We start from the raw sequence: 55,243 nt of genomic DNA, 5'->3' as shown, positions 1-55,243 counted from the left end.
ACTGGATCACGCCGCTCTTGATGCCTTTGACGATCTCGCCACCCAGGTCGAACGTGCCGAAATAGATGTCACCCGCCATGCCATTTTCTTCCAGCGCCAGAATGGTCGGGTCAGCCGACGTCGGGCCCAGCGTCAATACGGCTTCGGTGTCGGGATTGGCCGACAGGTATGCAAGAACGCGGTTCTTGATCTCGGCCGGGTCCTGACCCGCGTCGATCATCTGCTCGCCAAGCTCGATACCCAGACCGTCAGCGAAACCCTGGCACCGTTCCTGACTGGAAGGCTGCACGATGTAGTGGTTCACACACAGGAACGAACCGATGCCATCATCCTTGGCACGCTGGCCTGCGGCAAATCCGGCGTCATACTCAGGCTGGCCCACATACATAAGAGCACCCACTTCGCGCGCTTTCTCGGGCGTGCCGGTGTTCATAATGATCACGTCGATACCGGAATCCACGGCCGCCTTGATCGGACCTTCCAGAATATCCGGATCGGCCAGAGTCGTGATGATCCCGTTCGGTCCCGATGCCGCCGCCTGATCGATGATCCGCGCCATGTCAGCAAGGTCTCCGGTCGGCGGGTTGCGGTATTCGACCTCGACGCCCATCTGCTCACCTGCCAGGGCGATCCCGTTTTTGATGGTGTTCCACCAGCTGTCGCTGTCAGGGGCGTGACTGACCAGAATGTATTTTTCGCCTTCTGCCGCGGCACCGGTAGCACCGGCAAACGCGACGGCGCTGGCCAACAAGACGCCTTTTACGAACATTTTCATTTCCATTCCTCCCAATAGAACAGTCAATCTTCGTGCCGGGTCCGTCCCGGCCATTCGGCTAAACCGAATCTCCTCTGCCCCGATCAGCGTCAGAGCTTCCCTCAGTTTCCGGATATAGAATTATTTTGCAACCGGTTTCAAAACTTCCTCCATTGTGACAGGCCGCCCGGACTGAGCTGATCGAGTTGCGGCTTCGGCCATCGCAAGGGCGGCAACGCCATCCTCAAGCGTCACAGGCATCGCCGCACCGGTCTGCACCGCAGTGGCGAACGCATCCCATTCGGCGCGATACGCAGACATGTAGCGCTCGAGAAAAAAGTAGCTGGGTCTTGCCCCAACCACGCCCTTATCAGTTGACTTCACGACCGAGTTTTCAAGGATGTTGTGGGCCTGCAGCAACCCGCCCGAGCCAAGTATTTCAACCCGCTGGTCATACCCATATACCGCCCGCCGCGAGTTTTTGATCACTGCAATTCGACCATCTGAATAGGTCATCGTGACGACTGCAGTGTCTACATCCCCGGCCAATCCGATCTCTGGATCTACAACCGAAGATCCAACAGCAGAAATTGCCACAGGCGCATCGCCCATGAGGTAATTCGCCATGTCGAAATCGTGGATCATCATATCCCGAAACAGGCCACCCGACACTTTGACGTAGCTGACCGGAGGCGGTGCGGGGTCAAAAGATGTGATCGACAGCAACTCGGCCTTGCCGACTTCTCCAGCATCAAGCGCGGCCTTCAACGTGGAAAAATTCGGGTCAAAACGGCGATTGAAGCCAATCATGACCGGCCGTCCATTGGCCGAAGTCGAACGCTGGCAAGCCAGTGCGCGCTCAAGATCAAGATCAACCGGCTTCTCGCACAACACGGCCTTTCCCGCCAATGTTGCTGCTTCGATCAGGTCGGAATGAGTATCGGTAGGCGTGGCGATCAGAACGGCATCTATTGCAGGCGTTTGGATAATCTCATCAGACCCTAGGACTTCGGCCCCGTATTCTGCGGCAAGGTTTTCCGCGGCGTCCAAAGACGCGTCCGCAACTGCGACCAGCTTGCTCTGAGAGTGCCCGGCGATGGTATTCGCATGCACGCGACCGATGCGTCCGGCCCCCAGCAATCCGATCTTGAGCATGCGGTTCTCCCGAATCCAATTTCGCGTGCCACAATGTTTCGCTTTGCAACCGGTTGCAAGAATTATTTCTCAATACCCGAAAAATTGTGACCCGCCACGAATGAAATGGGGCAAGAACGGTGTCGCGCCCAAGGAAAAAAAATTTGCGTAAGGGGCAACCCAACCCGAACAAAGCCGAGGCTGATCCGCGCGCTGCACCGGCGTTATTTTCAGGTGAAAAACTACCCCGAGATTTTCTGCACGTTTTGTGCAATAATGTCTGGAAGTGTTTTTTTAAAAGGTGTTGTAACGATGATTGAGTATGGAGTCGCTACAGGTAGCGTTACTAAAGCTTTCTTCGGCGTGCCCGCCTACGGTGCGTCCAAAGTTCCTGAGTGGGTAAATTTTTTCGACGACAATCCCGAACTGCTTATTGTTAGTATCATCGGCATTCTCCTTGTCGCACGGTATTTGCTGGCCAGATGAAAACTCCAATTGGAAGGCATTCTGGTTCGGGGGGCTAAACCGCGAATACCATCGGTACGACTGCCAAGTACTTTGTGCTGGTCGGTTTCCAAATAGATCAAATAGATAGTGGCGATCCCGGAAGGACTCGAACCCTCAACCTGCTGATTAGAAGTCAGCGCTTCTGACTCCCCAAATTGCTGTTTTGCATGGCTTTTCCTACAGGTGTCCTGAAAACTTTCCACGGATATTCCACGGAAGGGGGATTTATGCCATAACGGAATAGCGGGATGGCCGTTTCTGATAGCGGCATAGCTAACTGCCCTCAACGGCATCCCCTGCCCTGCAAAAGCGGCACCTGTCGGAAATAGCGGCATCGGGAGTGCATATGCCGAAACACGATCCAAAATCCAAACGTAACGCGACCACCTTCACGAAGGGTGATCCACGGGCATCGGCTGCAGCCCAGAAGCAAAAACGCGGCCCATCCATGTCTGCGGAGGCGAAGGCCGAACTGCTCCAGAAGGAGCGGGAGATTCGCGAACTTCGACAACGGGCAGCGAAAAACAACTTCGACAAAGCGACCACGCTGGACCGGATAAGGGAACTGGAACCGATCTGGCTGGATGCCCTCAAATCCCTGCTGGAAGATGGCGATCCTTCGATTGTCCGCTGGGTTGGCTCACGCATCGCACCGGAAGTCACTGTTGGCGATGAGGAGTTGCAACGGGTGCTGGAAGGTCATCAGGCAGCCATGGAAGCGATGACCGAGGAAAACGCCAGACTGCAGGAACGGCTGGAACTATACGAAGGCACCCCGGCGATGGCTCAGGCGTTCGACAATGCCCAGAAGCACCCAGAAGCGTAAGGACGTGCTGGAAAGCCTCAGGCGGCAAACTGCCCAGATGCAGGCTATTGTCAGCACCGCAAAGCAACTCAATCCCGTTGAGTGGGCAGAACGTGCCTTAGGGTTTCCGCTGGTTGAGTTTCAACGGACAGTCATGTTGTCCACGTCCAGCAGGCTTTGCGTTCTGGCTGCCCGTCAATCAGGCAAATCGCAGGTGTCAGCGGCGCTTTGCGCTCAACAGGCAGCGGTTCGGGCAAACTATCGGGTTAACGTCATCGCTCCGACGTTCCGGCAGGGTTTGCTGCTGGCCGAGAAAATCGAACACTGCCTTCTGAATAACAACGTGCTGTATAAGCGGACACGGGAACGGATAGACCTAGAAAACGGCAGCCGGATAAACGTTTTGCCCGGTGACAGGCCCGAGTCAGTCCGTGGCGGAACCTGCGACCTGCTGGCAATAGACGAAGCCGGATTTATCAAAGATAGCCTTATCGCCGCCGTTGTTCCTCAGATCGCAGCGACACGGGGCCGGATGGTTCTGATCAGTACGCCAAACGGACCACGGGGCTTTTTGTATGAAAGCTACAACGCACCGGAATTCGAGACGGTTAAGGTTAGCGCTTATGAGATTGAACACTTCGATCAGGATTTGATTGCGGAACTGAAAGCCCGTCTCGGCCCTGCCCTGTCCCGGCAGGAGATCGAAAGCGAATTCGTCAGCAGTAATGCCAGCGTGTTTGATTCATCGGTCATGGATCAGTTGTTTCGCCCTGCCGATCCCGTTGATGCCTTCGATGACGATCCCGAACCGGCGGCATCTTCTGGCCTGCTGGACAGGTTCAAAACAAACGGCTCATCCCTGCAAAGCCTGATTAAGGATTAAGGAGTTTATTGATGCGATCCCTGCGCAGATCGAACGATGACAATCCCCGCTATACGACGCAGAAAAACGCCGCGACCGGGAAAATATATGCGGTATCAGGTGGCCGGGCTAATCAGGCACTGGTTGCCCTGTCCGCTCAGGCCCGTTGGTATACTGAAGATGGCGGCACATGGGTCATGGCCCCGCAATGCCTGTATCCTGCCCGAACATGGTTTGCGGCGGATGGCTTCGATGCCCTGATTGATTGGATATCCAGCGATATCAACGCCACCATGATCGGCAGAAAGTCGAAGCTGATGGCTCCGACGGTCATCATCGTTGATGTTTCGCAAAGCCCCGATGCGGTTGATCTCCTGCGGGAACTGGAAAGCGATTTTATTCGGGTCGTGCCGGTTCGTCTCGGTGCCGGCGATGATAGCCCGTTGAAGGGCTATGACAGGACAAAGGCAGGGTCTTTGCGGGTTGGTGCGAATTGGCTGGTTTCGTGGTTCAACAACACGATCAGCCGCGATGAGCCTGAGGAACAACTGCACGGTCATCCGTTGGAGCGGCGTAAGATCGTGATGGGGTTTCAGAACTATGTGGACGAAGTTGCGCCGGGGATGACGATGGCGGAACTGCGGGAGGCGATGGCTTCTGCAGAATCGCTGATTAAAAAAGCAACCACGGCATCGGGTGAGGAAGTGCTGGACCTGTCAGCCCCTGAAACCGTGGCCTGTGCCGTTATGCTGGCAGCACTGGCCCTGCAGATAAATCCCCCCTCCGTCTCGTTTGATATCCGCAGCCCATGGGGTTGGGGACCGAGACAGAAGGGGAACTTTTTCCCTGCCTCATGGTGCTAAGTGCGTTTGGCCGGTCTGGATATTGGCGGCTATGCGGACAACACCGCCCTGACGGTATTGAGGAGGGAGGAAGGCATAGATTCCGACGTTTGGGCGATTGAGGCGGTCCACAGGCTGCCGTTGATCAGGTCAGCGAAGGAACAGGCCGCAGTGCTTCAACCCCTGCTGGATGGGCTTTACGGGCTGGCCTATGACGCAGGCGGAGTCGGTCAGAACTTTATCGAACACCTCAACACGTCAGCGCTTTCCTATGTGGTGCCGGTTGTCATCACCGGGGGCAGTTCTGCACCCCATGTTCACAAAAATCGGGTTGTCGTTTCAAAGCGGCGGCTGATCGGATCGCTGCAATCCATGCTGGCAATGCGTGAACTGAGTGTTGATGCCGATGCCGTTGGGAAGGACGAACTGCGGCGGGAGATGCAGGACTTTGTTCGGGTGCCTTCGGGACGTTTCACGAAGATGGAAGCAAAGCAGGGCAGCCACGATGACTGCCTGTTGAGTTTGGCGATTGCAACGCTGTTATGCAGGAGGGTTTGATATGCCGGGGAAGGAAAAGCGAACGCAGATTCCGTCGCACATGTTGTCGGAACAGGCCATGTTTATCGCCTGTCTGCACCTGACTGTCAGGGATGCACTGGGCGATCCGATAGCGTCTGCACCCCGCGAACGTGCCGATCTGGTTGCGAAGGCCCGTGCATATCTGTGCTTTAGTCCTGAACTGGATGTTCTGGCAGCGCTGGCCGGGATTATTGACGGGGATCGCATCAGGGAGTGGGCACACGAGCAGCGGCGCAACGGGTGGCATGGCGCTGCTGCTCATCCTGAATCCTTCCTGTCCTGACATGGGAGGTTGGGAAGATTCGTGAAGCTGATAGCGCGTCGGAATTGTTTTTTCCTCCTGCCAGTGGGAGGATGGGAGGAATTCACCCCTCCTTATGGCTTTAGCTACTCAACCGGAAAAGCGAAACTTCAAACGGGATTTCAACCGCTAGATCGTCTCCAGTATATAAAAAGTCAGAAAATACTTCCCAACCTCCCATCGCGTTGATATTGATAGGGAAATTTCCGGTATACCCCGAAAAACCTCCTAATAACTTCCCATAAACCTCCCGCAAACGTCCCATAACTGCGATTATGTTAAGTTTTAGCGGTATCTGAGCACCGTTTCTGCGCTTTTCCGCGCCTGCTGGCCGCTGATCATCGCACAACACAACATGTTGTGCCTGCCCTGCCCGTTTGCTATCCCTTCACCCTGCGCGCTAACGCCACTTTCTGCCGTTGGAAACTGGGAACTTTACAACGGCAAGGGTTGAAGCTTTCTACCTGAACAACGACATACACGCGAAGCGGAACCGCGACATCGAATACGTTAGATCCGTAATGTGATGACCGCTCGTCAGATTGGCTTAATATCGCAAGAAAATGGCACGGCGGAACAAGCGAAAAATTCATGCGATCACCACATAAGCCATTGTAAAAATGATGACTTTTGGAGGTCACTCATATGAAGCAACGTGCCAAATACTTCTTCGCTGGCTTAGCCATGGCTGGGCTGGCAACTTCTGCTGCCGCTGAACGGATCACGGGCGAGGAAGCCTCAAAACTAATTAGTATTGGCAACCCCATTCATGTTGACGCGTACGACCAAAAGGATGGTCAACATGAATACCATTTGTTGATCGCTGTACCTTCCACGGGAACTTACATGTGTTGGGTAGAAGGTAGCCCGTTTTCGGATGAATTGAGCGCATATTGTGTGGGTAACTCCGCTCAAACGCCCCGTCCGTAGCTGAACATCCGCCGCCGCCATAACCAGCGCTTCTGCAGCGATACCTGTCGCAACCGAGCCCACTACGCCGCCAAAGCGAAATAACCACCTCCGTCGCCGTATAAGTTGCGGCGGGTGCCCTACCTAGGTTGGTCGTCTATACCTGATGGTTTTTTTGTTCGCTGATGACAATTGACAGGTGATAGAACAAAATTAGAACATACAGCTATGAAAAAGTGGCCACGCACAATCCCCTTCGATCTACGATGCAAACTGGAAGGCCTGCGCGAATATCGCAGCGCACCGAGTTTGCAGGATGATTGGGGGGCAATCTTCGAGTGGCTTAACGAGCACGGCGTCGAGCCGCCAGATCATGCCCTGCCAATGGAGCCGGAACTTAATAGCCCTGTCGGGCATTCATAAAACCCGCGTTAGATATCAGGGACCGAGGCTACCCAACCACGAACAAACACGTCCCCGTCAGCGTCTAATTCGCATACCGCGTCAAGGCGACCGCCGGGTCCAAGGTCAAGCTGGCTATGAAGAGCCTCGCGCTCATCATCAATGGGCGGACGACAAGTTGACCATGACTGGAGATACCAATCAGGAACATCTTTGGCGTTGTAGGAAAAGTACTTGCGCTCAGACCTTTCATCTTCGATGCCAGTCATCACCGCCCTTAGACCATCATCGCCAAAAACCATGAGAAACTCGCCTTCGGCGATTTCCGGTGCGTCCAGATACCTGCTTTGCGAGGCTTCGTAAGCAAAGTATCCCAAACCGCCCACGACAACAGCGCCTATCACCCATTTCTTCATTGTTTTTCCCTCACGTCACACGCCTAACTCACCGGTCAGATAAGATCAAGCGCAAGAAATCCCTTGCGAAAATCTGACATTTTCAAATCAAAAGATTGAATTCATGGCGCTAATAAGCAAAACCCGCGCTGCCTGTTTCGCTGGAGGGGATCTCGACAGCGTGGGGCGTTCGTGAGTGGTAACTCGCGATAGGTAGCGCGCGCGGATTACTCATCACCGTGCCACAACGCCGCAAGAAAAAACCCCGCGCTGAGGCGGGGTGAAGTCACTCACGTAGGGTTTCAGGGGGAAGCTGAAACCGTAGGTAATACGCGCCATGTCGAAAGCTGGATTACGAAAAGACACTGCACCCCGCACGGAGGCGAGGTGCAGTCACTCATGAGACGATCCCGGCTGGCTGTTCGGGATCATACTGAATACGGCGGAGGTGGGGGATTGGATCAAGTCGGTCAAATCGTCCAATGCGGATAAAGTCAAAGTAAAGCCGCAGTAGCTATAACAATTTGAGTTTTCTGCCGATTTGATTTTTTCGCGCCACGGGTTGGCAAAAAATCACAAGCAAAAACAGACAACAGACCCAATATCCAAGGCATAACAGCCAACGGAAAAGATTTAGTGATGATGAAACTAGCAGTAGTACCGCTGATTGCCCTAGGAGGCTTAACAGCCTGCACTGAGGCACAGGTAAATGACTATCTGACAGAAGTTGTTGACCACGCTTTGATGGCACCATCCGCAACACGGAACAGTTGTGTTCGTGTTTCACTGAATGGATGTATTACGCCAAACGCATACGGTATGGGCACAGGTATGGACCAATACGGACGCATGGTTCACCACGACCCGCTATGGAATGGGGAACGCGGCATCCACGCACCAGGCGGACCCAACAATATTTGGATGAACTAACGCAAAGTCAGGAGGCGAGCCTGTGAAACGTATAGTCACCATCTTCTGCCGTGGGTAGGTTGTTGAGGTCGCGCGCGATCCGCTGCTGCGCTGCCCGTTTGCGGTCCAGTATGCGCTGGATATGAGGCGGGAGTCGTCTCATGGGTTCACCTGCTTTCCGAAAAATAGGGATGAAGGTCGTTCGGCTGGCCGGTCGAGCAACAGCCAGGTCGGGCGCTGGTCAGATAGCGCAACAATAAGTTCATGCAGGAGCGGGACAACGGCGGCCTGAGGCGTGGCGTAAAAGTCCCGTTCGATGCGGGGGAAATCTGATCGGCGGCCCATCAGTGGCGGGCTTTTTGTTCAGGGATGATGGCAAACATGATAATCGGTACTCACTCCAAAGTGTGTTGCGGCGTGGTCGGGTTGTTTGGTTCCCTTCCGCGCCGCGCATCGTTTCAGGGGTTGGGGATGGATTCAGGCATCCGATACAGACTGACTGTCAGCCGCCGCCGGGCGTTGTTCCTTCGTGGCGTTGTTGGTTTGGGCTTTGGCTCCGGTTTGCCCTGCGGATGATCAGGCCGGTCGAGCCGAACAGATACCCGTTCGGGATTCCCAGCTTCTGCCAGTGCGACTTTGATGCGCTTTAACTCAGGCTCGGACTCCGCTCGGATAGTCACGGCCCCGCCGATCATGATGGCGCATGTGACTTTGCTTCGGGCCTCCGCCTCCTGCGCTGCTTTCCGAGACGCTTCGCGCACTGCTGATGCGGTTAATTCCTGCATCTTGATCCTCCCATCCGGTGATTAGTGGAACATCCGTGGACTCCCCTCCCTCATGCGGGTTGGCAGAACCGTTGTTTTGTTGGCGTTTGTCGCTGCTGGCGTTCTGATTGCATGGCAGCGCTCCCGATTTCCTGCGGGATAAATATCGGCGGCGACTGTAGATCAGGCGGCGTTCCTCCGGCGTCCACGCTGGCCGATAGCCGAAGGCAGGAGCATGTAAAAAGCTGGATAGTTCGTCGGCGTCGTTGATGCTGCGCAGCTTTGCAATCAGAGTGTCAAAGCCTGCCAGAGACGGGGGGGTTGTAACCTCGTCTACGGCAGGGACATCGGCAACATCGGCATCATGTTGATCGGGTACGTTTGAGCATGGATCACCCTGTTCAGATGCAGGCTCCAGCGGCGCGATCAGGTGTTTGAGCAGGGTCATGCGTCACCTCAGCTTTGCGTTAAGGAAGCAGGCACCGGCGCTGTTTGGCCCTGAGATCAAACCGGGTTCCGCCGTTTTCAGCCTGCGGGAAAAGCTGTTTTTGGCTGGCATCGTTCCTGTCAGCCCCTGCTCATGCCACCAGTTGCGGAAGTCGATATACAGTTCGGCAACGGTCGCGCGCCTATTCGGTGCCAGTTCCAGCCGTTCTGCCGCCCAGCCGCGCACTCGGTCCGAGTCCACCATCCATGCGGCTTTGGCGATTTCGCTGGTCTGCGGGTTGGTAAACGATCCGCGCTGCAGAAGGCCGCAGGCTGCATCAACAACCAAATCCAGCAGAAAGTGGAGTTCGTTTGCGACGATGCGCGGAACGAGTCCTTCATCCGCCATCTGGCTTTTACCGTCCTGCCCGAGTTCTGCGGCGGTTTCGGCAAACACGTTGTCAAACGGCACGATCAGGATGCGCCGGGCAATTCCGGTATCAACGCCGCCTGCGAAGGTTGGCAGGTCGTTACAGGTGAATATGTGCTGCGCGACGGGGAAAAAGTCGAACGGGTCCTTATGCTTCGCCTCAGCCTGACAAACATCGCCGGTGATGACGCGTTTAAAAGCCTCGCCAGCCATGGCACGGCCTCCGGTTTCCTCCGCGATGTTCAGAACAGCGCCACGCATACGGGCCAGCCCGAACCGTTCACCCATCGCGTTCGGTGCAATAGAAGTGACTGCGCGTTTGTCCACTATTGATGAAAGCAGTAGGCCGGTTTTGGATTTGCCAGCGCTGCCACTGCCCAGAAATATCGCGGCCTTCGGATAGCGGAGTCGGGTGCCATATCCGAGCGCTGCCGCCGCTGCCAGTTCCAGCAACAGGATTGTCCGGTCCTGCTGGTCCTGCAGCGCATCCTGCATGCTGAAACCCATGTCAGGCTGTTCGACCTGCATGCGCTCATAGGTTTTTTCTGCCGAAAACAGGCCATCCAGCAGGGTTTTCAGGTCGCTATTCTGAAACCCCCGCTCAAAGTCAGGGCCGCGCTTTTCCTGCCAGTTGCAATCGACCATATGGCGCGCCCGTTGCTTTCGGGCATGGGGCAGAAGCACGGCTTTGAAAGTCCCGTCATCCTGTTCCCTAAAGCTGATAAAGCCGTTGCGGGTCGCGATGCCGGTCGCAGCGTTGGCGAAAAAGTCCGGCGATTCCCGCGTTGAAAACAACAGGGCGCGCACACTGGTTACTTTCTGCTGGCTCACGTTGTAGCGCGACACGCTGCCGGACGGGTTTGTAAAAGTTGCCCCGTCATACGCCTGAATATGTCGGCTCAGGCGGTTGTCATCCAGCGGAGTCCAAATCCTGCCATCGAATATCCATGCGGCCCCTTCACAGATGACCACGGGGCCGAACAGGTTTTCGAGATGCTCCAACACCTTCGCGGCAACTTCCGCATCCGATCCGATGCTTAGTTCCTTACCCGGTCGCGGCTTTTTGGCGTGGATGCGCTCGGCATCGTCAACAACGGCCTCAACCGCTTCCCTTCCCTGCTCGGACAGAACGTCGTTAAGATCAGCGGTTTTGCCCAAAACGCGCGGCATCGCGACAACGTATGCCTGCAGGTCTGGATGGGCCTTAGCCGCGTCTCGGGCCATCGCACGGGTGGCCTGCACTTTGTCTGCGTCGGCAATCAGTTCAACGCGCCCTTCGGCTCCGGCTGTTCCTATCTCCCGCAGGCCGCCGAGACAAACCCGCACTTCTGCCGGTCCTGCAATCATGCGGGTCAGGCCAGTTTCAATCCCTTCGGCTATCGCGACACAGGCGGCTGCAGGGTGCCGCAGGGTGACGAAACCGTCACGGATAGAACCGCAGGACAGCTTTACCTTCTGCCCCTTCTGGTCGCGGCGTGGGCTGCCGTCATGGTTCAGCAGCGTTCCCTGCATGCCCGTCACCTGCCCGTCAGGGTTCCGGCAGATCGCAACCAGCGCCGGGTTCGTCCTGCCCTCAGGCTTCACGCGATAGTCAGGCATAAAGCCCAGATCGGGAAACTGCAGGTCAACGTCTCCGAGATCGCGATGGGTGCGCAAATAGATTTCGGCGGGGGTGTTCGCGATGGGCTGCAGCCGTTGTAATTCGTGTTCGATCCAACGGATTTTGGAAGCCTGTTCAGCGGCGCGTTCGGCGTCCTGCTGCGCTTTTTCCTCCGCAGCCTGCTTTGCCTGCGCTTCCTGCTCCGGCGTTGGTTTGCCGTTGGCTTTGCTGCGCGGTTTGGCGTGTCCGTTGGTCAGGATTTGTTCGCCGGTGATCTGGCTCACCTCGCGCACGGCCTGCATGAAATCCACGCCCCGCACCGCCGAGACAACATCCGTTAAGGTAATTCCGCCGGGATTGCAGGAGCAAAAGCAGCGCTCGGCCTGCGGGTCATAACGAAAACTGGGGTTCCGATCATCGTGCCCCGGCATAGGGCACCGCATGTGCGCACTGCCCCTGATGGGTTCCGCTCCGATAGCGCGCAGGATTTGGTCAGCGTGGCGCGCTTCAACAGTACGGATTCTGCCTGTCAGTTCCTTCTGCATATTGTCTGTCCTTCTGGCCTTCTGATGGGGTAGCAGCGCACCATCTGGCCGTAACTTATTGATACTGTTTACTAAACCAGCCGCCGGGAACTGTTGGATTCCACGGATGTTCCACGATTAGCCCCCGTTTTGGGCGTTATGGTCCTGCCAGCTTTGAAGCGGGGGCAGCGGCAGGATGTAGGCGATCACGTATTGGCGCGCCCGTGTCAGTGCCGTGTAAGCCCATCGGTATTTGGTTTCGAGGTCTGTGCCGCCCATCCACGAGCCGATGACAATCACGTTGTCACGTTCGCTGCCCTGCGCTGCGTGGCAGGTGATGGCCCATCCGTAATCGACGGGGATCATCGGCAGATCAGCTTTTTCTAGGGCTTTGCGGTTCAGCTTCGTTGGCTTCGCGTCATAGGTCTGGGCCAGCCTGTTGACCGGGATTGCGAAGGCTTCGGCTTTACCGCTGATTTCCTCACCTGTTTCACCGTGCGTGTAAGCCGTGATGACGTATCCGTTGAGATCATCGCGCCACTCCAGCGCGCCGATTGTGATCGTGTCGCCGTTGGATAGTCCTGTTGCCGGGCAGTTCCTGCAGATCAGCAGGCGGTCGCCGGGTTCGGGGTGATAGGTGTGGCGGCCATAGTGCAGCGAACGGATCGCGCGGTTTACCTTCCTGCGGGTTGTGTGTTTGTCCACGATGACAAAACCAGCGCTGGCGAAGGTTTCAGGGCTGTTTTCCACGGCTTTCTGCCACCATGAATAATCCCTGATGAGGGCATGTTCATATGTGCCCGTTTGGATGCCCTGCCCCTGCCGCAGTTTGGTTGCCAGTTCCAGCACAGAGCCCTGTTCCTGCCGGTGTATCTGGGTCAGTTCGGCGTCGATGCTGCCAAAGTCGAAATAGCCCATCACGCCGCCTCCACCGGGGGAAGCTGGAACACGTCACCCAGCGCGAGGATTCGCACGTCAGCGGACAGGAGGTCGCGCCACATGCTGCGGGTAATCATGCTGCTTTCATCCAGCAGGAGCAGGGACGCGCACTCAATCAGGGCCGGGTTAAACGAAAAGTCGGGCTGTTTGAGTTTGTCCACGCGATCAATCAGGCGGAACATCTGCCGGGTTGCTTTCAGGGCTTTTGGCGCATCCTCCCCTTCGGCCTCAATCACCTGATCAATCTGGCCTTCGATGCCGGAAATCTCGCGTTCGAGTTCGGCAATCTCGCGCTTTATCTCGGGCGTCAAATTTTGCCACGGGTTATAGGCTAGGGAGTGGATTGTACGGGCACCGCGCACCCCCTTCCGCGTCAGAACGCCTGCAGCGCGGCGTGTGGGCGTTCCGCAGGCATAGGTGTTTTTCTGCGGCTGGGGGTTGCCTGTCCGCATCTCGGTCCAGAACTTCGCGTTGCTAAACGGTTTCAGGCCGAGACGGTCCAGCGCTGCCTGTGCCAGTGTGGTTTTGCCGCATCCTGCAGCGCCGCCTAGTTGAAACATCTGGCCGCCTGTTTTGTGCCAGCTTTCGATTGCGGATAAAGCGATGGTTTGATCGGGGGAATATTGCATCAGCGCGATCCCCCTGCCCGTTTGGGCTTCCAGCGCTGCCGGTCCAGCATGCGCGCATAGCTTTCCATGCGGATGAAAGTGGCGCGGCCTATCTTAACGGCCTCCAGTTCATCACGTGCCAGCAGGTCATAAACAGTTGAGGGAGGGATTCCGGTTGATGCGCTGAATTTTGCCAGCTTCATCAGGTCGGGTTCGATGGCATCGAATTCGACGGAATCGCCCTGCGTTTGGTCGGGCTGTTGTTCCATGTCTTACTCCAAAGTTTCCGCCGACAAACGCCGACGGTCGCTATTCGGTGTAGACATGGAAAGCCTCGCAGTGCTGGCATTGCCGCAATGCCCCGGCTTTGCCGCAATGCTGGCTTTGCGGCAGGGCTGGCTTTGCGCTGCTGCTGTTGCACCCCTCGGGGGGCGCAATAAGGAAAACCCCCCGGTTTCGGGAGGTTCGTGGGAGGTTTATGGGAGGTTTATGGGAGGTTTGTGGGAGGTTTTTCGGGGGGTTTCTGGAAATTTACTGTTTGATTACAACGCGATGGGAGGTTGGGAGGTTTTTTTTCACTTTTTATATATGGGAGACGATCTACAGGTTGAATCGCCCCCCTCCTCAACTCGCCTCACTTCGGTTTGTGCTTCTGCATGTTGCCAATCGTCATGAACTTATAGGCCGTTTCCCGTTTGATGCTGCGCAGATCATCGTTCGCCTCCGCTAAGGCCCGGTACTGTTCATACGCCGCTTCCTTCGCTCCGTCGTGATCCATGCCATCTGCATCGGCTTTCTGGTAGAACAGGGCCAACAGCCGCTGCCACTCCTCCGCCTTCTGCTGGTTGGCCGCTGTTCCCTTAACCCCTAATTCCCCCCGCAGTTCCTCCTTCATCCGCTCCTTATCAACCCACTTCCGCAACTGCCGGATATCGTCGGCGTCATATTTCACGCCGTCACCGGTGAAATAGAAATCTTCGCCGCTCCAAACTTTGTTGACTTCGGCTTCGGGGCACTGATCGACAATCTGGGCGGCCTCCTGCCATGTTTCGCAGTTTGGCCGGGTGATCGGGGTGCGCTTCATGATGATAAACGGCACCCGCTCCGCAACGTGATCATATACCGTCTTAGCGATCCTCCGTCCGTCCTGCAGGAGATAGTGGGCCTCAACATCATCCAGCCCCTCAACCAGTTCCCCGGCGTCACAGGCGTTTTTCAGGTTCAGAAACTCATCCTCATCCCTAACAACGGGTGCTTCGATATTCATGCCCGGCCCTCCGAAATATGCGTGATGTTGTCGGCAGTCAGGCTGTCCAGATGATCTGCCCATAGCTGCGAATACCTCAGGGCGGCATCGTCCAGCGTTTCCCCGCCTGAATACAGGGCATCAACTCCGCCCTTAACGTGGTTAAGGAGACGGTCGCGGATATCCTCGTTTCCCCCTGCCTGCTTCACAAACGCAGCCCCTGCCCGGCGCAATCCATGCGAACCGAACCGCTCACTTACTTCGGGGTGTTCCGTCCGCTGCTGCCTCCAGAACTTTTGCACCAGACTTTCTAAGATTGGTTTGCGGGGGTCGGTTGCCGATGGGAACACATAGGGCGAACCCTTCCGCTCCTGTGCCAGTTCCCGCAGCAGTGCCAGTGCCTGCCGGGACAACATCACCGTATGCGGATGCCGGTTTTTCGACTTCGCTTCGGGAATTGTCCACGTGCCAGCTTCCAGATCGAGATCGGCCCACTCAATCTGGCAGGCTTCGTTGATGCGGGTAAACGTCAAAGCCTGCAGCCGCAGCACCTTCCGTGCCGTTGAATCCGTCACGCTTTCAACGGCAGAAACCCCTGCCGTGATAGTGCAGAAGGTCCGCAGTTCTGCCAGCTTTGGGGAGTGGCGCTTTGCTTTGTATCCCGGCTTCTGCGTCATCGTCACCGGGTTCGCCGTTCCTGCTGGCAACCATGACTGCCGGTTGATGGGCTGGCCTTCGGCGGCCTCCTTCGTCAGCGGAACAGCCAGTGCATAGTTATAAACCTTCGACAACACGGCCCGAAGCATCTGACTCCGCCGCATCGTTTTGCCCCGCTTCTGCAGGTCACGTTCCAGCCCCTGCAGGATCGAGTCGATGGTTTCCTTCGTGATCTCATGGGCAGGGATATCGCCATAGGGTTCGACAAAATACGTCAGCAGAAGGGTTTGATCTTCCTTCCATGAGCGTTTGAAGGGTTTGGCGTATTCCTCCAGATAGCGATCAACCATCTGGGCAACGCTCATAGTCGCCACGGGCATCGCTGCTGGCATCGCAGGGATTTTGCCCTGATGCCGCTGTTCCCTCAGGTCAGAACAGATCGAACGAATATCACCCAGCGCAATCGCCGGGTAACTTCCGATGCGGATTTCCTTCTGCTGGTCAGTGACAGGGTGACGAAAGCGGAAATACGCAACAACGCCATCCTTACCGCAGCGATAAAGCAGGCCAGTGTGATCAGGGTCGGTCAGTTTGTCGCCGCCCTTCATCGCGTCCAGCGTTTTGTTGTTAACGGCAGTGGGACGGGATTCGCCTGTCTCGAATACCGCGATTGCATGCAGGATCGCTTTGCGGCGATCCCCCCGCACCCCTGTTGCCAGTGCTTCCTGAAGATACTTCAAAGCCAGATCAGCTTTGGTTAAGTTTGGTTCGGTCATCGGTTTACTCCACAGTTACGATGGCTATAGCCGGGGGCGGAGTTCCGACACTCCTCCCCGGCACCTTCCCCATATAGCACCGGATGCGGAAATATTCCACGGATGTTCCACGGATTCACTAACCACCCCCGTTCCTCCCCGTTTATCGGCGGAAGTCGAGAAGGCCGGGTTTGTCAGCGGGCGCAAACGGGAAAGCGAAGGAAATAAGGAGGTTATGTAGTTTTTTCGGGGGTTTGTGATTGGCGATCCCGGAAGGACTCGAACCCTCAACCTGCTGATTAGAAGTCAGCTGCTCTATCCAGTTGAGCTACGGGACCGCTGCGCCCTTCTTGCGGTTTTTATGGGCGGGGTTCAAGACCCAAGCGCATGAAGGCGCTGTTTGGATCGTCTTCGTAGCCGAAGATCGGGCCGCAATAGGAATAGCCCAACGACTCATAGAGTTTACGCGCTGCATCATACTCGGGCAGGTTCTCGGCTCCGGTTTCCAACACCAATGCCGCGACCCCTTCATGCTGCGCTATTTCGGCCAAACGCGTCATCATCCCACGCGCAAGTCCGCGCCCACGCGCAGAGGCAATCACGTGAACGGATTTCACCTCGGCCGTCCCATCCGGCAGCGCCTTTAGCGCACCGCACCCTATTGCCTGCCCATCTTCGTACATTGCCCAGAACCGGATGCCCGGACCGGCCAGCCCTTCGGCATCCATTGTGTGATTGCTTTCGGCGGGACCAGCAGTTTCGCTATGCGCGAAATGAGCCTCAACAACCGGGCGTAATGCGTCCGAAGTCGGGTCGGCCTCTTGGATTTCGATCATTCAGTGGGTCCAGGGCGCACGACGGTCGGTGGCAAAATTCTCGCCATAACCACGAGAGCGCAAGTTGGGCTTACGCTTGTGCGGCTCACTGACTTGCGCGTCGATGCCGTTGTCCTTGGCGTAGTCCAGAGCTTCTTCCTTGGTGTCGAATTTCAAACGCACTTGCGACTGCGTGTCGTTCGACGAAGTCCAGCCCATCAACGGGTCGACTTCGCGTGTAGATGCAGGGGCGTATTCCAGAATCCACTTGCGGGTCTTGGCCATCCCTGAAGTCATCGCATTCCGTGCAGGCTGGTAAATCCGTGCGCGCATGTAGCCTCTCCGTACTCACTTGGCTGAGGGTGTTTATGCGTCACGCTGGCCCCGCGAACAAGACCGGAATTGTCGCAACATTCCGTTTTCAATTGCCCCTTGAACAAGAACAAAAACAGATCAAAATCAGGCCCGAAAGGAATCCCCCGATGGCCTACGCTCATTCCGACAAGACGCAACTGACCTCCGAAGATGTCCGCGCCCGCCTCAAGCTGGAAGGCGGCAAGCAGTTCGTCATGCATACTGAGTTCAATCCGGCAGGAGATCAGCCGACAGCGATCAAGGAACTGACCGAGGGCGTTCACAGCGGCGAGCGCGATCAGGTTCTGCTGGGCGCGACCGGCACGGGCAAAACCTTCACCATGGCCAAGGTGATCGAGGAAACCCAGCGCCCCGCCATTATCCTCGCACCGAATAAGACGCTGGCGGCGCAGTTATATGGCGAGTTCAAGGGCTTCTTCCCCGAAAACTCGGTCGAATATTTCGTCTCCTACTACGACTACTACCAGCCCGAGGCCTATGTGCCGCGTTCGGACACCTATATTGAGAAAGAATCTCAGATCAACGAACAGATTGACCGGATGCGCCATTCGGCCACCCGCGCGCTGTTGGAGCGGGACGACGTGATCATCGTAGCCTCGGTATCCTGCATCTACGGTATCGGCTCGGTCGAGACCTATGGGGCGATGACGCAGGACCTCAAGGTAGGCAGCGACTATGATCAGAGGCAGGTGATGGCCGATCTGGTCGCCCAGCAATACCGCCGCAACGATCAGGCCTTTCAGCGCGGCTCGTTCCGGGTGCGGGGCGATTCATTGGAAATCTGGCCCGCCCACCTTGAAGACCGCGCGTGGAAGCTGTCCTTCTTCGGCGAAGAGCTGGAACAGATCACCGAATTCGATCCACTGACCGGTGAGAAAACCGACACGATGGACCACATCCGGGTCTACGCAAATTCCCACTACGTCACGCCCAAACCCACGATGCAGCAGGCGATCATCGGCATCAAAAAGGAACTGCGCATCCGGCTGGACCAACTGGTCGGTGAAGGCAAATTGCTGGAAGCGCAGCGCCTAGAGCAACGCACCAATTTCGATCTTGAGATGCTCGAGGCCACCGGCGTCTGCAACGGGATCGAGAATTACTCGCGCTATCTGACCGGTCGCGCGCCCGGTGAACCTCCCCCGACCCTGTTCGAGTTCATCCCCGACAACGCCATCGTTTTCGCCGACGAATCCCACGTCTCGGTCCCGCAGATCGGTGGCATGTACCGGGGCGACTACAGGCGCAAGTTCACGCTGGCCGAACACGGATTCCGCCTGCCGTCCTGCATGGACAACCGCCCCCTGAAGTTCGAGGAATGGGACGCCATGCGCCCGCAATCCGTCTTCGTCTCGGCCACGCCCGCCGGGTGGGAGCTGGATCAATCCGGCGGTGTCTTTACCGAACAGGTGATCCGTCCCACAGGCCTCTTGGACCCTGAGGTCGAAATCCGGCCCGTGTCGATGCAGGTGGACGATCTGCTGGACGAGGTGCGCAAAGTCGCCGCCGATGGCTATCGCACGCTGGTCACGACGCTGACCAAACGCATGGCCGAAGACCTGACCGAGTATCTACACGAACAGGGCATCAAGGTGCGCTACATGCACTCGGACATCGACACGATCGAGCGGATCGAAATCCTGCGCGACCTGCGTCTGGGCGCGTTCGACGTGCTGGTCGGTATCAACCTGCTGCGTGAAGGGCTGGACATCCCCGAATGTGGGCTGGTCGCCATTCTGGACGCGGACAAAGAAGGGTTCCTGCGCTCGGAAACCTCGCTGATCCAGACCATCGGTCGCGCCGCGCGGAACGCCGATGGCCGTGTGATCATGTATGCCGACAAGATCACCGGCAGCATGGAGCGCGCCTTGGGCGAGACCAACCGCCGCCGCGCCAAGCAGATCGCCTATAACGAAGAACACGGCATCACGCCCGAGACGGTGAAGAAAAACGTCGAGGACGTTCTGGCCGGTCTCTACGAAGGCGACGTAGACATGAACCGCGTCACCGCCACCATCGACAAACCGATGCATGGCGCGAATCTTGAGACTCACTTGGACGGGTTACGCGAGCAAATGCGCAAAGCCGCCGAGAACCTTGAGTTCGAAGAGGCCGCCAATATCCGCGATGAGATCAAACGCCTGGAAGCCGTGGACCTCGCCGTCGCCGACGACCCCATGGCGCGCCAATGGGCGGTCGAGAAGGCGTCTGAGGATGCGGTCAAATCGCGCGGACGGTCAACGGCTGGCAGGCCGGGGCAGCGGGGTGGGAATGTGAAGCGAAGGAAGAGGTGAGTTGGTGCCTATTCCGGTCGGCAAATGCGCTTAATTTCTTGAAGCATCACTTCTTGGGCTTTGTCGGGCGAGGCGGAGCTGGGCGAGTTTCGATCTTTGACTTATCTGGATTTTGGCCACCCTTTATGTATGACCCTTCATTTATAGTTTTGCCCTTCGACGGCTTGATACCAAAACCAAGTGATCGTTGACTGTCTTTCCTAGACATTTTGCACCTCTTCTTTGTAAGGGAATTCTATCCAAATGTTGGACTTCGGACGAGCCAAATATAGATGCGGCGATTCTGAGATAACGTCACCTTCCTCTGAGTAGACAATTGCATCTACAAGCAACAATTCACGCGTGTCCTCTGTTTCAGAATAGGCATTCACCCAACCTGAATAAACAAACCCCGTTTCGCAGTCTCGAACATCTACGTATTCGACATGCGGTTGAGTACTATTAAAAGTAAAACTCCAAACGTCTTCTGGGCCGAACCTACTCGATGCTCCAATCTTAAATAGAAATTTCATCACCCACTTGTGCCGAACTGAATACAACCAAGCGATGGCTAATACTAAGCTCAACGGTACAGACCAAATAATTTCGTCTGCGAACTTCGTTAAAGCTGACGTCGAAGCATCTTCTAAGCTGCTTGCTGAGAATTCAAATCCGGCAACGCTGTATACTACGTACAGAACAGAATATGTTGTAATTCCAAATAAGAATGACTGCAGCGCTAACTTCAGGCGAGGAGCCATAAGTTTCGTTCAAACTGGCCCAAATTATCCCGGGCAGAAAAATTAACGCTAGTTGGGCAAGGGATGTGTCCAAAATATATCTCAAATATCAATGACTAAATATTATTCAAACAACTATGCATCGCAATCGGGCGCAAACGCAACCTTGCGAAGCATCGGGGTGGGTTTCCAGCCCACTATTTCGCGACCATCCAAACTCAAGAAAACCTCACCCTATGAACCTGGCTCCACCCAATTCATCTTTCTTACCAGCTAAAAAGTTACCAAAATGCACACTGCTGCGGTGCTTACTCGTTCCCCCACACTTCAAACTTGCAGCCCAGCGCTCCCTCCTCCACGTTGGAAATCACAAACTGTGAGCCAATCGGCTGCCATGACGAACACCCCGCCCAGATCGCACAACCTCCAAAGCACCAACCACCTCCTAAACCCCCAACTCCGCCCTCATCTTCTTGGTCAGTTTCGCCACCACCAGATCATACGAGGTCACGATATGATCGCGCAGGGAGGTGTCGCTCATCCCGCGCGCCTCGTAGACTTGTAGCCACTTCATCCCGCGTGAGGCCAAATAGGGCGCGGGGCGGATGCCGGGTTGGTCGCTTAGCACCTCAAAGGCCAGATCGGTGGCTTTGAAGGTGAAGGCGTCGCGCCCCTCGTTCCAGCCGCAGATCGCAAAGACCTTGCCGCCCACTTTCCACACATCCGCGTTGCCCCATTGCACAACGTGGGTGGTCGCCTTGAGACTGGCGCAGAATTCGTTGAAGTCGTCGCGTGTCATTGTGAAGTTTTGGCGGTGCGCGCGACGCTAGGCAAGTCAGAATGAACCGCCAACTCAGGGCCGGACGAATTTGGCGGTTCCCACCGCGTGGACGGTCGCGGCCTTGGGCGGCTCATTCGTCGTGGACGCGGCAGTTTGAGAGGCATTGCCACATGCGGCTCCGTCGCCATCGGGGTCGTTGCGTCGATGATATCCCGGCTCTCCTATGAAATACGGCCCCGGAAGAATGGCTTCGGATGTCGAGCACCCTCCCAACGCGATGAGATGAAAGATCGCATCTTCCTGCTCGAACTTGGACGTCCGCAAGTAAACGCTAAACGCGATTGCTGCGGTCGTTACTGGAAGCAAGAGAACCATGATCAGGATTCGCACAGGCGAAAGCGCCCGCCGTCGCAACGATTCCGCACGCCTGCGGCGCGCTGGCGTGTTCGGATCGGTAAAAAATTGTCGCGGCACAGGGGATTGGGGCAGCATATGTTCATCATACACTATTTTCGTGACGAATCCGAGGGTTAATCACCCGCAATTGGCCCTGACAAACCGCTTTGCTGACGTCTACACTTGGGCTGCAAACTCCCCTACCCTGCGGTGCGACATGACAAGTTCGACCCCTTTCCGAGACGTAGATGACTCGGCCCGCAAACTGGCAAAAGACCTGCTCGCCAGCGCCACCTATGGCGCACTGGCCGTTCTGCGCCCGGATACACCCGCTCCGTCTGTGTCTCGCATCGCCTTGGCCCTGGACCAGACCGGATCGCCGGTCACCTTGATTTCAACGCTGGCGGACCACACACGCGCCCTAAGCGTCAACCCGATCTGCGCGCTTTTGATCGGAGAGCCGGGCAATTCCGGCGACCCATTGATCCACCCGCGCCTCACCCTGCACGCAAGCGCCACCTTCATCGCCAGAAGGACCGAAGAACACGAAAAACTGCGCGCCCACTTTCTGAGCCAGCGGCCCAAAGCGAAACTATACGCAGATTTCACCGACTTTGGGTTTGTCCGGTTTGAGATTTCCGAAGGTCTGCTGAATGGCGGTTTCGGCAAGGCTTGGCGCCTTGCCCAAGGGGATTTACTGCCCGATCAACGCACCACATGAACCGCGCAGGCCGCGTGTCGCACCACGTGGTTCGTCGTCGAGCCCAAAAGCAGATCCTGCATCCCCGGTCGATGCGAGGCCATGATGATCAAATCGGGTTTATGTTCTTCCGCCCAGTCAAGGATCGTTCGCCCCGAATGCCCTTCGACCACAACCCCTGTCGCGTTGGGTAGCTTCGCAGCCAGATTGTCCAATTCTGTCTGAAGCGCCGTGCGCGCTTCGGCCAGGTATTCGGGCGGCATGTAAGAGATTGCATAGCTTGGAATATGCTCGACCACATGCAGCAATGTCACTTGCGCACCCGGCGTGGCCAAGACTTCGGCCAGCTTCAGGGGGCCGGAAATATCTCGCTCGGCATCAAAGGAAATAGGGACCAGAATATTGTGATACATGACGCGCACCTCCGTTCAATTTAGGACAAGATGCGGCAATTCGTGCACCAGGGCTTTGATTTAAGTCACGAACTGCCGAATGTTTCGGCAACATCATACATGACTGGCTCGAAGCTTTTGCACAGCTCGTTGATCTTTCGATTCCGAGTGCGCATCTCTGGGGTGCGCAGCATCGCTAGAAAATCCTCGCGGCGCTCCCACTGTGAATAATTGGCAATTCGGGTCTGCGCATCATTCACATGCAGGCCAGCCGCAACGAAACCCGGCTGTTTAGATATGAGTTCCGCATAGGCATCGGTTAAAGCCTCAAGCAGGTCGTGACAGGTGCCCGGCGTCATTTCAAAGGTGGTGATGACGGTTTGGACGCTTGCGTTCTTAGCAATTTTCGGCATCTGGAATCTCCCTTGTTCACTCTGAACTTAACATAGGTTTTGAAAACGTCGCGGGTTTCCTTTGAATGCCAACCACGACCCGGATTCTCAGAAATCAATAAATCCTAACGATCCGTTAACCATGCTGCCGGATGCTGCGCGTATGCGCCGGATTGCCTGCCTTCTTCTGCTACTGACCACCGCCTCGCCTGCGTTATCTGGTGCGTGGCTAAGAGAAAAAGACGCAGCCTTCACTGCTGCTTCTGCGACCGTTTTCAAAGAAAAGCACCACGGTTTTGACTATAAATCGTCTCTCTATGCAGAATGGGGGGCCAGAGACAACTTGACCGTAGGCTTCGACTTTGAAGAAAACCGAGACCTATACGGCCACGCGACGGTATTTGCCCGGATACCTGTATTGGACCTGCGACACAGAGGACGGCTTGCGGCAGAACTTGGCATCGGTACGCATCACCGGCACACAGGGGCATGGGCCTTGTACAAAGCAACGCTGTCCTACGGCAAAGGCTTCCAGACTGGCTGGGGGAACGGCTGGATCGCGCTGGATACAACTCTGGAATACCGAACGCACGACGCCTTGATCCGAAAACTGGATTTGACCGCTGGCCTGTCGTCGCAGCGATGGGTGAACCCTTTGCTGCAAGTCGAAACCGCTTATCGTTCCGGTGAACCGCTGTTTTGGAAAGTTCGGCCTTCGGTCATGGTTCGCAAACCGGACAGCTCAACCACGTGGGTTCTGGGACTGGAACGCGATGATGCCCGCAGGAATACGGGCATCAAAGTGGCTATATGGGGAGAGTTTTAGGCTTCGACGGAACGCCCCGCCTGAACCAGAAAAAGGCCGGTTTAGTATTCCATTCTCATGGTCGCCGATACTTGCCCACGGACGCCTTGGGACCACCGCAGTTGGATTTGATCGCCGTTGGTCCCCTTCTCAAGATCGACATACGGGGTCGTGTAGACCGTCGAGCCGAATGTGCTTTTCAATTCACCCAGAACCACGACGGCGTCACAGCTTCGCGCCCGCCCGCCAAAAGGCAAACGCCCCTGCGCCCCGATCGTCCAGACCTGCGACGCAGAATTCTGCGAAAAGCGTAGTCTCAGGGGGTTTTCGACTTTTGCTGTTACGCCATGGAACGTGTTGTCCTGAAACTTGACGTTCAGATGCGCTTGCCAGTTCAGGTCGGCAAAGGTCGTGTCCACCCTTTCTGCACGATCGATACTTCCGTTGGTCGAACGGAACTTGTTACCTGTTACCACGACGCCGTTCAGGAAATGCCCTCCTCCGTGCGGGCGAATGACGATTGGGCTGAACCAGGGCGCAACCTCGCTCGAGTAGAAGATATTGTCAGATATGGTCATCGAGCTGAAAGAGAACCCTCCGGTATAGACCGGGTTGGAATCCCTCTCATTCGTCCATTGTACAAAACAGTTATCGACGTAATTTTCCGAGATTGTCGAACTATTGTAGGTACCGATCATCACCAGCCCGGCACTGCGGACACCCTGAGGGATGCTGTCCCCCTGAAAGAAGTGATTGCCCAGAACAAGGTTGTTCGTCCCGCCCAAAATGGCGAAATGCAAAAACCGCACCGCCCGATTGTGGCGCAGCTTGATGTCATTCGCCGTCGCGTTCAACGCAATGGACTCGCGATCCGAAACGTTGAAAGATTCCTCGGAGGAAAGGAACTGGCAATTATCAACGAGCATCCCTTGGCAGCCGGTTCCGATCGACGTGATACCCCGATCTTTGGGGCGGCTGACGAAACAATTCGTAATGGCGAAGGTGCTGCCCGAAGGCGCAAGCCGGATCGCGCTGCAACGGCCATTGCACTGGAATTCAATCTCCTCCATTCCGAACTTGCGCAGAGTGCTGAAGCCACTGAAATCCAGCAGGTATTTGAACGCCACAAACGTAAAGGTCTGCGTACCCGCTGCATCATAGATCGGGGCGTTAAGGGTGATCTCTCCCGCACCTTCATTTTTGGAACGAACATATATTTCGCGACCAACCCCGCTGCCTTGAACCAGCGCACCCACCGGGATGTTCGCGACATTGGCCACGTTGGTCAGACGGGTCGGATCCGAGGTGTCGTAAGTCGCCACCGAAGTAAACGTTTCGGTATCCCACGCCGAATTGCTTTTGACATCAAACTGGCCGTTACGGATTACACGTCGTGTTGAAAACCCGGTCTGCTTGTTCGGCACCGCCGCCGCCATATCGATCGGCGCATTGATCGCGATCTTTCGCCCTCCCATGTCCAGCGATTCATGGTCCGAGTTGTTCAAAAGCGCTTGGAAAGCTTTTTTGAAGGCGATCTCTTCATCGCCGAATGCCGTTATGTAGGCAGGCAAGTCAAAGTTTTTGGTCAGCAGCAACATCTTGTCGTCGGGCATGGAAACCGTGCCCTCGAATTCGACTTCTGACGACAGTGTCGTGTTCTGCGCCAGAAGATAGGTCCCCTTGGACACAAAAACCCTTCGCCCCGCGGCGGCTTGATCAGCCGCCTGAAATGCAGCGGTATCATCAACTAGGCCATCACCAACGGCACCAAAGTCCCGTACATCGACCAGGCTGATCATTTCCCGAAGGAAAACGCTTGTGACATCCGAAATCTCGATGTCGTCGACCCGGATCACCGCTCCGTTTGCACCGTCGATGTCCAGACCGAAATGCCCGTAAATCGCCTGAACGCCCCAAGGCATGTCAACGCCAGCGCGCTGTCCGGTGCCAACGATAGCCGTGATCTCGTGCACCGTACCGTAACCAGACAATTGTGTTGCCGCGCCGCGGTCCACCACATCGGACACGCGCACGTCTCCGGCACCGCCTGCCCACGCCGCGATACGCACTTCGGGCAATGGGCCACTGATTGCCTTAACTCTTGCCTTGATCTGCAAATAACATCCAGGCAGCAGCGGGGTCTGGCCCATATACCGCAACTGCTGGGTCGGATTGACCTTCAATATCTCCAGACAGCCGCCAAAATCGGCATCCGCTGGGACAAATGCCCCTGTTCCAGAACCATCGTAGGTCGGCGAACCGGGCGTTCCATCGCCGCTGGACCAAACATTTAGGCCGTTTGCAAAAGCAGGCGGCATGAACACGATACCGTCGGTGATTGCCTTGTTCATAGAAATCCCTTTCCCAGTTGCGCTGCGGTAGGTCGCCGTGCGCATAAACCCAGTGCCCGAGGATCAAGCCCCAAGCGCGAAATTCTGAGTATCGAAAAGGGATTAATCGCCCGTCACGTCACCGTAACGGAGGCGTTGCATCACGCGGCCGGGTCGGAATTTCCAAGCAACTGGACGCCGTTGATCTTCCACCCGCTTTCAAGCTGGATCATTTGATAATCAAGGATATGGGCACGCCCGTCCCCATCCACGATCATCACCTTCTGCCACAGCGCCCCGGCAACTTCGCGCAGCTCCAGAAACCTTACTTCGGAGGGTCGCCAGACCATCGGATAGCCATTTCGCACCATCGCCCCGAAATTCTCGGGCGTGCGAAATATGTTCTGGATATTCGGGCTGGCAAAGGTAAAGGCGGTGACGAAATCATCCGCTTTGAACGCCTGTATCTGGGCTGCGATATTGGCCTCGATCTCGGCATCCTGAGCGGCACCGCTTGTGACCAGCCCAACACTGAAAGCTACGGCAAGAATAATACGGCGCATGGGGCCACCTCCTGATCGAAGGGTAGCCCCATCAGGTATCAGGTCAAATCAGACCAGCTCTCCGGCCAGCGCCTTGTCGATCAACGCGATCGTTTCCGGCACGCCATACAGCGCAATAAACCCACCGAAACGCGGCCCTTGAGACGCACCCAAAAGCACTTCGTACAGAGCGGTGAACCATCCCCGCAGCGGATCGAACCGATCCCGTCCGATGGCATAGACCACGGATTGCAACGCCTCATCCTCGATCGGACCGTCATAGTCCGCAAGCGCGGCTTTGAGCGCTTCCAACGCCTCGCGCTCTTGATCCGTAGGCGCGCGATGTTGGCGGGTTGGTTTGACGAAATCGTTGAAGTAACGCACAGCAAAGCCTGCTGCCTGATCAAGATCGGGATGCGTGTCGGCCGTAGCCTCAGGCGCATACCGGCGGATAAAGCCCCACAACGCCTCTTTGTCTTCGGCACCGGAAACCGACGCAAGGTTCAACAGCATTGCAAACGGCACCATCAGCGTTGATTCAGGAACTTCGCCGCCGTGGATGTGCCAGACGGGGTTGTTCAACTGAGCCTTCAGCTCTTGCCCCGGATAGGCGCGCAACTGCTGGTGATACTCATCCACTGCTTTGGGGATGACATCGAAATACAGACGCTTGGCCGTCTTGGGCTTTTGGTACATGAAATACGAAAGGCTCTCGGGCGCGGCGTAGGTCAGCCACTCCTCCATCGACAGACCATTGCCTTTCGATTTCGAGATCTTCTGCCCCTGTTCATCATTGAACAACTCATAGCTCAGCGACTCGGGCGGCTGCTTGCCCAGCGCCCGACAGATTTTCGACGACTGCGTGACCGAGTCGATCAGGTCCTTGCCCGACATCTCATAGTCCACGCCCAGCGCGGCCCAGCGCATTGCCCAATCCGGCTTCCACTGCATCTTTACGTTGCCGCCGGTGACCGGGATTTCGACCTTTTCGCCGTCGGGTTCCTGATAAACGATCGTCCCCTTGGCCACGTTGCGCTCCAGCGTTGGAACCTGCAACACGTGGCCGGTTTTCGGGCTGATCGGCAGGAAGCAGGAGTATGTCTCGCGACGCTCTACCCCCAGGGTCGGCAGCATGATTTCCTGAATTTTCTCGAACCGGTCCAAGGCGGTCAGCAGCATCTCATCAAACTTGCCGCTGGTATAGTATTCAGTGGCCGAGGCGAATTCGTACTGAAACCCGAAGCTATCCAGAAAGTCACACAGCATCGCGTTGTTGTGCTGTGCAAAACCTTCGTGCGTGCCAAACGGATCGCGCACTTTGGTCAGCGGCAGATGCAGGTCTTCCTTCAACGCGTCCTGCATCGGTACGTTGGTCGGCACTTTGCGGAAACCGTCCATATCGTCCGAGAAACAAATCAGCTTGGTTGGGATGTCGCTGATCTGCTCGAAAGCGTGACGTACCATAGACGTCCGGGCAACCTCGCCAAATGTCCCGATATGCGGCAGGCCCGACGGTCCATACCCTGTCTGAAACAGCACGTACCCCTTTTCAGGAGCGCCCTTCTGATAGCGTTTGAGCACCCGGCGCGCCTCTTCAAAAGGCCAGGCCTTGGACGACATCGCGGTTTCACGCAGTTCAGACATTATTCGACAAGCTCCATCGGGAAAAACAGTGCCGGTCACCGCATGCAACCGACCGGCCCCTCCTATTGTGCCGGTGCAGCATGAGTCAATAAAGCCTGGGGGTTTTCCTGACTGGAAAGCCTAGAAACGCGGGATCACGAGGTCAATTGATCCAGTTTGGCCGCCCAGATGAAATCATTCTCGCTGAGACCACCAATTTCGTGCGTCGTCAATTTGACATCCACATAGCCCCAGCCAAACGCGATATCCGGGTGGTGGCCCTGTTGGTCCGCAAGCCACGCGCAAAGATTGGCCAGATAGGTTGCTTTGGCAAACCCTTTGAACGTGTAGTGACGGGTCAGCGTTTTCGCCTCCGCGTCCAGTTTCCAGTCAGAGGTAAGCTCAGCCATATGCGTATTGGCTTCATCAGCCGTCAAAGGGGGAATTCCACCGGAACAGGGCACACAGGTCCGGTCCGACAGGCTGCAGGTCTCTCCAGATAGGGTCATTTTCGGTTCACTCCGCCGCAGTTGCTTTTTCCGGAAACTTGTTTGGCAGCAGCCCAAGGGTCTGCGCCCGTCGTACATCCGCCAACAAATCTCGGTCGGCGGCCTCAAACAGGTCTTCGGGCGACTCTAGCACGAAATAGCCCATTTGATGCATGTCGATCCGATAAGGCGTGCGCAGGATCGTAAGAACGTCGAAAGGATCCCGGTCGGGAATGTCGCTTTCAACGGCGTAAACCAATTCGGTGGGAGAAGATGCCAGACCCGACCCCAGCGCCTTTATCTCTCCGTCCTGCCGACGCAACCCGAATTCGATCGTGAACCAGTAAAGGCGGATCAACCACGAATAATCTCGATCTTCGGCCGCGACGCCCGCTTGCCCGATCGCCTGACTAAAGGTTGCAAATCGCGGATCGCTCAGCAGCGGTGTATGGCCGAAGATTTCGTGGAAGATGTCCGGTTCTTCGATATAGTCGAAATCCTCGCGCGATCGGATGAACGACGCAGCGGGAAACACCCGATCTGCCAACATTCCAAAGAAGGTTTTGAACCCGATCAACGCCGGCACCGGCTGAACCCGCCAACCTGTCAGATCCAACAAGCGGTCAGAGATGTCCTTGCACGACGGGACAGATGTCTTTGGCAAGTCCAACCGCTCCAGCCCTTCAAGGTATTCGCGCGCCATGTACCGACGAATGTTGCTTTGCTGCGCGGCATAGAGATCAGCCCAAACAGCATCCTCCTCGGCGGTATAGGCAATATTGCCCTGCGCATCTGCGACCTTGGCAACGTAATTTTTCGATTTAGGCATGGCGACTCCTCCTAAAGAAAAGTTTATACCTTTGCGGCGACAGAATTAGTTTTGATGGCGTCGCGTTTTGCCCTATTTTGAATGAAACATTCCGAGAATGATCAAAATATGACCCAAATTCTTCAACCCGCCGATATTGCCATTCTCAAAGAACTCCAATCAGACGGGCGTCTGTCCATGCAAGACCTGGCTGATCGCACCGGTTTGTCCGCGTCACAATGCTGGCGCCGGGTTCGTGATCTTGAGGCTGCTGGTATTGTGTCCGGCTACGCAGCTCAGGTGAAAGCCAAATCTGTCGGGCTGAACGCGATTGCCTATGTCCATGTTGCTCTGCGCGATCATCAGGAAGACAATATCGCCTCTTTCCTGCGCCTTGTGGAAACCGAACCACAGATTGTCGAATGTGCCTCAATCACGGGGGATCATGATTTCATTCTGAAGGTCTATGCGAAAACACCAGAGGAGCTTGAGCACTTCATCATGCAGCGTTTGCTGAAGTCCGGCTTGGTCCGTGACACACGCAGTAATTTTGTGCTGCGACAGACCAAAACTCGCGGACCGCTGCCTATTCTATGAGTGCCGGGGGCAAAACTCATTGAACCTCAACTCGACCCCTCCTATCGTGCCCGCTCAGAACAGCTTAATCAGGACGACAGCATGACCGATCAAGTTCCTCACCCGATGTCCCCTCAGGATTGCCTTGTTGCGATCATGGTCGCGGTCTCGGCATCGGATGAAACCATCCGCACAGCCGAACTGGTCAAGATCGAAGGTGCGGTGAATATGCTACCGGTCTTTGCCGAATACGACATCGACCGGACACGGCGTGTTTCGCAAACCGTATTTGACTTGTTTGAACAAGAAGACGGGCTGGATGCGCTTTTCGGTCTAATCCGGGACAACTTGCCCGAACGCCTGCACGAAACGGCCTATGCGCTGGCCTGCGATGTCGCCGCAGCGGATGGATCTCTTGCTGAAACCGAGCTGCGTCTGCTAGAAGAAATTCGGTATGAGCTGAACATCGACAGGCTGCACGCCGCCGCTATCGAACGCGGTGCACGGGCACGTCACACCACCTGATACTAACTACCGTTCAGAGTTCCCCAACGCTCGATCAAGGCGCGCTGCAGCTTGCGCGAACGACTGTTCCAACTGCGCGCTCCTTGAGGGCGCTCGCGCTGGGCACGTGGGATCGTGGCCCGGTGGTTGACGTCGGCTGTGAAGATGGCGAACGCCAACTCGGACCCGTCCGGCGTCGTGATGAACCCGCCTAAACCGGATACAAAATTCAATGTCCCGGTTTTGGCGTCCACTTTGATCGGATGATTTTTCACAGGTCGCCCCTGGCTGTCTGCCAATGTGAACTTTTTCAACAATGGCCGAAGGGCTCCAGCCTTTTGTGCCTCGATCAAGGCCTTGACCAGATCCTCCGGAGCGACCCGAGACGCGTCTCCTAGCCCGGAATGGTCGACCATCGCAATGCCATTGACGCCATAAGTCTCGGCTGCCCATCTGTTCATTTCCGCCGCAGAGTCGGTCAGAGATTGCAACTCTGCCCCACGCGCCTTCGACGCCGCCATACCAACCATTTCGGCCGTCAGGTTGGTCGAGTATTTCAACATCCCGCGCAGGATACTGTCCAACGGGTCGCTTCTATGTACGACCAACACGGCACCTTGGGGCGCTTCGCGGGTCACATGCACACGTTCCAGGACAATTCCATTCGACCGGGCCAGCGTACGGAACACATCACCCGCATACAGCGCCGGTTTTCTTACTGGCAACCAGCGCGCGCCTCCGTTGCCCAATGCGCCTCGCGCGACCGACCAACGATCCTGACGCGCGCTCGGCTCATAGGTATAGATCGGTGCTTTTCGAGCATCGACCCGCATCGTGGCCATATCGACCGCCGGATTGAAACGCGCACTACGCGCGTCCATCGTAACGCTGTAGTCGGCACCCTCGCGCTTCCACTCGAAATGCACACGATTGAAATTTAGGGATATTCCACTGATTGCCGGGCTGTAACCAAGATGGTCTGGTTGACCTGCGTCGATACTGAACACATAGGGCAAAGCACCGTCATATACTTTGAAATCGCCGCGCACCTCGATGACCCCGGCCTCGCGCAAATTGGCTGCCATCGTCGCCAGGGCGTCCGTATCCAGCAGGGGATCACCCCCTCCAACCAGGATCAAATCCCCCTTGAGGATGCCGCCCTCTATCGGCCCTCCCGCCACCAGCTTGGTTTCAAACTGGTGTTCCGGCCCAAGCACGTCCAGCGCATAAAGCGCGGTCAAGGCTTTCGCGACACTGGCCGGCGGCAACCCCACGTCGCCAGCAACGGCCTCCAACTCGGCCCCTGTTTCTACATCCGCCACCGCGAACGCGACCTCTCCTTTTAACCCGGCCGCCCGGATCAGTCGCTCGGCTCCACTTGGCTGCACGCCACGCAGTTGAGGCCGCAGCGATACCGAAGGCGCATCAGCCAAGACCGCAGCGGGGATCAAGGCCGCGCCAAGGCTTCCGAGAAAACTACGTCGTGAAAAACGATCAGCCATGGGTCAATTACAATCCCAGAGATCATTGGCAAACAACCGGTCACTGATGATTATGCTCTTGCAGGGGCTATTCCGGCAACACCCCATTCTCCCAAACGCCACGATTTCGGAGTTCCGTCGAACTGACGTCAACCATCGGCATATTCACGAAACACCAGGCCGGAGCCTCGGCCTTACCCAGCAGATGGCGCGCCTGTCCGTCGATCCTGTACTTGGAATAGACCCGTGCGGCCCGGGACATCCGGGCCGAGATCCGATCCCCCGGTCGTGCGACAACGCCAACTGGCACGCTATCCATAATCAATCGCCAATCCTTCCAGCGATGAAATTGCGCAAGGTTGTCGGCACCCATCAACCACACAAACCGGACCTGCGGATATAAGCATTGCAGCGCTGCCAGAGTATCCGCTGTTGCTCGCGTGCCGGTTTGAGCCTCAATATCCGTCACTGTAACACGTGGGTGCTGCATGACCGCCTTGGCCGCTTCGACCCGACGTTCCAACGGGGCTGGACCTTGTTCCTTCAACGGATTGCCCGGTGTCACCAACCACCAGACCCGGTCCAGCCCAAAGGCTTTCACCGCTTCGCGAGTCACATGCACATGACCCCGATGCGGAGGGTCAAAAGACCCTCCGAACAGGCCAATCACCTGACCCGGCCGTGCAAATGGTATGGTGTTTCGCTCCATCTCTTGCTGATGTTCAGAACTGAGCCGCCTTGTCAATCAACAGGTTGCACTGCGTCCACCCGAACAACCGTCAGTCAATTGGTTCGGAGACAGCTGATTGACAGTCATCAAGATCACTCTGCAAACCGTACTTTCGATCGAGGCCAAAATGTTCGCGCCGGTGACAGTTCGGGCATAGCGCAATCATATTTGATGGCTCGTCACGACCGCCTTCCGACAACCAAGTCTTATGATGAACTTCAAGAAACCATTCACCAAAACTATTTTGGAAAGTACGCCCCCCACAGCACTCACACGTTCCGTTCGCGCGAGATTTAACGAGACGTACAAATTCCGAATTGCGAACAAACCGAGTTGTCGCCGTCGAGACACGCTTTGGCTGATCTTGATCCACTTTTGGCTCTGCCGGGGCTGCAAAGGCATTTCTTTCTTCAGCCCCATTTGCCCATTTGACAATTTGAGCGCTTTGCAATTCGGACAGGTCACAACCCACTGGCAATTCCAACAGCGACTTTGTCCACTCTATGGCCCTTTGAACGTGTGATCGATCAATCCCCATCTTCTCAAATGACATCTGCCGATTGCTCCTCAAAGTCTTCCAATATATTACCGCCTTCAAACTTGGATTCCATCGGAGCAGATCAATGGCCGCCTATCAATATGTCTACCACATGCAGGGTGTCTCAAAGACCTATCCCGGTGGCAAGAAGTGTTTTGAAAACATCCACCTGAGCTTTCTGCCCGGCGTGAAAATCGGTGTCGTCGGCGTCAACGGCGCGGGTAAATCGACGCTGATGAAGATTATGGCCGGTCTCGACACCGACTTCACCGGCGAGGCTTGGGCCGCCGAAGGTGCCAAGGTCGGTTATCTGCCGCAGGAACCGCAGCTAGATGAATCGCTGACCGTCCGCGAAAACGTCATGTTGGGCGTGGCCGCGAAAAAGGCGAAGGTCGACCGCTTCAACGAGATCGCCATGGAGATCGCCGAGAACTACTCGGACGAGCTGATGGAGGAAATGACCACCCTTCAGGACGCGATCGACGCCGAGAACCTCTGGGATCTGGACAGCCAGATCGACGTCTCGATGGAGGCGCTGCGCTGCCCGCCGGATGACGCCAACATCGCCAACCTCTCAGGCGGTGAGAAACGCCGCGTGGCGCTCTGCAAACTGCTGCTGGAAGCGCCCGACATGTTGCTACTCGACGAACCGACCAACCACCTGGACGCCGAGACCATCGCCTGGCTGCAGCAGCACCTGATCGACTACAAGGGCACCATCCTGATCGTCACCCACGACCGTTACTTCCTGGATGACATTACCGGCTGGATTCTTGAGCTCGACCGTGGCCGCGGCATTCCTTACGAAGGCAACTACTCCTCGTGGCTGGAACAAAAGGCCAAACGGCTGGAGCAGGAAGCGCGCGAAGACAAGTCCAAGCAAAAGACCCTGCAGCGCGAATTGGAATGGATGCGTCAGGGTCAGAAGGCGCGTCAGGCCAAATCCAAGGCCCGGATCAACGCCTATAACGAGCTGGCCGAACAGTCCGAGCGCGAAAAGCTGACCCGCGCCCAGATCGTCATCCCCAACGGCCAGCGTCTTGGCGGCAAGGTGATCGAGGTCGAAGGTCTGTCGAAACATATGGGCGACAAGCAACTGATCGAAGGGCTGGATTTTGCCCTGCCCCCTGGCGGCATCGTCGGCGTCATCGGCCCCAACGGTGCCGGTAAATCGACCCTGTTCAAGATGCTCACCGGTCAGGAACAACCCGACAGCGGCTCCATCTCGCTGGGCGACACGGTCGAGCTGTCTTATGTCGACCAGTCCCGCGATGACCTCAAGGACAACGACACCGTATGGGAGGCGATCACCGGCGGCGCCGAGATCATCCAACTGGGCGACGCGCAGGTCAATTCGCGTGCCTATTGCTCGTCCTTCAATTTCAAGGGTGGCGACCAGCAGAAAAAGGTCTCGCTACTGTCAGGCGGTGAGCGCAACCGCGTCCACATGGCACGCCTGCTGAAAGAAGGCGGCAACGTCCTGCTGCTCGACGAACCGACCAACGATCTGGACGTGGAAACCCTGCGCGCACTAGAAGACGCACTGGTCGATTTCGCCGGCTGCGCCGTGGTCATCTCGCACGATCGTTTCTTCCTCGACCGGATTTGCACGCATATTCTGGCGTTTGAAGGTGATGCTCATGTGGAGTGGTTCGAGGGCAACTTCGAGGATTACGAAGAAGACAAGAAACGCCGTCTGGGGCCCGATGCGCTGGAGCCCAAGCGTTTGAAGCATAAGAAGTTTGCGCGGTAAAAATGGCTGCTGCTCTTAACCCGTTCAAGGAAGAGTTTGTTTTAATTGCGCAAAAACTCAAACTTGAGCTGGAGTCTGCCAGCTTAGTGAAACATGCTGGCTTGAAGGGGGCGTATATCGAAGACGCCCTCGCTTCCTTTCTTCGGGAGACTATCCCCGCGAAATATGCTGTTTCGACCAACCAAATAGTTGTCGACTGCGAAGGCAGGCAAAGCAACGAGTGCGACATTGTCATTCATGAACGGATGGAAAACTATCGTTATCTGAGACGCCACATACCCGTTGAAACGGTGTATGGAGTGATCGAAGTAAAGAAACACTTAGACGCTAAAGCCGCTAAGGATTTCAGAAAAAAGGAACAAAATTTTCGCGCTCTGAACTACCGTGGATACCATTCAAACGGTGTTGAAACTGAGCTTAAGAACCGAGGCTTCCATTTCTGCCCTCCTTCGTTCAACCTTTTCTCAATAAGCTCATCTTTTGGCAGCTTAGAACGGTATTGCGCTCAGGTTTTCACTGATCCCTATGGAAACAACGCTTGGAAAAACCCAAGCGACTACAGTGACTCCTTGACATACTATATGTCACTTTGCTGCAGTTTGGATGTTGGTATTGCCCGAAACTCCGCCCTAAGTGGGAATACGTTTCTGGCAATAGACCCAACAAATAATTCCAAAATCAAGAAAAGGGCTGCCGGGAAGGAATACTGCGTTTCTGAGGTAACCGCACTTCATATGTTCTTAACTTTCTTTGAACATGTTCTTGAAAGTCGCTCCCTTGTGACACCGTTTGATCACAGAAGTTACTCGCTGTTTCACGAGGAAATAAGTTCTGGAATCGCACCGGACTTGGATGAAATCGCAAAGATAATAAGTGAAATTCAGGATACGCCACCATCCAAATAAATGGCATCTTTTTCCACCGTGGTTGAAATTTCTCGCAGAACGCTTCCTCCACTGGTACGGAACGACGGTTTTTTGCCCCCTTGCCACACGCCCACCCCAATGCCATATCCAAGGTGCTAACGTTTTTCTATTTCGACCTACTGTCTCCTTCTACGGCGCTCAGTCTCTCGATCCAGACCGACGACGCCAGGCTGCCGCAACCACGTGGGCAGCACCAAACAGGAGACAACGGATATGCCAGCAGGCACCGTAAAATGGTTCAACACCACCAAAGGCTACGGCTTCATCGCGCCCGAAGATGGCGGCAAAGACATCTTCGTACACATCTCGGCCGTCGAGCGCTCGGGCCTGACCGGTCTGGCCGACAACCAGAAAGTCACGTACGAGCTGCGCTCGGGTCGTGACGGTCGCGAAAGCGCGGACAATATCGAACTGGCGTAAGCCGTTCCAAGGGCAGGGATAATCCCCTGCCCTTTTTCTTTTTCGACCGGCGACACCACGGCGATACTGTGTCCGCAGGAATACATCACATTTCGGTTACTCTGCCCCGGTGATTGACCGGATCGGATATCATTCAACATTATCGTTATGATTTCCGTGTTGTTTTGAAGAGAACCACCATGTTCACACGTCGCACATTCGTTACCGCAGCCGCCGCCACCTGTTTGATACCGGGAATGGCCACGGCAAAGAAAAAAGCCGTCGAATACGATCCCACGCCTCAATACGTGAGAATCAAGAAAGAGTTTCTGCCGGGCCAGTTGCTGGTGGTGCCGCGCTCTTTCTACCTCTACTTCGTGACCGAGCCGCGCAAGGCCATCCGCTATGGCTGCGGCGTCGGCAAAGCCGGGCTGGAATTCACCGGAACCGCCACGATCGACGTCAAGAAAGAATGGCCCACCTGGAGGCCAACCGAAGAAATGATCGAACGGGAACCAAGAACATATGCCCGCTTCAAGGACAACGACTATGTCCAACCGGGCGGAGGCGACAATCCACTGGGCGCACGCGCCCTTTACCTGTTCCAGAACGGCGTCGACACCTATTTCCGGATACATGGCACAACGCAGCCACAAACGATCGGAACAGCGGCCTCTAACGGGTGTATCCGCATGTTGAACGCACATGTCATAGATTTGTATGCGCGCGTGCCGATCGGTACTGTTGTGACTGTGGTTTGACTAGTTGTCGATCCGCGCGACCAATTCCAGAACATAGGGACCAAGCGCCTGAACGATTAGGGAAACCCCTTCGGCATTGGGATGTATGCCATCCGTTTGCATGAAAGTCTGGGCGGCATTGGGTTCACCCTCTGCCGTCAGCCCAGAGAAAAAACTGGGGGCATAGCCGGTCTGATATTGCCCTGCCAGATCGGGGTAAATCGCATCGAACTCGGACTTGTAGTCTGCCCCGTAGTTCCCCGGCGCCTGCATGCCGACCAACAGAACCGGAACACTAGCTGTATCGGCGGCCTGTATGATCGTTTCGAGATTGGCGCGCGATACTGCGGGATCGATTCCTCTCAGCAGGTCGTTCCCACCCAAAGCAACGATTATTCCGTCTACATCCGGTGTCAGTGTCCACTCGACACGGGACGCCCCGCCTGCTGTTGTGTCTCCGGATACTCCGGCATTGATCAAGCGAACATCGCCTCCCTGTGCCTGCAACCACCGACCCAATTGAGGTACAAAACCATCCTGTTCCGGCAAACCGTACCCTTGGGTCAGCGAGTCCCCCAGAGCCGCGATCACGACGGTCTCGGCTGTGGCCGCAAAGCCGCAGCAAACAAACGCGCCTGACATCAAAGCCTTGCGCAAAATCCCAACCGCTCCATATCCCAATTGACCACCTCCGCTTGGATTGACCTATGACATCACCAGTTCTTTCGCTTCAAAATGCCGCTTTGTCGCTGGATGGCAATGCCGGTCGGGTGGATATTCTGCACGACATCAATTTATCGGTAAACAAGGGCGAAACACTGGGTCTGGTTGGGCCGTCCGGGTCTGGAAAGTCGTCATTGCTGATGCTGATGGGCGGGTTGGAGCAGGCAACAAGCGGCAGGATCACTGCGCTGGATCACGATTTGACCGGTATGAATGAAGACGCACTTGCTCGTTTCAGACGCAGCGCGATGGGCGTTGTTTTCCAGAATTTTCATCTCATCCCCTCGATGACAGCCGTGGAGAACGTCGCCACGCCGTTGGAGCTGGCCGGACATCGCGATGCCTTCTCGCGGGCAGAAACTGAGCTTGAGGCCGTCGGGCTGGCGCATCGCCGAGATCACTATCCGGCGCAGCTATCGGGGGGAGAGCAACAGCGCGTAGCCCTTGCGCGCGCCGTCGCGCCGCGCCCTCAGATATTGCTGGCCGACGAGCCCACCGGGAATTTGGACGAAGCCAACGGCACCGCCATTGTCGACCTGCTGTTCGACCTCCGGGATCGACATGGTGCTACCCTCATACTGGTCACGCATAGCCACAGCCTGGCCCAAAAATGTGATCGGGTGGTCCGGCTGCGCGACGGGCGCATAACCGAAGACACACAGCAAGAGGCCGCAGAATGAGCCTGCGCCTTGCCGCGCGTTTGGCGCGTCGCGAACTGCGCGGTGGGCTGCGGGGGTTTCAGGTGTTCCTCGCTTGTCTGGCGCTTGGGGTCGCGGCAATCGCCGCGGTTGGATCCGTTCGCCACGCCATCCAAGCCGGATTGTCCGAAGAAGGCGCGGCCCTTTTGGGCGGGGACGCGCAGTTGGAGTTCACTTATCGCTTTGCAAGTGACGGTGAACGCGCCTGGATGCAGCAGACGGCACAAGCCCTGTCCGAGGTCGTTGATTTTCGCTCGATGGCCGTTGTCCAGTTGAACGGCGAAACCCAACGCGCCCTGACACAGGTGAAATCGGTTGATGACGCCTATCCTCTTTTGGGGTCGCCGGTCCTGGAGCCCGAAATGCCGCTCTCGGTCGCGTTGGACGGACAAGGGTCACTGCCCGGCGCCGTCATGGATCCGCTGCTGATCGACCGGTTGGGTTTGGCAATAGGTGACCGGGTTTCGCTTGGAACTCAGGACTTTGTAGTGATGGCAGCCCTCGTGCATGAGCCGGACGGGGCCGCAGACGGGTTCGGGTTGGGACCCCGAACGATGGTCCGCACAAAGGACCTTCAAGCGTCTGGGCTGCTTGCGCCGGGAACGCTGTTTTCAACAAAATACAGGCTGGACCTGCCGCAAGAGACTGATCTCGGAACACTGTCAGCAAAGGCGCAGGCGTTCTTTGATGGAACTGGCATGCGCTGGACTGATGCCCGAAACGGCGCGCCCGGAATTTCCGAATTTGTCGCCCGTTTAAGCGCCTTTCTGGTTTTGGTTGGTTTGTCCGGTCTGGCAGTAGGTGGCATCGGCGTCTCCGCCGCAGTGCGCGCTTATCTCGCCCAGAAAACCGAAACCATCGCAACCCTGCGGACATTGGGCGCAGACAAGGCAACCATCTTTCAAACCTACATGATTCAGATCGGTATCTTATCCGGCATAAGCATCGTGTTGGGCTTGGTATTGGGCGGGGTTGCGCCTCTGGTCTTGGCACCTCTGATCGAGGCCCGTCTGCCTGTACCGGCAGTGTTTTTACTCTACCCGCAGCCCTTAGCAGAGGCCGCGCTCTACGGGCTTCTCACCGCCTTTTTGTTCACGCTCTGGCCGCTAGCCCGGACAGAAGACGTCCGCGCCGCGACCTTGTTTCGCGATGCCCTGACCTCGGCAAAGGTTCTACCGCGCACCGTGTATGTGATTGCCACAGGTATAGGTCTGGCGCTGCTGATTTCGGCGGCTTCTTGGTTCAGCGGGTCTGCGCGCCTGACGCTTTGGACCAGCGGAGGGTTGATCGCCGCACTGCTCCTCTTGTCGCTATCTGCGCTGGGAATCCGCAGGCTTTCACGCCTTGCGGCAAGACCGGCCCGAGGTCGCCCGGCCCTACGCTGGGCGCTGGCGGCCATTTCCAACCCGCGCGAAGGCGCAGCTTCGGTCGTGTTGTCCTTGGGATTGGGCCTTTCGGTACTGGCAGCGGTCGGACAAATCGACGGGACATTGCGCAACGCAATCTCAGGGAACCTGCCCGACGTGGCACCATCCTACTTTTTCGTCGACATCCAGAAAGACCAGATGCCCGGGTTTTCGGATCGTCTGGCAAAGGATCCCGCCGTCAGCCGGGTAGAGAGCGCACCGATGCTGCGGGGCATCATCACTCAGATCAACGGACGCCCGGCGCGGGACGTTGCTGGCGATCATTGGGTTCTGGACGGTGATCGCGGCGTGACCTATTCGGCGCTGCCCCCCCAAAATGCACGGATCACCGCAGGCAAATGGTGGCCCGAAGATTACTCGGACAACCCCCAAGTCAGCTTTGCGGCCGAAGAAGCCAAGGAAATGGGCCTCAAGCTCGGCGATGAATTGACGGTCAACATTCTCGGGCGCGATATTACGGCCGAACTGACATCATTGCGGGAGGTAGATTTCTCGACCGCAGGGATGGGTTTCGTCATGTCCATGAATCCGTCAGCCCTTGCCGGTGCGCCGCACAGTTTCATCGCCACGGTCTACGCCGAAGAACAGGCCGAAGCCGCCATTCTGCGCGATCTGGCCGGGCAGTTTCCAAACATCACTGCGATCCGCGTGCGAGACGCGATCGACCGGGTGTCTGGCCTGTTGGCAGGTCTGGCGGCGGCGACGTCCTACGGGGCGGGCGTTTCACTTCTGACAGGCTTTTTGGTCTTGATCGGCGCTGCTGCCGCAGGCGAACCCGCCCGCAGGTACGAAGCCGCAATCCTTAAGACACTGGGTGCCGACAGACGCCGCATCCTGCTAAGCTTTGCCCTCCGAGCGGTGCTTTTGGGGGCCGCGGCAGGGTCTGTCGCATTGCTGGCGGGCATTCTCGGCGGATGGGCCGTGGCGACATTCATCTTTGACACGGATTTTGCCGTCATTTGGCCTTCGGCCATTGGCATCGTGCTGGCTGGTATCTTCGTAACTCTGGGCGCGGGCCTAGTCTTTGCCCTGCGCCCTCTTGCGGTACGCCCGGCCCGCATCCTGCGGGCCAGCGATTGAACCTACCTTACACAGGCCACCGGCTGTAGAATTTTCAACAACTGATCGTTGTCGCACACCAGCGCGTCCAAAGTAATCTCATCCAGTGAGGCATAGAAAACTTCGGCCGCATCCTGCAGCGCCAGTCGCAACCGGCAGGCTTCTGTCAACGGACAGGTATTGTCGGCATCCGCAAAACACTCTGCCAGCGGCAAGTTGCCCTCCACATGGCGGAAAACCGACCCGATGCGGATCTGTTCGGCCGACCGAGCAAGGGTCATGCCGCCGTTCCGCCCGCGTTGCGTGCTGAGATAATTGAGCTGACTCAGTTGATTGATCACCTGCGCCAGATGGTTTTCCGAGATATTGCAGGCTTCGGCGATCTCGGACTTGGTCACCAATCTGTCCTGATGCGCCGCACAATACATCAACAGGCGCACTGCTATGTTCGTCCTTTTGGTGATGCGCATGATGGCCTCCCAAATTTCAAGATGGGATCTTATTGCATGTCCGGCAAAAAAGCGGTTTGACATACATCAATCGGCACAACCGGACGCAGAGGCACATGGCAGACCCTTATTTCTTTGGCTACGGCAGCCTCGTGAACCTCGCCACCCACGACTTTCCCGATCCACGCCCCGCCCGGCTAAAAGGTTGGCGACGAGCCTGGAAGCATACTGACCTGCGACCCGTCGCCTTTCTGACAGCCGTGCCGGACCCTGGCTCAGAGATCGAAGGGATGATCGCCCATGTTCCCAAGAACGATTGGGCCGCGCTGGATGAACGGGAATGGGCATATGACCGCGTGCCTGCGACGCATTCCATCACGCATCCTCTGGCGCACGATGTTGAGATCGCCGTATACGCCGTTCCTCATCAACGGCACAGCGAGCCGACGGACCAACACCCGCTACTGCTCAGCTATATTGACGTGGTCGTCCAAGGGTATCTGCGCGCCTTTGGCGAGGAAGGAGCCGAGCGTTTCTTCACAACAACCGACGGGTGGGGCGCGCCGATCCTGAACGATCGGGCCGAACCACGGTACCCGCGCCATCAACAGCTCAAACCCGACGAGACGCGATTTGTCGATGACCGCCTGCAGTATCTCTCTGCAACCATCATCAACACCCAATAAAAAGGCCGAGGTCAAACCCCGGCCCTTCTTCTGTTCAAAAATACTTCCGCCGGAGGCACGCGCCGCAAGGCGCGTTCGTCACCCCCGCGCGCGGATCACTTGCAGCAATGGCAACAAGGTCGCCATCTCAGGTCCCCGTTCCATACCCGTCAACGCCTTGCGCAAGGGCATGAACAAGCCTTTGCCCTTCCGACCCGTCGCCTCTTTTACGGCGCTCGTCCATTTGCCCCAGGTCTCCCCATCGAACGGTCCTTCGGGCAGCAGTGCAACAGCCTCGGCGATAAACTCACGGTCTTCGTCAGCGATCAAAGGCTCGGCCCCATCGCGGCACAGCTCCCACCAGCCTTTTAGATCGGCCAACGTAGTGATGTTCTCGCGCGCCATGGCCCAGAAAGGCTCGGCCAGATCAGCAGGAACACCAGCGTCCGCGACGGCATCGGCTACGTCCGCCAAAGGCAACGATTGCAAGTGCTTTGCGGTCAGCGGGAACAGATCCTGCACATCGAATTTGGTCGGCGCGGCCCCAAATCGGTTGACGTCAAAGCCTTCGATCAACTCGGCCATATCCGAACGCAGTTCGACCGGATCGGACGAGCCCAGACGTGCCATCAAGCTTAGCAGAGCCATCGGCTGCACACCCTGTTCACGCAGATCGCGCAGGGCCAGTGTCCCCAGTCGTTTCGACAGCGCCTCACCCTGAGGGCCGGTCAGCAGTGAATGGTGCGCAAAACGCGGGCAGGTGCCGCCCAGCGCCTCAATGATCTGAATCTGCGTTGCGGTGTTAGTTACGTGGTCCGACCCGCGCACCACATCGGTGACACCCATCTCGGTGTCATCCACGACCGACGCAATCGTATAAAGAACCTGCCCGTCGCCCCGGATCAGCACCGGATCAGATACCGATGCCGCATCAATCGAGATGTCGCCGAGAATGCCGTCATTCCACTCGATCCGCTCGTGATCCAACTTGAACCGCCAGACGCCATTACCACGTTCGGCACGCAGGGCCTCTTTCTCAGCATCGCTGAGGTTCAGCGCGGCGCGGTCGTAGACCGGCGGCTTGCCCATGTTCAGTTGCTTCTTGCGCTTCAGGTCCAGCTCGGTCGGTGTCTCGAACGCTTCATAGAAACGACCCATCTCGCGCAGCTTGTCGGCAGCCTCGGCATAGCGGTCCAGACGGTCGGACTGACGCTCGACCCGGTCCCAGTGAAGGCCCAGCCATTCCATGTCCTGCTTGATCGCGTCGACATATTCTTCCTTCGACCGCTCGGGGTCGGTGTCGTCGATACGCAAGATGAACGTACCGCCAGCTTTGCGGGCAATCAGATAGTTCATCAGGGCGGTGCGCAGGTTGCCCACATGGATGTAACCGGTGGGCGACGGGGCGAAACGGGTGGTTGTCATAGGTGTCTCCTGTTGGCGCGGCTCTTGTCACAGGATGGGCGTTTTGTCCAGCCACCGGGCCTGTTCACGGTATCGTCAAGTGGCAAGTTGATATCTGCGACCTATCTTTCACCTGCTGGCACACACAGGGAGATCAAAAATGACCGTTAAACTGACCCGCCGGGCCGCTTTGGGCGCAGCGGCGGCTTTGCCGTTTGCATCGGCAGCGACACCGCTTTTGGCGGCAGGGGCTGAAACAAAGGCCAACTCGACCATCGCCAAGTCCTTTCACTTAGGTGATTTTACCGTAACGACCCTGCTTGATGGCAGCCTGCCCCGCGATGGCGCCAAAGATATCTTCGGCGGCGGTGCCTCGGATGAGGATTTCGCCAAGGTCTCGGCCGATAACTTCATCTCGCCTGAGGTGGCGCAATTTTTCTTTACTCCTACGCTGGTCAACACGGGTTCTGAACTGGTTCTGTTCGACACCGGCTTGGGTCAGGGCGGCATTCAGTCCGCGCTGGCGGATGCGGGCGTCACCCCTGACCAGATCGACGTCGTTGTCATCACCCATATGCACCCCGACCATATCGGCGGCATGACGACTGATGACGCGCCGACCTTTGCAAACGCGCGTTATGTTACCGCCTCGCCCGAGTATGATTTCTGGGCAGCTCAGGATGCGGGAAACCGTGTTGGCGATCTGGTTGCCGCCAAGGTGACTCCTCTGGCCGAGAAAATGAACTTTGTCGAAGACGGCGGAGAAGTCGCGTCAGGCATTACCGCCGTCGCTGCCTACGGGCACACTCCCGGCCACACGGTCTACCACCTGGAAAGCAATGGGCAACGGCTGGTTCTGACGGCTGATCTGGCAAATCACTATGTCTGGTCCTTCGCGCATCCAGAATGGGAGGTCCGCTTTGACATGGACAAAGCGGCCGCGACCGCATCCCGGCGCAATGTGCTGGGCATGCTGGCCGCCGACAAGGTGCCGATGATCGGGTATCACATGCCCTTCCCGGCGGCGGGGTTTGTAGAAACCCGCAGAGAGGGCTTCCGCTTTGTCCCCGTCAGCTATCAGATGATGGGCTAGGCTTAAAATCCGGGGTCCGGCCGCACTTTTGAGCCATCCGTAAATCGGGAAAGGCGAAAGGCGGCCGGATTCACGCACGGCTCAACGCCGGTGACAAGGTCTGCCATCAACCGCCCCGCACCCGGACCGATCCCGAACCCGTGCCCTGAAAATCCGGTAGCAATGAACATCCCCTGCATGTCGTCGACCTCGGAAATCACCGGGACTGCATCAGGTGTGACATCAATCATCCCTCCCCAGCTTTGAACAATCTCGGCCTGTTGCAATGCCGGAACACCTTTGCAGGCACGCGCCCAAGCCTGCCTCAGCACTCTGGTCGAGGGCTCGGGATCCAGCGTGCGGCAGCGCTCGAACGGAGTAACGTCGGTCGGAAGCCACCGTCGGTCCTGTTGCGCCTCAGCCGCCCAACGCTTGGAAACCCGAAACCGCAACGAACGCCATTCTTGTCTGTAGACGGGAAGGAAACGCCGGGCCAGACGAAAACTGTCCGGTACGATATCGACCGTATTTTCGTGCCCTGACGCAATCGTATAGCCCCCATCAGCCCGTTTCCGCATGGCAAAGTCATCAGACCACAAAGCCGTCTCTGGTCCTTCGACCGGCGAGGTGCGCAGCACCGTGTTCAGCACCTTTAACTGCGGAAGGTCGATCCCCGCATTCCCAGCAAACAGTCGCGACCAGGCACCACCCGCCAGCACGACCTGCTTACAAGACACACGACCCCGCTCGGTGAAAACTCCAGCAACCAGACCGGACTGCACATCGACACTACGCACGGCGCAATTTGTCATCAAAACCGCGCCACGGTCACGGGCAGCTTCGGCAATGGCAGGGGCTGCCCATTGCGGCTCGGCACGGCCGTCCTCTGGCATGTGCAAAGCATATTGCAGCCCTGTCGCGCATCCGGGCAACAACGCCTGCAAATCCGCCCCCGACACCATTCTGGCGCCCGTCTGCAACCCGTCTACGTGGCGCATCCATCGTTCCAGATTGTCGCGGTCTCTGGTGCCGGATGCTCCAAACAGAATCCCGGATTGGGTGAAACCTGTCTTGCGGCCGATCTTTCGATCGAGATCAGCCCAGATACGCTGCGCCTCGACCATCAGCGGGATTTCGCGCGGGTCCCGCATACCCAATCGCACCCAGCCCCAGTTCCGAGAGCTTTGCTCGCCCGCGATTTGACCTTTTTCGCACAGCAAAACGGACAGGCCGCGCTCGGACAACTCCAGCGCGGTCGCGGAACCGATAATTCCTCCTCCGATGATGACGACGTCCACACTCTTGGGCAGGCACAGATCAGGCTCGACTGGGGTTGGTTTTGGGCCGGGCATTTACCGCTCTTTTGTCATTGCTCTGGCAGCAGAGAATGCCCGACACGGAAACCGAGGCAATACGACCGAAGTCGTGTTTTGAACTATTTTGGAGACATGTGGCACCGGCGCAAGGGTCCGGTGTTGCGGTAATTTCGATCTGCGTTCGGACGCGTCAGGCCGTGCCGACTAGTTCCGCCCATTTCTGACGCAGCGAGGTTGTGAACCCGATATCAGTTGCCGGCGGTTCTTCGGCCGGGGTGTCTTTGACCTCCGGCTCGGCGGCCTGCTTCTGCGGCGCAATTTTCGACCCGACCTCCCTGAGACCGGCATCTTCGTTCAGGACATTCGCAATGGCGTTATCAAGCTCGCCCTCATCCAAAACCCGACCTTTGGATTGCATTGACTTCCAAGGCAACGGCGAGTGGAGAGGTTTGTCGTATTGCTCACGCATAATCGTACCAAATCATCAAATCCAACACCCCGGGTGCGGCGAGTCGAGAAAGGCTCTTTGGAGACCGTCCATAGGCTCGTGACTGTTCTCAATGAGTCAAACCCGCCCCAGATAGGGCAATTTTTCAACAAAACTATGGCGAAAAAATGTCATGCCCTCAAGCTGATGGCATGCTTCAGCCGCTGCGCACCGACCCAAGTGGCGAAATTGGAAACACTTAGCCAGAAATCACCAGATTGCACATGCGACAGAAACCGCAAGGGCGCGACAAAAGCCCTTCAGGACTGATCGCGCCAGCGATTCACAATCGGGTATCTGCGATCCAGCCAGAACGCGCGGCTGGTAAGCCGGGTTCCCGGAGCAGATTGGAAGCGTTTGTATTCACTAATGTAAATCAGATGCTCGACCCTGCGCGCGACATCGCGGCCAAACCCCGCCGCGACGCAGTCTGCAACCGAACCCTCCTGATCCACCAGAATGTCCAGAATCGCGTCCAAGACGGGATAGTCCGGCAAGCTGTCGCTATCTTTCTGATCTTCACGCAGTTCCGCGCTGGGGGGCTTGTCAATCACGGAAGGCCGGATCACCTCACCCGATGGACCCGACATCCAGTCACGGTGATTGGCGTTACGCCAGCGGCACGTCTCGAAAACGCGCGTTTTGTACAAGTCCTTGATCGGGTTATAGCCGCCGTTCATGTCACCGTAGATCGTCGCGTATCCCACTGCGACCTCGGACTTGTTTCCGGTGGTCAACAGCATCTCGCCAAACTTGTTCGAGATGGCCATCAAGAGCAATCCGCGTAACCGAGACTGAATATTCTCCTCGGTCAGATCGGCATCCCGACCGGCAAACAAAGGAGCCAGCGTTTCGGTCACGGCTGACCGGCTGTCCGAGATCGGGACAAAATCATAGTGCACACCCAACGCCTTGGCGACGGCCTCGGCGTCGTCCAGCGAACCCTGACTGGTGTATTCCGAAGGCAGCATCACGCACCTGACATTCTCGGCCCCAATCGCGTCTACCGCGATGGCGGCGACCAGCGCAGAATCTACGCCGCCAGACAAACCCAGCACCGCCTTCTTGAATCCGGTTTTTCCCATGTAGTCGCGCAACGACTGGACCATTGCGCGATAGTCCTGCTCCCACTCATCCGGCTGGGGCACGACATCGGCAGGCACAATCCGCCAGCCATCATCCCCACGCTCAAGATCGACATGGGTGACTGCTTCATCGAACACGGGCATGCGGAACGCCAGCTCACCGCCCGGGTTCAGACCAAATGTGCCCCCATCAAAGACCTGATCGTCCTGTCCACCCACCATGTTGAGGTAGATCAGAGGCAGACCGGTCTCGACCACTCTTGCGACCATGTGATTCAGGCGCACATCGTATTTGTTGCGAAAATAGGGGGACCCGTTTGGGATCAAGAGAAACTCGGCCCCGGTTTCCTCAAGCGTTTCGGCCACATCCGGGTGCCAGCCGTCTTCGCAGATAGGGCTTCCGATCCGGGTATTTCCCACCGAATATGGACCGCCCAAAGGTCCCGAGTCGTATAGCCTGACTTCGTCAAAGACGGTCTCATTGGGCAAGTGATGCTTTAGCGCCTTGCTGCCGATCCTACCGTTCTTGAGGATGAGATAGGCGTTGTACAGGCCGTCACCTTCGACCCACGGCCCACCAATTGCGATCGCAGGACCTTCAGCACATTTGACAGCCAATTCCTCAACAGCAGCCATAGCAGCCTGATGAAACGCAGGCTTCATCACCAGATCCTGCGTGTTATAGCCCGTGATGAACATTTCCGGCAGGGCAACCATATCCGCCCCGGCTGCGCGCGCTTGCTCCCACGCGGCGAACGCCTTGGCTGCATTGCCGTCTATGTCCCCTACAACGGGATTCAGTTGCGCCAAAGTGATGCGGAAACGGTCGGCCATGCTGCCCTCTTGCCCTCGTCAGTCCTATTGCATTTATCAGATCGAACCGCGAGGAAAAGGCAAATGCGGCAAAAGCCGTTGCCCTGCCACCAACGGTATCTTAGTTTTGCGCAAAAGGACGATAACCGGGCAGGCTGGAACGACCATGAATTCACTTCGCACCTCTCTCGCCGTCACTGCGGTTGCTTTGATGACAACGGCCGTCGCCGCGCAAGATGGGCAAGTGATTGTCGCGGATGACGAGGTCGGCGGCGTGTACGAAGGGACATTCCTCAACGGCTTGCGGCACGGAACAGGAACCTATCGCCTTCCGAACGGCTTTGAATATTCCGGCGAATGGGCCGAAGGGGAAATTCAGGGCAAGGGAATCGCTCGGTACGTCAACGGTTCGGTCTACGAGGGCATGTTCGCCAACGGCCAACCCGAAGGTCAGGGCAAAATCGTGTATCCCGATGGCGGCAGCTATGACGGGGATTGGGCCAATGGCTCGATCAACGGTAACGGCGTGGCGATCTACGCCAATGGCGTGCGTTATGAAGGAGGATTCAAGGACGCGCGGTATCACGGAAAAGGCGTCCTGACGGACCCGAGCGGTTATGTCTATGACGGCGATTGGGTGGACGGCGCCAAACATGGCAAGGGAAAGATCACATCGGCACAGGGAAGCGTCTACGAAGGCGACATCCAGAACGGCCAGCGGCAGGGACAGGGAACTCTGACCGTACCGGACGGCATGACGTACACTGGCGCGTGGTCAGAGGACCGCATGACTGGTAAAGGTCGGCTGCTACAGGCAAACGGGGATCTGTACGAAGGCGATCTTGTCGATGGCAGGCGTCAGGGGGTCGGCAAGGCCACATATGCCAACGGCGCCACCTACGAAGGCAACTATGTCGACGACCGTCGCCACGGAAAAGGCCGGTTTCTTGGAACAGACGGGTTTGAATACAACGGCGACTGGGCAGATGGTCAGATCGAAGGCTTTGGCGAGCTGACCTACCCGGACGGCTCGACTTACGTCGGAGATTTCAGCGCAGACCTACCGCATGGCAAGGGCATGCACACTTACTCCGACGGCATAATCTACGAAGGTGACTGGATCGCCGGTGTGTTCGAGGGCAGCGGAAAGGCAACATATCCCAATGGCGCCGTGTATTCCGGGCAATTCAAAAACGGCCTCAGCCACGGAACGGGTGTCCTGACATTTGCCAATGGCTATCGGTATGAAGGCGATTGGGCCGAGGGCGCGCGGCAAGGCAAAGGCAAGGCCAGCTTCCCGGACGGAACCGTGTACGAAGGTGATTTTGCAGACGGCAAACGCCACGGTCAGGGAACCATTACGACACCGCGGGGCTTTAGCTACACCGGCGGTTGGGCCGAGGGCAAAATCAGCGGCACGGGTGTGGCCACCTATGCGACCGGTGATGTTTACCAAGGCGGATTTCTGGACAACAAGCGCCACGGTGACGGCACAATGCGATATGCCAATGGTCAGGAAGAAACCGGGGTATGGGAAAACGGGGTACTGCCCAGCGAAAGCGCCGCTGAACCTGAGACAGCCCTGCCCAAGGAAAACGTGACTGAAACACCCTCTGACGGTTGACCCGCGTCACCACGGAACCGGCTGTCCCGCCCAGTCGAAAAATCCCCCTGTATCTGCCGGTGAGAGGGCCTCGATCACCGAAAGCAGGTTCCTGGCTGCGTCATTCGGTTCCACCGCTTGGTGGCGCCCCAGATATTTCTGGGTAAAGCGCGTTTTGACAGTTCCCGGATGCAGCGCCACGCATATCGCGTGCGGATGGGTACGCGCCAATTCTATTGCCGAGGTGCGCAGGATTTGGTTCAGAGCCGCCTTGGATGCGCGATAGCTGATCCACCCGCCCAGACGGTTGTCGCCGATTGACCCCACTCGGGCAGAGAGGACCGCGAAGACGCACCGCCTGTCGCGCGGCAGCAACTTGTGTGCGTGGCCAAGAACCAACGCCGGCCCGACCGCGTTCAGTGCAAATTGATCCATCATGGCGGGGGCCGAGACTGACTTGATTGTCTTTTCCGGCTCTGCTCCGTTGATCTCCAGCGCACCAGAGGCGATCAAGATCATGTCGAACGGGCCATTCAGCGTACCCAGCCCACGACTCACGCTGTCGGGGTCCATCAGGTCAAACCCATCCACGGATCGGGACAAGGTCGTCACAGCGGCAGAATGTTGGCGCAGTTGTTGCGACAAAGCGCTGCCAATTCCACCTGATGCACCGATGACAAGAGCTGACTTCATCATAGGCGATCTAGCTGACAGGCCGCGTGGATCAACCGGGTCGAAAAAGAAAGCCTTCCAGCAGCGATACGCAAATTCGTTCTTTTCATTCCCGGCATGGGTTGTATAACCTCAATCCCATGATCAACCGCGCAGATATCCTTGTTGCCGACACCGCCACCCGCGGTGCGTCGCTGCGTGGCCTACTGATCCTAATCCGCCTCTGAGCGTGCCATCCGGCGCGCCCGCTCAGAGGAGGACGCCCGCGCGCCATAGGCTTTAGGACAGAAGAAGAAAGAGATTCCCATGACCAATGTGACCGACCAAGACCGCGTCTTGATCTTTGACACCACCTTGCGCGACGGCGAACAAAGCCCGGGCGCGACCATGACCCACAACGAAAAGCTCGAGATTGCCGAGCTGCTGGACGAGATGGGCGTCGACATCATCGAGGCCGGTTTCCCCATCGCCTCCGAGGGCGACTTCAAAGCCGTCAGCGAAATCGCCGAGCGGTCGAAAAACAGCCGCATCTGCGGTTTGGCCCGCGCCAATTTCGCAGACATCGACCGCTGCTGGGAGGCGGTGAAACACGCCGAGAAGAATCGAATTCACACCTTTATCGGCACTTCTCCCCTGCACCGCGCCATTCCGAACCTGACGATGGACGAGATGGCCGACAAGATCCACGAAACGGTCAGCCATGCGCGCAACCTGTGCGAAAACGTGCAGTGGTCGCCAATGGACGCGACGCGGACGGAATGGGATTACCTCTGCCGCGTGATCGAGATTGCGATCAAGGCCGGGGCCACCACGATCAATATCCCCGACACCGTGGGCTATACCGCCCCGGTCGAAAGCGCGGACCTGATCAAACGCCTGATTGAAACGGTTCCGGGCGCGGATGAGGTGGTCTTTGCCACCCATTGCCACAACGACCTTGGCATGGCGACGGCGAACTCTCTGGCTGCTGTCGCAGGTGGGGCGCGTCAGATCGAATGCACCATCAACGGTCTGGGTGAACGCGCGGGTAATACCGCGTTGGAAGAGGTCGTGATGGCCCTGCGGACCCGCAATGACATCATGCCTTGGACGACGGGTATCGACACCACCAAGATCATGCATATCTCGCGTCGTGTGGCGACTGTGGCGGGCTTCCCGGTGCAGTTCAACAAGGCCATCGTCGGCAAAAACGCCTTTGCCCATGAAAGCGGGATCCATCAGGACGGGATGCTGAAGAACCGCGAAAACTTCGAGATCATGCGCCCCGAGGATATCGGCTTGTCCGGCACCTCTCTGCCGCTGGGCAAACACTCGGGCCGTGCCGCCCTGCGCGACAAGCTGGAAACGCTGGGCTATGAGGTCGGCGACAACCAGTTGCGCGACATTTTCGTGCGCTTCAAGGACTTGGCCGACCGCAAGAAAGAGGTGTTCGACGACGACCTCATTGCCTTGATGACGCTGGATGATGCGAACGATTACCTGCAGTTGGTGTCCATGAAAGTCACTTGCGGCACCGGTGGTCAGGCGGAATCGACGGTCGAGCTGGAAATGGACGGCAAGGACATCATCGCGACGGAACACGGCGACGGCCCAGTGGACGCGACCTTCAAGGCGATCCGGTCGATCTATCCCAACAAGGCGCATTTGCAGCTTTATCAGGTGCATGCCGTGACCGAAGGCACCGATGCTCAGGCCACCGTGTCCGTGCGGCTGGAAGAAGACGGCATGATCGCAACGGGTCAGTCAGCCAACACCGATACAGTCGTCGCGTCTGCCAAGGCTTATATCCACGCGCTGAATCGTTTGATCATGCGGCGCGAAAAGGCTGGTCCCGGCGCTGATGCGCGCGAGATCAGCTACAAAGACCTGACATGAGCAAAGCGGCCCGCACTTGCGGGCCGTTCTTCGTTTGGCAGGTCAGGACAATCCAGCCTTTTCCAGCCCCTGAACGAAATGATACAGGTCGTCTTCGTTTGAATAGTGCAGCGTCGCGACAATATCCTCGATTTTGACGTTTGACTGCGCCGCTTTGATCGCATCCGCATGCTCAGCCGCCTTAGCATCATTTCCAAGCCAGGCATGACACGCTGCAACATAAGCGTTCTGCACCATGTCCAACGTTGGCAATCGAGCGAAATCGTCAAGCGCCTGTTCGTATTTTCTGGCGCAGAACCGCGCTTTGCCCAGATGGCTCCAGAACCGGGCGGGATGATGCGGGTTCAAGCGCATGGCTTTCTGTATCCATTCAGCCCCCTCCTCGGGGCGGCCTGACCAGGTCAACAATTCGCCCATCTGGACAACAACCAGGTCGTAGTTCGGATTCAGGGACAATGCTCTTTCCTGATGGTATCGCGCGCGTCCAAGGTTGTTTCGCAAAATCTCGACCGCCGCCATCAGACGATGCACGTCGGCATCGTTGTCATCCAGAGACGCCGCCTTGAGGATGGCCTCTTCGCACTCGGCCAGCATCGCTTCGCGGTCGTCACACCAGCCATATCCCCAAGCCTGTCCGCGGATACAACCGCTCCAGGCGTGAGCATGGGCATAGTCCGGGTCCAGCTTGATTGCCCGGTCGATCAGCTTTGTCGCCTCGACATTCGCTTCTCGGGTGCTGCGATGGTGCAGCACCTTGGCGGCCAGAACGCATTCATACGCTGCGAAATTGGACGGCTTCTTGCGCGTCAGACCCTCTTGCTGCGAGGCTTCGATCCGCCCCGGCAAAGTGGCCACCACAGCCGAAATCACTTCGTCCTGAATCGCGAATATGTCGTCCAGATCCCGGTCGTATTTCTCGGCCCAAACATGCCCGTCACTGTCGCTATCGATAAGCTGAACAGTGACCCGCACCCGATTCCCGGCCTTTCGCACACTGCCCTCGACAATGTATTGCGCACCCAGTTTTTCGCCGACCTCTCGCACGTTCACGGCTTGGCCTTTGTAGACAAAACTGGAATTGCGGGAAATCACGAACAGCTCATGCCTGCGGCTAAGCTCGGTCAGCAGGTCTTCGGTCAGACCGTCGGCAAAGAACTCCTGCTCGGTGTCGCCGCTCATGTTGGCAAAGGGTAGCACCGCGATCGAAGGCTTCACGACCTTGGTGTCTGTCTCCTCCGCCTGATCGACCTCATCGGCGGGCGCGTCCAATTCGACACGGTACGCGTGGACGGGTTGCGACAGGTTCTTGAGTTCGAGATTGCCCAAGTCCTGATAGTGCAGTTCCAGACGGCTGGACACTTGGTCATGAACTGCGCCCGAAATCACCACGTCCCCGGCACGGGCCGATTGTTCCAAGCGGGCGGCGATATTCACGCCACTGCCAAAGATATCCCCGTCCTCGAAAATGATTTCGTCCAGATTGATGCCTATCCGAAACTGTATGCGCTGGTCCCTTGGAACATCTGCATTCCGCCGCAGCATCCGGTTCTGAACCTCGACCGCACAGGTGACCGCATCGCTGGCACTGGAAAACTCAACCAGCATCCCGTCGCCTGTGGTCTTGATGATCGTACCCCGGTTCTTGTCGATGGCCGGGTCTATCAGTTCAATACGGTGCGTGCGCAACCGCGCCAGCGTGCCTTGTTCATCGGTCTCCATCAAACGGCTGTACCCGACCATGTCGGCAGCCAGAACCGTAGCAAGTCGGCGATCCATGGCACCCCTCCTCGCCGGAATTCTAGAACCGAAAACCCTATTTTCATAAGGAATTCTCAAAAAACACCCAGTGCGTGTATAGGGCGGCCATCAATGCGACCGACGCATGTATTCAGGCGTCTTCAAGCCCGGCAAAGAGTGAATCCAGTCGGCGGGTTTCCTCATCGAACCCAAACGGGGCGTTTACCACAAACATTCCAGAGCCGATCATACGGTGCCCTTCACGCACGGCCGGAAACCGGACTTCATGGCATTGGGCTTTCGGCAGGTTCTGTTTTGCAAGCGCCTCAACCATCGCTTTGTGCCGCCCGTCCGACAGGATCGGATACCACAGCGCGATTACACCTACGTTCCACTTGCGATGCAGTTTGGAAATGATCCCGGGCAAGCGATCATATTCTGACTTCACCTCATAGCTTGGATCAATCAACAGCATCCCTCGGCGCGGTGTGGGTGGCAGCAACGACTGCGCCAGCTCGTACCCATCCTGCCTGTAAACCTTTGACCCATAGGCAGACATCGTCATCGACAACGCCGCGTATTCCTGTGGGTGCAGCTCGGCAAAGTGCAGACTGTCCTGTTCGCGCAGCAGGCTGGCGGCGATCAGGGGCGAACCGGCATAGCTGTTCTCGCCGTGGCGCGCCCGGACACTGCTCAGCGCCTT

At 57.0% G+C, this 55,243-nt stretch carries 57 protein-coding genes and 1 tRNA gene (2 of these 58 cut by a window edge); 22 read left to right on the top strand and 36 right to left on the bottom strand.

Translation table 11 applies throughout. The features are described 5' to 3' along the window. Together ACR0B7_RS14070 and iolG are read right to left on the bottom strand one after the other, a co-directional pair. Positions 1-775: the 5' portion of a sugar ABC transporter substrate-binding protein gene (locus ACR0B7_RS14070; protein ID WP_170484926.1), read on the bottom strand. Its footprint begins 167 nt before the window's first position; only the first 775 of its 942 coding nucleotides appear in the window; its start codon is at positions 773-775; the stop codon falls past the left edge of the window. Positions 776-895: 120 nt separating this feature from the next. Then, positions 896-1,909 carry an inositol 2-dehydrogenase gene (gene iolG, locus ACR0B7_RS14065; protein WP_170484928.1) on the bottom strand — a complete coding sequence of 338 codons (1,014 nt, stop codon included), beginning with the start codon at positions 1,907-1,909 and terminating at the stop codon, positions 896-898. A 213-nt stretch (positions 1,910-2,122) separates the two neighbouring features. Between iolG and ACR0B7_RS14060 the strand changes: the two genes are divergently transcribed. The 7 genes from ACR0B7_RS14060 to ACR0B7_RS14030 all read left to right on the top strand — a co-directional run bounded on the left by ACR0B7_RS14060 (position 2,123) and on the right by ACR0B7_RS14030 (position 6,714). Continuing rightward, positions 2,123-2,374, top strand: coding sequence for a hypothetical protein (locus ACR0B7_RS14060; protein WP_170484930.1), 252 nt, complete (start codon positions 2,123-2,125; stop codon positions 2,372-2,374). A gap of 367 nt (positions 2,375-2,741) precedes the next feature. Next, positions 2,742-3,221 carry a hypothetical protein gene (locus ACR0B7_RS14055; RefSeq protein ID WP_480681757.1) on the top strand — a complete coding sequence of 160 codons (480 nt, stop codon included), beginning with the start codon at positions 2,742-2,744 and terminating at the stop codon, positions 3,219-3,221. Next, the gene (locus tag ACR0B7_RS14050; RefSeq protein WP_480681755.1) at positions 3,196-4,083 is read left to right on the top strand and encodes a terminase large subunit domain-containing protein; all 888 of its coding nucleotides are present in this window, start codon (positions 3,196-3,198) and stop codon (positions 4,081-4,083) included. Before ACR0B7_RS14055 ends, ACR0B7_RS14050 begins: the two co-directional genes overlap by 26 nt. A gap of 11 nt (positions 4,084-4,094) precedes the next feature. Next, positions 4,095-4,925 (top strand): hypothetical protein, encoded by an 831-nt coding sequence (locus tag ACR0B7_RS14045; RefSeq protein ID WP_170794240.1) that lies wholly within the window; start codon positions 4,095-4,097, stop codon positions 4,923-4,925. Next, complete coding sequence (locus ACR0B7_RS14040) at positions 4,926-5,462, top strand: hypothetical protein (protein WP_480681753.1); 537 nt, start codon at positions 4,926-4,928, stop codon at positions 5,460-5,462. It abuts the gene before it with no gap. 1 nt (position 5,463) lies between these two features. Beyond that, the gene (locus ACR0B7_RS14035; protein WP_480681751.1) at positions 5,464-5,766 is read left to right on the top strand and encodes a hypothetical protein; all 303 of its coding nucleotides are present in this window, start codon (positions 5,464-5,466) and stop codon (positions 5,764-5,766) included. 663 nt (positions 5,767-6,429) lie between these two features. After that, the gene (locus ACR0B7_RS14030; RefSeq protein WP_480681749.1) at positions 6,430-6,714 is read left to right on the top strand and encodes a hypothetical protein; all 285 of its coding nucleotides are present in this window, start codon (positions 6,430-6,432) and stop codon (positions 6,712-6,714) included. A 410-nt stretch (positions 6,715-7,124) separates the two neighbouring features. Here the strand turns inward: ACR0B7_RS14030 and ACR0B7_RS14025 are convergent, their stop codons facing one another. The 12 genes from ACR0B7_RS14025 to ACR0B7_RS13970 all read right to left on the bottom strand — a co-directional run bounded on the left by ACR0B7_RS14025 (position 7,125) and on the right by ACR0B7_RS13970 (position 17,496). Next, on the bottom strand, positions 7,125-7,511 hold the full coding sequence (locus ACR0B7_RS14025; RefSeq protein WP_480681747.1) for a hypothetical protein: 387 nt from the start codon (positions 7,509-7,511) through the stop codon (positions 7,125-7,127). Between the two features lie 916 nt (positions 7,512-8,427). Continuing rightward, a complete protein-coding gene (locus ACR0B7_RS14020; RefSeq protein WP_480681745.1) occupies positions 8,428-8,562 on the bottom strand; it encodes a hypothetical protein in 135 nt (44 codons plus the stop codon). 488 nt (positions 8,563-9,050) lie between these two features. After that, on the bottom strand, positions 9,051-9,611 hold the full coding sequence (locus ACR0B7_RS14015) for a hypothetical protein (protein WP_480681743.1): 561 nt from the start codon (positions 9,609-9,611) through the stop codon (positions 9,051-9,053). A gap of 3 nt (positions 9,612-9,614) precedes the next feature. Beyond that, entirely contained in the window at positions 9,615-12,164 is a 2,550-nt protein-coding gene (locus ACR0B7_RS14010; protein WP_480681741.1) for a DUF5906 domain-containing protein, read from the bottom strand. Between the two features lie 117 nt (positions 12,165-12,281). Further along, positions 12,282-13,061: an ATP-binding domain-containing protein gene (locus tag ACR0B7_RS14005; protein ID WP_480681739.1), complete on the bottom strand. Its 780-nt coding sequence runs from the start codon at positions 13,059-13,061 to the stop codon at positions 12,282-12,284. Then, positions 13,061-13,711 carry an AAA family ATPase gene (locus tag ACR0B7_RS14000; RefSeq protein ID WP_480681737.1) on the bottom strand — a complete coding sequence of 217 codons (651 nt, stop codon included), beginning with the start codon at positions 13,709-13,711 and terminating at the stop codon, positions 13,061-13,063. The genes ACR0B7_RS14005 and ACR0B7_RS14000 overlap by 1 nt, the downstream gene beginning before the upstream one ends. Then, complete coding sequence (locus ACR0B7_RS13995) at positions 13,711-13,959, bottom strand: helix-turn-helix domain-containing protein (protein WP_480681735.1); 249 nt, start codon at positions 13,957-13,959, stop codon at positions 13,711-13,713. Before ACR0B7_RS13995 ends, ACR0B7_RS14000 begins: the two co-directional genes overlap by 1 nt. 365 nt (positions 13,960-14,324) lie before the next feature. Then, entirely contained in the window at positions 14,325-14,957 is a 633-nt protein-coding gene (locus ACR0B7_RS13990) for a hypothetical protein (RefSeq protein ID WP_480681733.1), read from the bottom strand. After that, positions 14,954-16,369 carry a tyrosine-type recombinase/integrase gene (locus ACR0B7_RS13985; RefSeq protein WP_480681731.1) on the bottom strand — a complete coding sequence of 472 codons (1,416 nt, stop codon included), beginning with the start codon at positions 16,367-16,369 and terminating at the stop codon, positions 14,954-14,956. The genes ACR0B7_RS13990 and ACR0B7_RS13985 overlap by 4 nt, the downstream gene beginning before the upstream one ends. A gap of 240 nt (positions 16,370-16,609) precedes the next feature. After that, positions 16,610-16,686, bottom strand: a tRNA-Arg gene (locus ACR0B7_RS13980). A 21-nt stretch (positions 16,687-16,707) separates the two neighbouring features. Continuing rightward, on the bottom strand, positions 16,708-17,184 hold the full coding sequence (locus ACR0B7_RS13975; RefSeq protein WP_170484933.1) for a GNAT family N-acetyltransferase: 477 nt from the start codon (positions 17,182-17,184) through the stop codon (positions 16,708-16,710). After that, positions 17,185-17,496 (bottom strand): ETC complex I subunit, encoded by a 312-nt coding sequence (locus ACR0B7_RS13970; RefSeq protein ID WP_170484935.1) that lies wholly within the window; start codon positions 17,494-17,496, stop codon positions 17,185-17,187. Positions 17,497-17,645: 149 nt separating this feature from the next. On the opposite strand from ACR0B7_RS13970, the gene uvrB reads away from it, so the two are divergent. Further along, the gene (gene uvrB / locus ACR0B7_RS13965) at positions 17,646-19,832 is read left to right on the top strand and encodes an excinuclease ABC subunit UvrB (protein ID WP_170484937.1); all 2,187 of its coding nucleotides are present in this window, start codon (positions 17,646-17,648) and stop codon (positions 19,830-19,832) included. A 200-nt stretch (positions 19,833-20,032) separates the two neighbouring features. Here uvrB and ACR0B7_RS13960 read toward each other — a convergent pair whose 3' ends face one another. The 3 genes from ACR0B7_RS13960 to ACR0B7_RS13950 all read right to left on the bottom strand — a co-directional run bounded on the left by ACR0B7_RS13960 (position 20,033) and on the right by ACR0B7_RS13950 (position 21,707). Beyond that, positions 20,033-20,572 carry a hypothetical protein gene (locus tag ACR0B7_RS13960; RefSeq protein ID WP_480681728.1) on the bottom strand — a complete coding sequence of 180 codons (540 nt, stop codon included), beginning with the start codon at positions 20,570-20,572 and terminating at the stop codon, positions 20,033-20,035. 424 nt (positions 20,573-20,996) lie between these two features. Beyond that, positions 20,997-21,350 (bottom strand): MmcQ/YjbR family DNA-binding protein, encoded by a 354-nt coding sequence (locus ACR0B7_RS13955; protein WP_170484939.1) that lies wholly within the window; start codon positions 21,348-21,350, stop codon positions 20,997-20,999. A 54-nt stretch (positions 21,351-21,404) separates the two neighbouring features. Beyond that, entirely contained in the window at positions 21,405-21,707 is a 303-nt protein-coding gene (locus ACR0B7_RS13950; RefSeq protein WP_480681725.1) for an excalibur calcium-binding domain-containing protein, read from the bottom strand. A gap of 238 nt (positions 21,708-21,945) precedes the next feature. On the opposite strand from ACR0B7_RS13950, the gene ACR0B7_RS13945 reads away from it, so the two are divergent. Next, a complete protein-coding gene (locus ACR0B7_RS13945; RefSeq protein WP_170484943.1) occupies positions 21,946-22,449 on the top strand; it encodes a pyridoxamine 5'-phosphate oxidase family protein in 504 nt (167 codons plus the stop codon). Here ACR0B7_RS13945 and ACR0B7_RS13940 read toward each other — a convergent pair. Both ACR0B7_RS13940 and ACR0B7_RS13935 read right to left on the bottom strand, forming a co-directional pair. Next, the gene (locus tag ACR0B7_RS13940) at positions 22,434-22,841 is read right to left on the bottom strand and encodes a universal stress protein (RefSeq protein WP_170388960.1); all 408 of its coding nucleotides are present in this window, start codon (positions 22,839-22,841) and stop codon (positions 22,434-22,436) included. The genes ACR0B7_RS13945 and ACR0B7_RS13940 overlap by 16 nt on opposite strands. Positions 22,842-22,906: 65 nt before the next feature. Continuing rightward, on the bottom strand, positions 22,907-23,233 hold the full coding sequence (locus ACR0B7_RS13935; protein WP_170484945.1) for an antibiotic biosynthesis monooxygenase family protein: 327 nt from the start codon (positions 23,231-23,233) through the stop codon (positions 22,907-22,909). 121 nt (positions 23,234-23,354) lie between these two features. Here ACR0B7_RS13935 and ACR0B7_RS13930 point away from each other — a divergent pair, with 121 nt between their 5' ends. Beyond that, a complete protein-coding gene (locus ACR0B7_RS13930; protein WP_480681722.1) occupies positions 23,355-24,038 on the top strand; it encodes a hypothetical protein in 684 nt (227 codons plus the stop codon). A 41-nt stretch (positions 24,039-24,079) separates the two neighbouring features. On the opposite strand, the gene ACR0B7_RS13925 is transcribed toward ACR0B7_RS13930, so the two are convergent. The 5 genes from ACR0B7_RS13925 to phhA all read right to left on the bottom strand — a co-directional run bounded on the left by ACR0B7_RS13925 (position 24,080) and on the right by phhA (position 29,829). Continuing rightward, a complete protein-coding gene (locus ACR0B7_RS13925) occupies positions 24,080-26,368 on the bottom strand; it encodes a glycosyl hydrolase family 28-related protein (RefSeq protein WP_170576822.1) in 2,289 nt (762 codons plus the stop codon). A gap of 140 nt (positions 26,369-26,508) precedes the next feature. Further along, entirely contained in the window at positions 26,509-26,910 is a 402-nt protein-coding gene (locus tag ACR0B7_RS13920; protein ID WP_170484949.1) for a DUF4864 domain-containing protein, read from the bottom strand. A 48-nt stretch (positions 26,911-26,958) separates the two neighbouring features. Further along, positions 26,959-28,533: a lysine--tRNA ligase gene (locus tag ACR0B7_RS13915; RefSeq protein WP_170484951.1), complete on the bottom strand. Its 1,575-nt coding sequence runs from the start codon at positions 28,531-28,533 to the stop codon at positions 26,959-26,961. 134 nt (positions 28,534-28,667) lie between these two features. Next, complete coding sequence (locus ACR0B7_RS13910; RefSeq protein ID WP_170484953.1) at positions 28,668-29,021, bottom strand: 4a-hydroxytetrahydrobiopterin dehydratase; 354 nt, start codon at positions 29,019-29,021, stop codon at positions 28,668-28,670. A gap of 7 nt (positions 29,022-29,028) precedes the next feature. Further along, the gene (gene phhA / locus ACR0B7_RS13905) at positions 29,029-29,829 is read right to left on the bottom strand and encodes a phenylalanine 4-monooxygenase (protein WP_170484955.1); all 801 of its coding nucleotides are present in this window, start codon (positions 29,827-29,829) and stop codon (positions 29,029-29,031) included. Between the two features lie 108 nt (positions 29,830-29,937). Here phhA and ACR0B7_RS13900 point away from each other — a divergent pair, with 108 nt between their 5' ends. Further along, entirely contained in the window at positions 29,938-30,405 is a 468-nt protein-coding gene (locus tag ACR0B7_RS13900; protein WP_170388953.1) for an Lrp/AsnC family transcriptional regulator, read from the top strand. A gap of 81 nt (positions 30,406-30,486) precedes the next feature. Beyond that, a complete protein-coding gene (locus ACR0B7_RS13895; RefSeq protein WP_170388952.1) occupies positions 30,487-30,909 on the top strand; it encodes a tellurite resistance TerB family protein in 423 nt (140 codons plus the stop codon). Positions 30,910-30,911: 2 nt separating this feature from the next. On the opposite strand, the gene dacB is transcribed toward ACR0B7_RS13895, so the two are convergent. The 3 genes from dacB to ACR0B7_RS13880 all read right to left on the bottom strand — a co-directional run bounded on the left by dacB (position 30,912) and on the right by ACR0B7_RS13880 (position 33,652). Next, the gene (dacB, locus tag ACR0B7_RS13890) at positions 30,912-32,390 is read right to left on the bottom strand and encodes a D-alanyl-D-alanine carboxypeptidase/D-alanyl-D-alanine endopeptidase (protein WP_170484956.1); all 1,479 of its coding nucleotides are present in this window, start codon (positions 32,388-32,390) and stop codon (positions 30,912-30,914) included. Positions 32,391-32,457: 67 nt separating this feature from the next. Further along, positions 32,458-33,078, bottom strand: a complete 621-nt coding sequence (locus ACR0B7_RS13885) for a nicotinate-nucleotide adenylyltransferase (protein WP_170484957.1) — start codon at positions 33,076-33,078, stop codon at positions 32,458-32,460. Positions 33,079-33,148: 70 nt separating this feature from the next. Next, positions 33,149-33,652, bottom strand: a complete 504-nt coding sequence (locus tag ACR0B7_RS13880; RefSeq protein WP_170484958.1) for an HNH endonuclease signature motif containing protein — start codon at positions 33,650-33,652, stop codon at positions 33,149-33,151. A 70-nt stretch (positions 33,653-33,722) separates the two neighbouring features. On the opposite strand from ACR0B7_RS13880, the gene ettA reads away from it, so the two are divergent. The 4 genes from ettA (at position 33,723) to ACR0B7_RS13860 (ending at position 37,476) form a co-directional block, all read left to right on the top strand. Next, a complete protein-coding gene (ettA, locus tag ACR0B7_RS13875) occupies positions 33,723-35,390 on the top strand; it encodes an energy-dependent translational throttle protein EttA (protein WP_170414758.1) in 1,668 nt (555 codons plus the stop codon). 2 nt (positions 35,391-35,392) lie between these two features. Next, positions 35,393-36,295, top strand: a complete 903-nt coding sequence (locus ACR0B7_RS13870) for a DUF6602 domain-containing protein (protein WP_170570735.1) — start codon at positions 35,393-35,395, stop codon at positions 36,293-36,295. 234 nt (positions 36,296-36,529) lie between these two features. After that, complete coding sequence (locus ACR0B7_RS13865; RefSeq protein WP_170378838.1) at positions 36,530-36,736, top strand: cold-shock protein; 207 nt, start codon at positions 36,530-36,532, stop codon at positions 36,734-36,736. A gap of 179 nt (positions 36,737-36,915) precedes the next feature. Continuing rightward, positions 36,916-37,476: a L,D-transpeptidase gene (locus ACR0B7_RS13860; protein WP_170388946.1), complete on the top strand. Its 561-nt coding sequence runs from the start codon at positions 36,916-36,918 to the stop codon at positions 37,474-37,476. Here the strand turns inward: ACR0B7_RS13860 and ACR0B7_RS13855 are convergent, their stop codons facing one another. Then, complete coding sequence (locus ACR0B7_RS13855) at positions 37,477-38,097, bottom strand: arylesterase (RefSeq protein ID WP_170485283.1); 621 nt, start codon at positions 38,095-38,097, stop codon at positions 37,477-37,479. It abuts the gene before it with no gap. Between the two features lie 65 nt (positions 38,098-38,162). On the opposite strand from ACR0B7_RS13855, the gene ACR0B7_RS13850 reads away from it, so the two are divergent. Both ACR0B7_RS13850 and ACR0B7_RS13845 read left to right on the top strand, forming a co-directional pair. Next, positions 38,163-38,858 carry an ABC transporter ATP-binding protein gene (locus tag ACR0B7_RS13850; protein ID WP_170484960.1) on the top strand — a complete coding sequence of 232 codons (696 nt, stop codon included), beginning with the start codon at positions 38,163-38,165 and terminating at the stop codon, positions 38,856-38,858. Further along, complete coding sequence (locus ACR0B7_RS13845; RefSeq protein WP_170484961.1) at positions 38,855-41,383, top strand: FtsX-like permease family protein; 2,529 nt, start codon at positions 38,855-38,857, stop codon at positions 41,381-41,383. Before ACR0B7_RS13850 ends, ACR0B7_RS13845 begins: the two co-directional genes overlap by 4 nt. A gap of 2 nt (positions 41,384-41,385) precedes the next feature. Here the strand turns inward: ACR0B7_RS13845 and ACR0B7_RS13840 are convergent, their stop codons facing one another. Then, positions 41,386-41,832 (bottom strand): Rrf2 family transcriptional regulator, encoded by a 447-nt coding sequence (locus tag ACR0B7_RS13840; RefSeq protein ID WP_170388942.1) that lies wholly within the window; start codon positions 41,830-41,832, stop codon positions 41,386-41,388. A gap of 95 nt (positions 41,833-41,927) precedes the next feature. Between ACR0B7_RS13840 and ACR0B7_RS13835 the strand changes: the two genes are divergently transcribed. Then, the gene (locus ACR0B7_RS13835) at positions 41,928-42,497 is read left to right on the top strand and encodes a gamma-glutamylcyclotransferase family protein (protein WP_170484962.1); all 570 of its coding nucleotides are present in this window, start codon (positions 41,928-41,930) and stop codon (positions 42,495-42,497) included. 78 nt (positions 42,498-42,575) lie between these two features. Here the strand turns inward: ACR0B7_RS13835 and gltX are convergent, their stop codons facing one another. Next, positions 42,576-43,901 carry a glutamate--tRNA ligase gene (gene gltX / locus ACR0B7_RS13830; RefSeq protein WP_170484964.1) on the bottom strand — a complete coding sequence of 442 codons (1,326 nt, stop codon included), beginning with the start codon at positions 43,899-43,901 and terminating at the stop codon, positions 42,576-42,578. Positions 43,902-44,040: 139 nt separating this feature from the next. On the opposite strand from gltX, the gene ACR0B7_RS13825 reads away from it, so the two are divergent. Beyond that, positions 44,041-44,973, top strand: a complete 933-nt coding sequence (locus ACR0B7_RS13825) for an MBL fold metallo-hydrolase (protein WP_170576821.1) — start codon at positions 44,041-44,043, stop codon at positions 44,971-44,973. A 2-nt stretch (positions 44,974-44,975) separates the two neighbouring features. On the opposite strand, the gene ACR0B7_RS13820 is transcribed toward ACR0B7_RS13825, so the two are convergent. The 3 genes from ACR0B7_RS13820 to ACR0B7_RS13810 form a co-directional block, all read right to left on the bottom strand. Beyond that, positions 44,976-46,304 carry an NAD(P)/FAD-dependent oxidoreductase gene (locus tag ACR0B7_RS13820; protein ID WP_170484968.1) on the bottom strand — a complete coding sequence of 443 codons (1,329 nt, stop codon included), beginning with the start codon at positions 46,302-46,304 and terminating at the stop codon, positions 44,976-44,978. A 154-nt stretch (positions 46,305-46,458) separates the two neighbouring features. Then, positions 46,459-46,686, bottom strand: coding sequence for a hypothetical protein (locus ACR0B7_RS13815; protein ID WP_170484970.1), 228 nt, complete (start codon positions 46,684-46,686; stop codon positions 46,459-46,461). Between the two features lie 329 nt (positions 46,687-47,015). Beyond that, entirely contained in the window at positions 47,016-48,674 is a 1,659-nt protein-coding gene (locus ACR0B7_RS13810) for an NAD+ synthase (RefSeq protein WP_170576820.1), read from the bottom strand. 145 nt (positions 48,675-48,819) lie between these two features. On the opposite strand from ACR0B7_RS13810, the gene ACR0B7_RS13805 reads away from it, so the two are divergent. Next, positions 48,820-50,277 (top strand): 2-isopropylmalate synthase, encoded by a 1,458-nt coding sequence (locus ACR0B7_RS13805; RefSeq protein ID WP_170484975.1) that lies wholly within the window; start codon positions 48,820-48,822, stop codon positions 50,275-50,277. A 6-nt stretch (positions 50,278-50,283) separates the two neighbouring features. On the opposite strand, the gene ACR0B7_RS13800 is transcribed toward ACR0B7_RS13805, so the two are convergent. After that, positions 50,284-50,949, bottom strand: coding sequence for an SDR family NAD(P)-dependent oxidoreductase (locus ACR0B7_RS13800; RefSeq protein ID WP_170576819.1), 666 nt, complete (start codon positions 50,947-50,949; stop codon positions 50,284-50,286). A 285-nt stretch (positions 50,950-51,234) separates the two neighbouring features. On the opposite strand from ACR0B7_RS13800, the gene ACR0B7_RS13795 reads away from it, so the two are divergent. Beyond that, positions 51,235-52,803 (top strand): 2-isopropylmalate synthase, encoded by a 1,569-nt coding sequence (locus ACR0B7_RS13795; RefSeq protein WP_170563489.1) that lies wholly within the window; start codon positions 51,235-51,237, stop codon positions 52,801-52,803. Between the two features lie 42 nt (positions 52,804-52,845). Here the strand turns inward: ACR0B7_RS13795 and ACR0B7_RS13790 are convergent, their stop codons facing one another. Together ACR0B7_RS13790 and ACR0B7_RS13785 are read right to left on the bottom strand one after the other, a co-directional pair. Further along, positions 52,846-54,579, bottom strand: a complete 1,734-nt coding sequence (locus tag ACR0B7_RS13790; protein WP_170484981.1) for an adenylate/guanylate cyclase domain-containing protein — start codon at positions 54,577-54,579, stop codon at positions 52,846-52,848. Between the two features lie 112 nt (positions 54,580-54,691). Beyond that, positions 54,692-55,243, bottom strand: partial view of a 23S rRNA (adenine(2030)-N(6))-methyltransferase RlmJ gene (locus ACR0B7_RS13785; RefSeq protein WP_170484984.1) — the 3' portion only. 243 nt of this gene lie beyond the right edge of the window; 552 of the gene's 795 nt are visible here — the last part of the coding sequence; its start codon lies beyond the right edge, outside the window; it ends in the stop codon at positions 54,692-54,694.

This window comes from Ruegeria sp. BB6 (genome assembly GCF_056539385.1).
Note: the sequence above shows the minus strand (reverse complement) of the source record. Positions and strands in the feature narration are given on the sequence as shown.

What these genes read in the sequence shown, in the direction of transcription:
- iolG (WP_170484928.1), bottom strand. Translation starts at nt 1,909, where the DNA reads ATGCTCAAGATCGGATTGCTGGGGGCCGGACGCATCGGTCGCGTGCAT.
- ACR0B7_RS14055 (WP_480681757.1), top strand. Translation starts at nt 2,742, where the DNA reads ATGCCGAAACACGATCCAAAATCCAAACGTAACGCGACCACCTTCACG.
- ACR0B7_RS14050 (WP_480681755.1), top strand. Translation starts at nt 3,196, where the DNA reads ATGCCCAGAAGCACCCAGAAGCGTAAGGACGTGCTGGAAAGCCTCAGG.
- ACR0B7_RS14045 (WP_170794240.1), top strand. Translation starts at nt 4,095, where the DNA reads ATGCGATCCCTGCGCAGATCGAACGATGACAATCCCCGCTATACGACG.
- ACR0B7_RS14035 (WP_480681751.1), top strand. Translation starts at nt 5,464, where the DNA reads ATGCCGGGGAAGGAAAAGCGAACGCAGATTCCGTCGCACATGTTGTCG.
- ACR0B7_RS14030 (WP_480681749.1), top strand. Translation starts at nt 6,430, where the DNA reads ATGAAGCAACGTGCCAAATACTTCTTCGCTGGCTTAGCCATGGCTGGG.
- ACR0B7_RS14025 (WP_480681747.1), bottom strand. Translation starts at nt 7,511, where the DNA reads ATGAAGAAATGGGTGATAGGCGCTGTTGTCGTGGGCGGTTTGGGATAC.
- ACR0B7_RS14020 (WP_480681745.1), bottom strand. Translation starts at nt 8,562, where the DNA reads ATGAGACGACTCCCGCCTCATATCCAGCGCATACTGGACCGCAAACGG.
- ACR0B7_RS14015 (WP_480681743.1), bottom strand. Translation starts at nt 9,611, where the DNA reads ATGACCCTGCTCAAACACCTGATCGCGCCGCTGGAGCCTGCATCTGAA.
- ACR0B7_RS14010 (WP_480681741.1), bottom strand. Translation starts at nt 12,164, where the DNA reads ATGCAGAAGGAACTGACAGGCAGAATCCGTACTGTTGAAGCGCGCCAC.
- ACR0B7_RS14005 (WP_480681739.1), bottom strand. Translation starts at nt 13,061, where the DNA reads ATGGGCTATTTCGACTTTGGCAGCATCGACGCCGAACTGACCCAGATA.
- ACR0B7_RS14000 (WP_480681737.1), bottom strand. Translation starts at nt 13,711, where the DNA reads ATGCAATATTCCCCCGATCAAACCATCGCTTTATCCGCAATCGAAAGC.
- ACR0B7_RS13995 (WP_480681735.1), bottom strand. Translation starts at nt 13,959, where the DNA reads ATGGAACAACAGCCCGACCAAACGCAGGGCGATTCCGTCGAATTCGAT.
- ACR0B7_RS13990 (WP_480681733.1), bottom strand. Translation starts at nt 14,957, where the DNA reads ATGAATATCGAAGCACCCGTTGTTAGGGATGAGGATGAGTTTCTGAAC.
- ACR0B7_RS13985 (WP_480681731.1), bottom strand. Translation starts at nt 16,369, where the DNA reads ATGACCGAACCAAACTTAACCAAAGCTGATCTGGCTTTGAAGTATCTT.
- ACR0B7_RS13975 (WP_170484933.1), bottom strand. Translation starts at nt 17,184, where the DNA reads ATGATCGAAATCCAAGAGGCCGACCCGACTTCGGACGCATTACGCCCG.
- ACR0B7_RS13970 (WP_170484935.1), bottom strand. Translation starts at nt 17,496, where the DNA reads ATGCGCGCACGGATTTACCAGCCTGCACGGAATGCGATGACTTCAGGG.
- uvrB (WP_170484937.1), top strand. Translation starts at nt 17,646, where the DNA reads ATGGCCTACGCTCATTCCGACAAGACGCAACTGACCTCCGAAGATGTC.
- ACR0B7_RS13960 (WP_480681728.1), bottom strand. Translation starts at nt 20,572, where the DNA reads ATGGCTCCTCGCCTGAAGTTAGCGCTGCAGTCATTCTTATTTGGAATT.
- ACR0B7_RS13955 (WP_170484939.1), bottom strand. Translation starts at nt 21,350, where the DNA reads ATGACACGCGACGACTTCAACGAATTCTGCGCCAGTCTCAAGGCGACC.
- ACR0B7_RS13950 (WP_480681725.1), bottom strand. Translation starts at nt 21,707, where the DNA reads ATGGTTCTCTTGCTTCCAGTAACGACCGCAGCAATCGCGTTTAGCGTT.
- ACR0B7_RS13945 (WP_170484943.1), top strand. Translation starts at nt 21,946, where the DNA reads ATGACAAGTTCGACCCCTTTCCGAGACGTAGATGACTCGGCCCGCAAA.
- ACR0B7_RS13940 (WP_170388960.1), bottom strand. Translation starts at nt 22,841, where the DNA reads ATGTATCACAATATTCTGGTCCCTATTTCCTTTGATGCCGAGCGAGAT.
- ACR0B7_RS13935 (WP_170484945.1), bottom strand. Translation starts at nt 23,233, where the DNA reads ATGCCGAAAATTGCTAAGAACGCAAGCGTCCAAACCGTCATCACCACC.
- ACR0B7_RS13930 (WP_480681722.1), top strand. Translation starts at nt 23,355, where the DNA reads ATGCTGCCGGATGCTGCGCGTATGCGCCGGATTGCCTGCCTTCTTCTG.
- ACR0B7_RS13925 (WP_170576822.1), bottom strand. Translation starts at nt 26,368, where the DNA reads ATGAACAAGGCAATCACCGACGGTATCGTGTTCATGCCGCCTGCTTTT.
- ACR0B7_RS13920 (WP_170484949.1), bottom strand. Translation starts at nt 26,910, where the DNA reads ATGCGCCGTATTATTCTTGCCGTAGCTTTCAGTGTTGGGCTGGTCACA.
- ACR0B7_RS13915 (WP_170484951.1), bottom strand. Translation starts at nt 28,533, where the DNA reads ATGTCTGAACTGCGTGAAACCGCGATGTCGTCCAAGGCCTGGCCTTTT.
- ACR0B7_RS13910 (WP_170484953.1), bottom strand. Translation starts at nt 29,021, where the DNA reads ATGACCCTATCTGGAGAGACCTGCAGCCTGTCGGACCGGACCTGTGTG.
- phhA (WP_170484955.1), bottom strand. Translation starts at nt 29,829, where the DNA reads ATGCCTAAATCGAAAAATTACGTTGCCAAGGTCGCAGATGCGCAGGGC.
- ACR0B7_RS13900 (WP_170388953.1), top strand. Translation starts at nt 29,938, where the DNA reads ATGACCCAAATTCTTCAACCCGCCGATATTGCCATTCTCAAAGAACTC.
- ACR0B7_RS13895 (WP_170388952.1), top strand. Translation starts at nt 30,487, where the DNA reads ATGACCGATCAAGTTCCTCACCCGATGTCCCCTCAGGATTGCCTTGTT.
- dacB (WP_170484956.1), bottom strand. Translation starts at nt 32,390, where the DNA reads ATGGCTGATCGTTTTTCACGACGTAGTTTTCTCGGAAGCCTTGGCGCG.
- ACR0B7_RS13885 (WP_170484957.1), bottom strand. Translation starts at nt 33,078, where the DNA reads ATGGAGCGAAACACCATACCATTTGCACGGCCGGGTCAGGTGATTGGC.
- ACR0B7_RS13880 (WP_170484958.1), bottom strand. Translation starts at nt 33,652, where the DNA reads ATGTCATTTGAGAAGATGGGGATTGATCGATCACACGTTCAAAGGGCC.
- ettA (WP_170414758.1), top strand. Translation starts at nt 33,723, where the DNA reads ATGGCCGCCTATCAATATGTCTACCACATGCAGGGTGTCTCAAAGACC.
- ACR0B7_RS13870 (WP_170570735.1), top strand. Translation starts at nt 35,393, where the DNA reads ATGGCTGCTGCTCTTAACCCGTTCAAGGAAGAGTTTGTTTTAATTGCG.
- ACR0B7_RS13865 (WP_170378838.1), top strand. Translation starts at nt 36,530, where the DNA reads ATGCCAGCAGGCACCGTAAAATGGTTCAACACCACCAAAGGCTACGGC.
- ACR0B7_RS13860 (WP_170388946.1), top strand. Translation starts at nt 36,916, where the DNA reads ATGTTCACACGTCGCACATTCGTTACCGCAGCCGCCGCCACCTGTTTG.
- ACR0B7_RS13855 (WP_170485283.1), bottom strand. Translation starts at nt 38,097, where the DNA reads ATGTCAGGCGCGTTTGTTTGCTGCGGCTTTGCGGCCACAGCCGAGACC.
- ACR0B7_RS13850 (WP_170484960.1), top strand. Translation starts at nt 38,163, where the DNA reads ATGACATCACCAGTTCTTTCGCTTCAAAATGCCGCTTTGTCGCTGGAT.
- ACR0B7_RS13845 (WP_170484961.1), top strand. Translation starts at nt 38,855, where the DNA reads ATGAGCCTGCGCCTTGCCGCGCGTTTGGCGCGTCGCGAACTGCGCGGT.
- ACR0B7_RS13840 (WP_170388942.1), bottom strand. Translation starts at nt 41,832, where the DNA reads ATGCGCATCACCAAAAGGACGAACATAGCAGTGCGCCTGTTGATGTAT.
- ACR0B7_RS13835 (WP_170484962.1), top strand. Translation starts at nt 41,928, where the DNA reads ATGGCAGACCCTTATTTCTTTGGCTACGGCAGCCTCGTGAACCTCGCC.
- gltX (WP_170484964.1), bottom strand. Translation starts at nt 43,901, where the DNA reads ATGACAACCACCCGTTTCGCCCCGTCGCCCACCGGTTACATCCATGTG.
- ACR0B7_RS13825 (WP_170576821.1), top strand. Translation starts at nt 44,041, where the DNA reads ATGACCGTTAAACTGACCCGCCGGGCCGCTTTGGGCGCAGCGGCGGCT.
- ACR0B7_RS13820 (WP_170484968.1), bottom strand. Translation starts at nt 46,304, where the DNA reads ATGCCCGGCCCAAAACCAACCCCAGTCGAGCCTGATCTGTGCCTGCCC.
- ACR0B7_RS13815 (WP_170484970.1), bottom strand. Translation starts at nt 46,686, where the DNA reads ATGCAATCCAAAGGTCGGGTTTTGGATGAGGGCGAGCTTGATAACGCC.
- ACR0B7_RS13810 (WP_170576820.1), bottom strand. Translation starts at nt 48,674, where the DNA reads ATGGCCGACCGTTTCCGCATCACTTTGGCGCAACTGAATCCCGTTGTA.
- ACR0B7_RS13805 (WP_170484975.1), top strand. Translation starts at nt 48,820, where the DNA reads ATGAATTCACTTCGCACCTCTCTCGCCGTCACTGCGGTTGCTTTGATG.
- ACR0B7_RS13800 (WP_170576819.1), bottom strand. Translation starts at nt 50,949, where the DNA reads ATGAAGTCAGCTCTTGTCATCGGTGCATCAGGTGGAATTGGCAGCGCT.
- ACR0B7_RS13795 (WP_170563489.1), top strand. Translation starts at nt 51,235, where the DNA reads ATGACCAATGTGACCGACCAAGACCGCGTCTTGATCTTTGACACCACC.
- ACR0B7_RS13790 (WP_170484981.1), bottom strand. Translation starts at nt 54,579, where the DNA reads ATGGATCGCCGACTTGCTACGGTTCTGGCTGCCGACATGGTCGGGTAC.